Source organism: Pseudoalteromonas sp. BMB, assembly GCF_001709235.1.
GTDB lineage: Bacteria > Pseudomonadota > Gammaproteobacteria > Enterobacterales > Alteromonadaceae > Pseudoalteromonas > Pseudoalteromonas maricaloris.
In genome coordinates, this window is record NZ_MBQA01000193.1 from 1 (window position 1) to 57671 (window position 57671).

Here is a 57671-nt window from a genome sequence, read left to right on the forward strand (position 1 = left end):
AGGCGGCAAGTCGAGCGTCGCTACCAACACCCACTCAGAAGAACAAAAATCAAACAGCAAAGGTCTACAGGCCCTGATGTAAAGCTCGAAAAAGCGAACGCAAACTTTGTGCGGGAAAAAACCGGGTTTGCCATTGGCGGTGTTCCTCCTGTGGCGCACACTGACTCTGTATTGACGATAATTGATAAAGATTTAAAGCAACACGATCGTATTTGGGCTGCTGCAGGCACGCCCAATTCGGTCTTTGAGTTAAAAGCGCATGATCTAGATATGCTTACGGGTGGCACTTGGTTAGATATTGCGAAGTAACCGTCAGTTCGTAATCGACCTTATGCCTATGTGATCCATCTATGAGTCAACTTGGGGTGGTCATTAAGGTTCTCAACCAATAAAGTGCTTTCTAGATGAGAACAGCCTGATAGTCATTCAAAATAGTCTTATTAATATCGCCCTCAAGGTAGTTGAATTTAAAAAAGTAAAGACACAGAGATACATGATAAACTTACCGCCAATAATTCAGTAGTATGACTATTAAGATAATCGAGCTACTAGTCAAAAGTGTGACCAAACGTGTGACCTTTTGATATTTGTGATTTGTATTTTAATCATAACTTTATGATATTTAGGGTTTAAGTGATTTATGTGTGAGCTTTTGGGGATGTCGGCGAACGTACCGACGGATATTTGTTTTAGCTTTTCTGGTTTGTTGGAGCGCGGTGGTAATACAGGTCCTCACAAAGATGGCTGGGGTATCACCTTTTACGAGGGAAAAGGATGTAGAACCTTTAAAGATCCTGAGCCGAGCTGTCAGTCTGAAATTGCTAAACTGGTCAAAGCATATCCGATTAAAAGCGTGTCTGTAATAAGTCATATTCGACAGGGAAATAGGGGGCGAACTTGTCTTGAAAATACCCACCCGTTCACTCGTGAATTATGGGGTCGGGAGATCACTTACGCTCACAATGGTCAGCTTTCGGACTATAAAGATTTAAAAACTGATTTCTATCGACCTGTTGGGAATACAGACAGTGAACTTGCCTTTTGTTGGATTTTGGACAAAGTAAGAGAAAAATACCCAAGCCGCCCGTCAAACATGGTCTCAGTTTTCAGGTATATCGCAAAGCTAGCGCACACATTGAGAGACAAAGGGGTATTCAACATGTTGATAACCGATGGCATTTATGTGTTGGCGTATTGCACCAATAACCTACATTGGATAACCCGTAGAGCCCCATTTGGTAAGGCTACCTTAATTGATGCGGATATGGTGGTGGATTTTCAAAAAGAAACCACACCAGATGATGTTGTTACTGTTATTGCAACTCGACCGCTGACCAACGATGAACAGTGGCAGAAACTTGAGCCCGGTGAGTTTGCTTTATTCAAATTAGGTGAGAAGGTGTAGTTCTGAGTTTTTGTAAGCAAAGGCGGCTTAGTTGAGCCGCCTTGATGAATTAACGATGTTGCTATCAACTCTCTGATTTGGGTTGGTAGGTTTTAAGCTCTATCTGAAATTGCTCCATACCATCTTTACCTTTGTACATTTTCACCAGCATATGATCATAACTTGGTGCAAACCAAGCAATGGCTTGACGATCGCTATCATCATAAACGCGTTTAACTTTAATGGTTTTGACGTTGCCAAAAGGCAGAGTTATCATTTCCTCGCCGGCCACCTCAAAATCATAGCTTCGCTGGTCGCCTTTTTTGTCTATGATTGGGTAGCTAAACTTGGTCTTTCCCGCCTTTAAATCTTCTCGCAGCTGTACTTGATAACTAATTAAATCTTGTTGATTCTCAAGCCATTTCACTTTCAGAGGATACTTTTCTTCACTGGAGGTGATTGCTTGGTTTTGGTGATCAAACTTAATTTTGTAGCTTTTATCTGGGCCAGTCCCTTCACGAGTCATACTGTAATGTAGTGGGCTGACGGTATGTTCAGCGACTTTAAACAATGATTCTTCAGTTCTTACGTCTGAAAAAATCATCCATTCGATATCGCTTTTGTAACGTACAGCGTATGTTGCATCCGCTATTTTTGTGAGGTCTCGCGTGGCACTACCATGAACCTTACCCTTGCGTGAAACTTGGTATTCGGCGTGATATTCAGTGAGTGAGTTTGCGAATGTTGAAGTGGAAAGTAGAGCGCTAATACCAATTAGCACAGCGCTCCATTTTTTATTTTTCTGGGTACGGCGCACCTTGAACTGGTAAGGTTTTGTTATCAAAAACAGCATAGTCTGCTTCCATTGTTAGTCTTTGTTCACTGAACCATTTGACCACCAAAGGATAAAGAATGTGTTCTTGCTTATGCACACGTTGCGCCAGTGACTCTGCCGTATCATCTGGAAGAACAGCGACCTTGGCCTGACAGACCACAGGACCACCATCTAACTCCTCTGTGACAAAGTGAACGCTAGCACCATGTTCTGCATCGTTTGCATCGATTGCTCTTTGGTGGGTGTTCAGCCCTTGATACTTAGGCAACAAAGAAGGATGAATGTTCAACATTTTTCCTCTAAATTTTTGCACCAAGTTTGGAGTTAGAATACGCATAAATCCAGCTAATACAACCAAATCTGGTGTAAAGCTATCAATTAGTTGACCAAGCGCAACGTCATATTCTTCACGAGAAGCATATTGCTTATGGTCTAAAACAGATGTTGCTATACCAGCCTCTTGCGCTCTGGTTAGGCCGTATGCGTCCGCTTTATTACTAATAACGGCAGCAATTTCACCTTGAATATAGCCAGCTTTGCAAGCATCAATGATTGCTTGCAAATTTGAACCACTACCAGAAATCAGAACAACAAGGCGAGTGGGTGCCATTACTCGGCACCACCTAAGATCTCAACTTGCTCTTCACCAGCCTGAGCGTCTTGAATTTCACCAATGTGCCAAGCGTTTTCGCCTTGTGCTTTCAGGATGTCAAGGCTTTGCTCAAGCTTGTCAGCAGGAACAACTAAGATCATGCCAACACCACAGTTGAATGTGCGGTACATCTCGTGAGTTGCAATGTTACCGTTCTCTTGTAACCAGTTGAAGATTGCAGGCCATTGCCAGCTATCACCTTTGATCACTGCTTTTGCAGATTCAGGTAGCACGCGAGGGATGTTTTCCCAGAAGCCACCGCCAGTGATGTGAGAAAGTGCGTGAACATCAATTTCTTTTAATAACGCTAAGATTTGCTTCACGTAGATACGCGTTGGCTCTAGCAGGTGCTCGCCTAGAGTTTTGCCTTCGAACTCTGCGTTAGTATCTGCGCCAGATACTTCTAGTACTTTACGGATTAGAGAGTAGCCGTTTGAGTGCGGACCGCTTGAACCCAATGCAATCAGCTGATCGCCAGCCGCAACTTTAGTTCCATCAATGATTTTAGACTTCTCTACCACGCCAGTACAAAAGCCTGCCATATCGTAGTCATCGCCTTCGTACATGCCTGGCATTTCAGCCGTTTCACCACCGATAAGCGCACAACCAGATAGTTCACAGCCTTTACCAATACCAGATACTACGTCCGCCGCAACATCAACGTCTAACTTGCCTGTAGCATAGTAGTCCAAGAAAAATAGGGGTTCAGCGCCTTGGACAATAAGATCGTTAACACACATAGCAACTAGGTCAATACCTACTGTGTCGTGCTTTTTCAAATCGATAGCTAAGCGTAGCTTAGTACCAACACCGTCAGTGCCAGCAACCAAAACAGGCTCTTTATATCCAGTTGGAAGTTCGCATAGTGCACCAAAACCACCAATGCCACCCATTACTTCTGGGCGACGAGTTTTTTTCACTACGCCTTTAATTCTTTCGACCAATGCGTTGCCCGCATCGATGTCAACGCCAGCGTCTTTATAACTAAGAGACTGTTTTTGTTCGCTCACAGGTTTTCCTCAAAAGTTGCTAGATAGATTTGCTTAGAAACGCCGACATTTTACAACAATTGCATCTAGGCGGCTAGCGACTTTGCGAGAAACCCTAAGAATGTGGCCAAAGGTCCTCGATTTTGTATCTCGAACAGTATAAAGAAACGACAAAAACTTTGATTGTTTATAACTGAATGTGATTTGCGTTAGATCAATATTCAAGGAAGGTAGCAGCGTACTATGAATACAGACCCAATCAGACAGTAACTTCAAAAAATGTATTCGAAATCACTGTCACTAACGGCGCATTGATTGGGTCTACCCAAAACTCAAATGCATTTTCAGCCTTAACCTGAGGTTTGTACTCAAACTCAGATTACCTAGCTAATTATGGGAATAAAACGATGAATATTGAACGCCACAGCCTAGCTAAAGAACTCCCAGAATTTAAAGATAAAATTCACGACTTGAAACTGTCTGATGGACATTTCTCAAAGTTATTTAAAGATTACCATGAAGTGGACAATGAAGTTATTCGAATTGAAGATGGTGTAGAGCACTCAAGTGATGAGTATCTTGAATCACTGAAGAAAAAGAGGCTGTGGTTAAAAGATCAACTTTATCGAATTTTAAAAAGTGCAGACTAACTGTTAATCAAGGCCAACCAGCCTATGTGAGCGGGCTGTCAAGTCCGCTGCTATGTTCCCCGCCAATTGTTGAATAATTTAGCCTGTCCCGAGCAAGAGCAGATTTATAATCTATACTCTAACCATTGTATTCCATCCACGAAGACTCCTTTGATTGCACTTATATTAGTATTAGCTGGCAGCTTTATCATGGGATTAGCTTTTTCTCCGGCCTTTAAGATATGTCGATTAACCTCTTCGGTCGGATGGCGAGTGTTGTTAATTCTTATGGCTCTGTTTGAACTCGGATACTTGAGTTTTGCCTACTTCCTGTACGATCACAATAGCGCTAGTTTTATTGAGCAAGGCTTAAGTTTAATCCTGTTTCTTGGCTCCATTTTTGTTTTTGTAGTGAATTGTCTAAGTCTAACTAGCTTGCAAGAATTAAATGAAATTGCAACGCAGGCCAAATATAACGCTGAACATGATTTTTTAACGGATTTGGAGAATCGTCAGCGCTGCATTGATGCCATTAATGAACGTAAACATCAGCAGCTCGACTTTAGTGTTATCTTGGTTGATTTGAATAATTTCAAACAGATCAATGATGCAAAAGGGCACTTCTTTGGTGATAAATTACTGGTGGAACTTGCCCACAAAATGCGCGCAGCACTGCTTCCTCGTAGCAAGTTATATCGCATGGGTGGCGATGAATTTATCATCTTGATGGACGTGACAGACGTAAATTGTATTTACTCTCAAAATAATGCACTGCTGAGCGAATTAAAGTCAGGTATAGAAATTGAAGAGTTGCAGCTGGACGTGACGTATAGTGCAGGAGCAAGCTTATGGACTAAATCGCGCCAACTTGATGTGTTTGACCTTTTGAAGCAAGCCGATATTGCCATGTATTCGGCCAAACATAGCCGTCAGAGCATCGTCATCTTCGATGAAGAGCTCCATGAGGGAATTGAGGCTGAATTCCAACTGTTGGCTAACCTCAAAGTTGCGCTCGCTCGAGGTGAACTGACGCTCTATTATCAACCGATAGTGTGTTCTCAAAGCGGCGATATTCATGGAGTAGAAGCACTATTAAGGTGGCCTCAGTCCGACGGCACAATGATAATGCCAGATCAGTTTATTGAGTTAGCGGAACGTAATAATTTGATCAGGCAACTGAGTGCATTTGTGATTAACCGTGTATTCCAAGACCTCGCAATATTGATTGAAATAGATGACAAGTTGGTTGTGCATATCAATCTTTCCTGCCAAGATTTTGCTGAACAGAATCTAATTAATACCCTTGCCATGCTACTGGATACTCATCGAGTAGACCCAACTCATATAGTATTTGAGCTTACAGAAAGCACCGTAATGGAAGAAGTGGAAAAAGCGAGAAGCTTAATTGAAACACTAATAGACATGGGGTTTGCAGTAAGTATTGATGATTTTGGGACTGGTTTTTCTTCATTTTCTATTCTAAAAGAGTTACCAATTTCGCAGATCAAAATAGACGGCTCGTTTGTAAGGCTAAGTCATGAAAGTGAAAAAGATCAAGCCATAGTAGAAACCAGTATGTTTTTAGCGCGTAAATTGAATTGCAGTATTGTTGCCGAGGGTGTTGAAAGCGATGCCTGCTTGCAGTATTTATATAGCTTAGACTGTCCTTATATTCAGGGCTTTCAGATATGTGAACCACTCTCGCTAAGCGAATGCGTAAAGTGGATTAATTCCCAGAACATGGTGAGAGGGGCGATGAAAAGGTTAGACGGTTGAGGTCAATACCCTCCCTCTGCAAAAAGCTTGATACCCAGATATACGAATAAATTGCAGTCGACTAGAAAGTTAACATGGGTTTAGGTGGGATAAAGCCGTACATTTGTTCAAACCCTGGGATTTCAGTTTCCCATATTGGGGTCTCTTCACCAATATATGCCCGCAATGCATCTAAAAAGAGTCTTGTTCTAACAGGCAAGTCGCGGTGGGGGTAGAGCGCATACATCGCTGCAAAATCGACCAGTTTTGTATTAGTTAAAATCGGTTGTAATTTGCCTTCAGTAATTTCTTTGCCGACTAAAAAGGCTGGTGCAACAATATAACAAGTACCGGATAGGACACTTTCCATCAATGTATCTCCGTCGTTGGTTCTGAAGATACTCTTCACAGGCATTTGTTGCTCGATACCTTGCTCGTCTTGATAGGTGATACTGGTAAACCTTAATGCATCACTGGCGTAGGTTGCTGCAGGTAATTCGCTGAGCTCCTCAAGCGAGTTTGGCGTGCCATGAGTTTTTAAGAATGTTGGGCTTGCTAATATGAGCAATCGGTTGCGTGCAATTCTGCGGGCGATAAGCGATGAATCTTTAGGCTCGCCGACACGAAAAGCTAAATCAAAACCTTCACCCACTAAGTCCACGAGCCTGTCTTCTAGCCTAAGCTCAACTTCAACATGAGGAAAACGTTTTTGAAAGTCATTGATAACAGGCTGTACATAGCGTCGACCTACCACAGTAGAGCTGGCAATTTTAAGCAAACCTTTAGGCTCGGTGTGATAATTCTGTGCGATGCGCTGAGTATCGTTTAGTAGCAGCCTTAGCTCTTCTGCTTTTTTTACCATCTCGGAACCTGCAGAGGTGAGCGAGAAGGAACGAGTTGTACGATTCATTAATCTTACACCGAGTTCTTCTTCCAGCTTGGTCATCTGCTTAGAAATGACAGAGCGATCGATATTTCTCAGTTGTGCGGCACTGGCAAAGGAACCACGTTCCACAACGTCTAAAAAGATTAATAATCTGCTGCTAATATCCATAATGCGAGAAAGTTCACTAAGACTGATGCCATTGTGACACTAAACAATTGGAATTGCGAGGGGCATATTTACACTAATAAAGTTGTGGCAAAATGCTAACAATGGTTTAATGAATTTAGTCTCACTACTTTATTTATAACATAACGCAAAGGCATATGATGAAAGCAGTCCGATTCAATCACACAAATGGACTTACCTTCGAGCAGGGAGAAATTAACTTACCTGAGGCAACCGATGATCAAGTCTTGGTCAAAGTTGAATACGTTGGTTTAAGCTTTATCGATACCAAAGTGGCCAATTGTCCCTGTGAAGAAACACCGAATAGAGTGTTTGGTGTGGACGCTGTGGGTGTTGTGGAAAAAGCATGTAAAACGGGATTTCCAGAGCCTGGTACACGGGTTTTTTGGCATGGTGACATTCGAGAGCAAGGCACGATGAGTGAATTTGCCTTGGTGCCAAGTCACGCACTTACTGTACTGCCAGCAAATGTTGATGGTAAGCTCGCCTCAGCGGCAATCGCACCCGCTATGTGTGCATTGATTGCGCTATTTAAGCTTCAACTGAATGCAGGTGATACGATTTTAATCGAATCTGCTCATCACCCAGTTGGTCAAATGGCAATACAATTTGCCAAACAGGTGGGGCTTGGGGTGGCTACATGTTCCGAGTCCAAATATAAAAAGCTGCTTGAAAAGCTAGGTGCAGATCTCGTGTATACCCAGTCTGACTTTGCCGGCCTAGCCGATGCCCTGCAGCTTCATTTTGGTGCAGCAGAGGTGCAAGGCGCACTAGATTTAACAGGTACACATACCCAACAATTGATTTCGCATTTGATATTTTGTGGTCGAGTAAGTTGCTTAGCGGGATTACCTGCTATTGAGCAACACGTCTTAATGAAGAAAGCGCCAAACATAGGCATCGTTTCTTTGTGTGGTAGTTGGCTTTCTAATAGTGTTTGTGCGCAGCAGAGAATGGCATTTATTGGCAATACTCTGGCTGAAAAGCTTGAAAAAAATGAAATTACTTTGCAGCAACTTGAATCAATTTCACCGCAGCATGATGCGATAATTGAAACGCTGAAAAAGCTAGAAAGCAACGATAACATCACGTTTTTTGCGGCAGATATGAATCTGTAGTCCCCACTCGCAACAATAATTTATCCCCTTTACGCAACAATACTGAGCTTGGCTACATTCGCTAGGCTCAGCGTCCAAATAAATTGATACAATTTCTGACATTTTTCATCGTTTGAACACCGTATACTTCCCTGTAGGCCTCGCCATGAAGGGAATACGCCTTTCCTTTACGACTTCATAAAGAGTCATTGTCATCGTAAGGCGAAATTTTACAATGCGTTAATTGATGTCGGAGGGGCATCAATTTGGTGCGAATTGATATGTTTATTTGCACTCGTCAAATTGGATAGACTAGTGTCATCAGTTTAATAAGGATTAAACAATGAAAAAGTTACTTGTTATTTTCAGTTTTCTCATCTTCTCAGGTGTCGCGTTTGCGAATGACACACCTTATGAATTAATTAACCAAGTTGGCGATAAGCTATTTGCTGATATAAAAACGGTTAATCAAGATGGTAAGGCAACTGAAACTCAGATGAAGGGCATAGTACGTAGTCGCTTGATGCCACACATCGATGTGAAGTTTGTATCTTTTAAATTGCTTGGTAAACATATTAAAGGGTTAAAAAGAGACGAAGCCATCGAGTTTATTAGTGCGGTTGATAACTATCTTGTATCTACCTACGCTAATGCACTTTTACAGTACAAAGGCCAAGACGTATTGTTTGAAGAGTTACCGGTTTCTGATGGTGCTGATTTTGCGACGGTTAAGGTGGTAATAAGAGAGCAATCAAAACCAGATATAGATATGCATTTTAAGTTTCGTCAAAGCAAAGATGGAGACTGGAAAGTGTATGACATGGTTGCTGAAGGTATTTCTTTATTGAGTGCTAAGCAAAAAGAGATCACGATGAGAATTTCAGAAGTAGGCTTAGCTCAGGTTACGGCTGAATTGAAGAGTAAAGCATAAATCAAATTACTTCCCCCGACTTTGAAGTAACCAAAAGAGCACATCATGATTGATATGCTCTTTTTTTTGGTTCTGAAATCAGACGACTTGGTTCATTAGTGGTTTTTCCAGTCTTGCTGCGTCGAGGTTTTCACAGGTTATTGTTGCAATTTGTTTTAGTGCTTCTTTGGTAAAAAAACCTTGATGTCCTGTAACTAGTACGTTGGGGAAGCTAACTAAACGCGAGAAAACATCGTCTTGAATTATTTCTTCACTGTGGTTTTTAAAAAATAGCTCTGACTCTTGCTCATACACGTCTAAGCCAAGGTAACCGAGGCGTTTAGACTTGAGCGCGGCGATACAGGCTTTGCTATCTAACAGCGCGCCTCTACTGGTGTTAATAAGCATCACACCCGCTTTCATTTTGGCAAACGCAGCATCATCAATAATATGATGAGTATATTCATTAAGCGGACAGTGCAAGCTAATAATATCCGATTGTGCTAGTAAGATATCTAGAGAGACCAAAGTATAGGGGCCTTCTCCAATGTTTGGGTCATAAACCAGCACATTTGCACCAAAGCCGTTTAAGATACTGACTAAGGCTTGGCCAATTTTGCCACAGCCGATGATACCGACCGTTTTATTATAAATATTAAAACCAAGTAAGCCGTTGAGATCAAAATTATCTTCACGAACTCGATTGTAGGCCTTATGTGTCTTACGGCTGAGCGTTAGCATCAACGCGATACAATGCTCTGCAACTGCTTCTGGGCTGTAGGCTGGAACACGGACAACCTTTATGTCACGCTGTTTTGCCCGTTGAATATCAACGTTATTGAAACCTGCGCAGCGTAGGGCGATGGTTTTAACGCCATAGTCAGCCAGTTTATCAATCACTTGCGCATTTACAGTATCGTTTACAAATACACAAGCCGCGTCATAGTGCTGGCACAGCGAAACCGTTTTTTCATTGAGTGACTCACTAATAAAACTTATTTCAAGTTCAGAGTAGGAATTTACGGCTTGCTCAAAAAACGGCACTTCATAGTTTTGCGAACTGAATAGGGCGATTCTCATGATTAATGTGGCTCTCTATCACTGACTTAAGCGTTTCTGGTTTTGTTCTTGGGGCATACCGAGATACTAGCATGCCTTCAGAGTTTATTAGAAACTTGGTAAAATTCCATTTAATTGCGCGGTTTTGCGCGATACCACGGGTATGAGATTTTAAATAGCTAAATAATGGGTGTGCATCAGGTCCGTTGACTTGTGTTTTAGTACAGATCTTAAAGCTTAAATTGAAATGTGTATTGTAAAACTCTTTAAGCATTTCATCTTCAAGTGGCTCATTGCGACCGAACTGGTTACAAGGAAAGGCCAATACCTCAAATCCAAAAGGTTTGTATTTGCTGTATAGCTTTTCAAGTGCAGACAGTTGCGGAGCAAAGCTACACTTGCTCGCAATGTTAACGATCAATAGCGGTCTTCCCGCTAAAGACTGTAATGGCAAAACTTGGCCATCAATAAGTTGTGCACTAAAACGATAAATATTCTCCATCCTTTCAGGCTCCGTGTGATTTATTCATGTTATTCGGTATCAAAGCGGTTTTTTCATTTGCTATGACAGAGGTGCTCGGGTATAAAAACTCCATTCTTATTAAGATAACAACGAAATAGGACAGAAATATGTCAGTGAAAGTCGCATTTATAGGATTAGGCGTCATGGGGTATCCAATGGCTGGGCATTTGCAAAAAGCGGGTTACCAAGTCACGGTATACAACCGTACCACCAGCAAAGCCGAAAAATGGGCCGCTGAGTATGCTGGCAACTTTGCAGTTACACCTAAAGACGCAGCGACTGACTGTGATTTTGTATTTATGTGTGTTGGCAATGATGACGATTTACGCTCAGTCGTATATGGCGAAAGTGGTGTATTAGCGGGAGTAAAGCCGGGAGCTGTGATAGTTGACCATACTACAACATCTGCAAAAGTTGCCCGTGAAATAGCGCAAGAAGCCAAGAAATTACAAGTTGAATTCTTAGATGCCCCAGTATCAGGAGGTCAGGCTGGTGCAGAAAATGGCGTGTTGACGGTGATGGTTGGAGGAGACGAAAGTACGTTTGCAAAAGCGCAGCCAATCATGGCCGCGTTTGCTCGTTTTAGCCAAATAATTGGAGAAGTGGGTGCAGGGCAGCTGTGTAAAATGGTCAATCAGATTTGTATCGCGGGTGTGGTGCAGGGACTCGCAGAAGGCTTACACTTTGCTAAAAAGGCGGGTCTTGATGGTGAAAAGGTAATTGAAACGATTGCTAAGGGTGCAGCTGGTTCTTGGCAAATGGAGAATCGTTATAAAACCATGTTAGCGGGCGAATATGACTTTGGTTTTGCAGTCGATTGGATGAGAAAAGATTTAGGCATTGCTCTAGACGAGTCAAGAAGTAACGGCGCAAATTTGGCGCTTACAGCTTTAGTGGACCAATATTATGCAGATGTTCAAGCGCTTGGCGGCAACCGTTTTGATACCTCAAGTCTACTGGCAAGACTTGATGCTATCCACGACAAAAACAAATAACCTTTCGTTTCTAGTCTAAGTAACTTAAGCTCGGATCAGTCGTTATGGCTGCGCTACATTGGTGATAAATTGCTGATGTAGTGCGCTGAGATTCGTCAGTATTGCGTCTTTACCTTTGATATCGCTGCGTTTCAGCACGGTATCAATTGCATCAACGGACTGCAGCGTGGCAAGCTTTGATGCCGTTAGCTGGTGGCTAATATGCCAAGGCTCCGCAGCAACTCCCCCTCGATAGCAATCATAAGGCCGGTAGAAACCAAAAGTTGCTAAATGCGCATCAAGCCACAGCGAAAATTCGTGCTGATGCCCATTTTGCTGGTATTCCCATGGTTCTAGTTGAAGTGATTGTCCTGTCGGTACGAGGTTTTTGGCGAACACATCCAGATCAGTGCCCAAATGGTGGCGACTAGCACCAGGTAGGGCGGAGAACAGCATAATTGCTTTTACTTTGTCGATGTCTGAGAGATTGCTCAGTTCTACCTCTTGGTTAGAGATATCAAAAACAGGACGGCGCATTGCAAACTTGCTATTCCAAATCGCTTTTTGCCTTTCAAATCCTCGATATGCGGATGCCATGTAAAACTCAAAACCGGCCTTTTTTGCAGCTTGTGAGAGGGCGTTGAGATCAGAAACGATTGCGCTATGCACATGACGACCATGGTAAAAAACCAGATGTGATTCATTAACGCCACAAGCGCTGCATTCAGCGCTTGTAAGCATATAGCGGCTAGGCAAGTAGCTTCTCCAAGATCTTTTCATAGACTAAGGCTAATTGATCTAAGTCTTTGCAACTCACGCATTCATCGACTTGATGGATTGTGGCATTAATTGGGCCAAGCTCAATTACTTTACATCCCGTTTGGGCAATAAATCGTCCATCTGATGTGCCACCTGAAGTTTCCGGTGTGGTTTGCCTTCCCGTCACTTCTTTGATGGCTGCAATCGTCACATCGAGCAATGGACCTGGCTCTGTTAAAAACGGTAAGCCATTCAGTATCCAATTCAGCTCATAATCAAGTTGATGCTTGTCTAAAATTGCAATAACACGTTGTTTGAGCTCATCGGCTGTAACTTCGGTGCTAAAGCGAAAGTTAAACTGTACTTGCAAAGAGCCCGGTATCACATTGCCAGCCCCAGTTCCGCCATTAATATTGGAAACTTGGAAGCTTGTTGCGGGGAAAAATGCATTCCCTTGATCCCACTCGGCCTGACTGAGTTCAGCAATCGCCGCTGCAGACAAGTGAATGGGGTTTTTAGCGAGGTGAGGGTAGGCTACGTGACCTTGTTTTCCAATCACTTTTAGGTGTCCGGTGAGTGAACCGCGACGACCATTTTTTACGACGTCGCCAAGCTCATGGCGTGATGAAGGTTCACCGACTAAGCACATATCAATTTTTTCGTTTCGGGCTTCTAATAAATCTACAACTCGAGTTGTGCCGTTCACGAAAGGACCTTCCTCATCAGAGGTTATCAAAAAAGACAATGATCCTTTGTGGTTGGGGTGTTTTTCGATAAACCTTTCCGTTGCCACGACCATAGCTGCAAGTGAGCCTTTCATGTCAGCAGCTCCGCGGCCATGTAACATGTCATTTTCGATCACTGCAGCAAATGGCGGGTGCTGCCATTGACTCTCGTCACCAACCGGTACTACATCTGTGTGTCCAGCAAAGCAAAAATGTGGTCCGCTGTCGCCTTTTCGTGCCCACGTGTTGAGCGTATCAACAAAGAAGTGTTCTTCGATGGTAAAGCCAAGCTTTGCCAAACGTTCATTCATTAATTGTTGGCAACCAGCATCATCAGGTGTAACAGAAGCCCTTTGGATCAGAGCTTGAGCGAGCTTAACTACTTCGCTCATTAGGCAAAAATCTCATCATACTGTGCAGCTTTAAAACCCAAGTGATATTGACCTTGGTACTGCAAAATAGGGCGTTTTATCATGGCTGGTGCCGCCAAAAGGTGTTGTTTCGCTGACTGCGCATCGAGATTTTGTTTTTGTTCTTCGCTAAGCGCTCGGTATGTGGTTCCGCGTTTGTTTAACACGTTTTCCCAGCCAAGTTGGTCAATAAAAGCAGTGAGTAGAGCTTCGTCTAATCCATCTTTGCGATAGTCGTGAAAAGTGAATTCGATATTGTTGTCTTGAAGATATTTTTTGGCTTTTTTAATGGTATCGCAGTTGCTGATCCCATACATGGTGATTGTCATAAAGCACACGCCCTTGCAATTGTGATTATCGGCTCTTTGGCCGCAGATACTTGTTTTAAAGGATAATAACACGCACCAAGCTTTTGTGCATTGAGTAGCACAATGGCGGCCATAGTTTTTGCTTCACTGAGTGGAATATCAAAAAAGCATAACGGCTCTCCAAGCTTTACCGTGGTTTTGCCAAAGCTGTTTGCTTTGAGATATTCGGGTTTGGCAAACTCATTGCCGATTTCTAAGCTCAGTAACATTTTTAAGCCGTTATTGGCGTGTAGAATGTATTCGCCGTTATTTTTTCTGATCTGGATTAGTTTTCCGTTACAAGGAGATAGCAACAAAGGCACACGCATTTGTACGCAAACGCCTATTCCTAACATACCAGACGCAATCGCCGCGTTTGGATGCGTACTTAGCGGTAAGACTTTGCCGGAAAAAGGACTTGGAATGTGCGCAATCGGGTTTGCGATTTGGGATATTGGCCGATATTGGATTGGTGGTGAGAGTTCAATCAAAGTAATAAATATCCATCTTTTTTGAGCGCTTGCATCGCTTGCTGGATTTGGCTTTCTTTTACCAGAATGTAATCGGTATCGTATGTTGATAAGGTAAAAATAGAGACGTTGGACTTTGCTAGCACACCAGAAATATTAGCCATAATCCCCGTCAGCGAAAACCCCAGCGGGCCAACGACTTCCAATGCTCTCCAATGACTTTCAGCCGCGAGGCTACTGACTGCGATATCTGACGCGCAAACGATAGAGAGTTCATCCTCAGTTTTGGCAATAAAAAAGATTTCACTGTTTAACACTGCTTGCGGAACAGCGTCATCGCAATCCAAGCTATGTATCGTAAATTCTTGTTTGAGCAATTGCAGCGTTTGCTTTGACATTACCAACCCTTGTTTTTGGAAAAATACCAATTGGTATAATTCATAGTATAGCGAAGTCAATTTAAAGACCAGAGCGTTCGCTCGAATTCTAGGCAAAAGAAAGGATTAGTGAGGTGAAAAAGAAAAGGGCTCATGCATTGAGCCCTTGGTATAAAGATTATTCTTCGATTTGTGTTGCCTGAATAGCAGTCAAGGCAATGGTGTACACGATATCATCAACCAAAGCCCCACGGCTTAGGTCGTTAACCGGCTTACGCATACCTTGTAACATAGGTCCGATGCTGACAAGTTCAGCACTTCGTTGTACCGCTTTGTATGTGGTGTTACCTGTATTTAGATCTGGGAAGACAAATACCGTTGCTTTACCAGCGACTTTGCTGTTTGGCGCTTTTTTACGTGCGACATTTTCCATAATGGCGGCATCGTATTGTAGCGGCCCATCAATATCGAGATCAGGACGTTTCTTTTGTGCGATCTCGGTGGCTTCACGCACTTTTTCTACGTCTGCACCTTGTCCAGATGTTCCTGTGCTGTAGCTGATCATGGCAACGCGAGGCTCAATGCCGAATGCCGCAGCGGAATCTGCAGATTGAATTGCGATATCGGCTAACTGCTCTGCCGTTGGATCTGGGTTAATTGCACAGTCACCGTATACTAGCACTTGGTCCGGTAGCAACATGAAAAATACTGAGCTTACCAACGACGCGCCTGGTGCCGTTTTGATTAACTGTAGTGGTGGGCGAATAGTATTGGCGGTGGTATTTACCGCACCAGATACTAAGCCATCAACTTGGCCTTCGGCTAACATCATGGTGCCGAGCACGACGTTATCTTGCAGTTGCTCTGCCGCAACAACCTCGGTTAGGCCTTTATTTTTACGTAGCTCAACCATAGGCGCAATGTACTTTTGCAGCTCTTCTTCTGGAGATAAGATAGTCACGTTTTCGTTAAGCTCAACACCTTGTTGCTGAGCGATACGTTCAATCTCTTCTCTGTCTCCAAGCAGTACAGTTTTAGCGATATTTCGCGCACCACAGATAGCAGCCGCCTTAATCGTTCTCGGCTCATTACCTTCAGGCAGCACAATGGTTTTGCTTGCACGTCTAGCTAAATCAGTTAGCAGATAACGAAACGCAGGAGGGGAGAGTTTGCGGGTTTTTGCGACCCCTTTGGCCAAACTTTCCAGCCATTCGCTATCGATGTGACGGGCGTTGTGCTGCTTTACGCGCTCGATGCGCTGCTCGTCATCGCTGGGTACTTCCATATTGAAATTGTGTAATAGCAAAGAAGTGCGCCAAGTATCAGCCTCAGTAGCGAGAATAGGCAGACCTGTATCCATCGCTTGCTCACATAAGGTCATGATCTTCTCTTCTGGTTTGAATCCACCAGTTAACAAGATAGCGCCAATCTTAGTGCCATTCATGGCCGACAAACACGCTGCGACTAGGATATCCGACCGATCGCCAGGAGTAACTAACAAAGCACCTGGTGTAAAGTGGTTAAGAATGTTCGATACCGTTCTTGCACAGAAGGTAACACGGCGCAGGCGACGGTGCTCCATATCACCCGCATTGATGATTTCGGCTTTTAAATAATTGCTTAAGTCGATAACTCGTGGCGCTACTAAGTCAAAGTCCCATGGTATGGCACCTAAAAGTTGAAATGGGTGTTTTCTGAAAATAGGTAGCGATGCTAAACGATTCATTTCATTTTCAAGCTCTTCTGGTTTGTATTGATCAACCAGATCGGCGCGCGCTCTGCCATCTTCATCCAGCGGTGCATTCACTTTATTGAAAATACAACCCAATACGCGAGGGTGGTTTACACCGCCATAATTACCAGCGGCAATCTCTAAGCGGTCTTCAAGCTCGTCGATAGAGTCATTACCCGGCGTTAAGACAAACACGATATCTGCACCTAATGTTTGCGCAATCTCGCGGTTTACACGGCCAGCGTAAGGTTGACGACGGGTGGGTACCATTCCTTCAATGATGGCAACTTCATCGTCTTGTACTGTGCCTTCAAAGCGCTCCACAATTTCTTCCAACAAATCATCGCCTTTACCATCACCTATCATTTGCTCAGCGTAGCTCAGCTCAAACGGCGTGGGTGGGGCAATGGTTGAACCTTGCTGAACGATGAGTGTTGACTTCTCAGGGCCGACTTCATCTTTACGAGGTTGTGCGATTGGCTTGAAGAAGTTTACTTTTACCGCTTTTTGTTCCAGTGCTCGGACTATTCCTACAGAAACTGACGTCAAACCAACGCCCGTTGAAATAGGAATAAGCATAATACGACGGCCCATCTTTACACTCCTTTGGCAAGCGTGGCTGCATCGTTGGCAATCACCCATTCTTCATTGGTTGGGATGACCATAGCGACAGGAGAGTGAGACTCATCAGTGATCACACCTTGATTACCAAAGCGTGCGTTGAGGTTACACTCTTTATTGATATGCATGCCAAGGAAGTTAAGCTGGTTCACTACTTTTTCACGGATAACATCAGAGTTTTCGCCAATTCCACCGGTAAATACAAGTGCATCTAAACCGTTTAGTGGTACCAAGAAGCTAGCAATTTGTTTGGCTAAACGATAACAGAAAATATCAAGCGCCAGTGTTGCTTGAGGGTGATTTTCCTGTGCAGCTTCTTCAATCGTTCGGCAATCGTTAGAAAGCTCACTAATACCTAAAAGGCCACTTTGTTTATTCAACAAGGTGTCAATTTGCTGTGTTGAATAGTTCAGGTGGTTAACTAAAAACGAGAACAAGCCCGGATCAATATCACCACTTCGGGTGCCCATCACTAGACCCTCTAATGGAGTTAAGCCCATGCTGGTATCTACCGATTTACCGTCTTTAATTGCGGTAACGGAACAGCCATTGCCTAAGTGTGCGGTAATAATGCGAGATGGCCTATCTTTTAAACCTAAAATCTCGATGGCCTGCGCCGATACATAAGCATGGCTGGTGCCGTGGAAACCGTAACGTCTAACACCATGTTCACGATATAGTGAATAAGGTAGGGCATAAAGGTACGCTGTTTGATCCATACTTTGATGGAAAGCCGTATCAAAGACAGCAATTTGCGGTAGATGCGCAAATGCGGCTTGAGCTGCGCGGATCCCAAGTAGGTTAGCTGGATTATGTAAAGGCGCCAGACTAGCCGTTTCTTGGATAGCATTTATAACGGAGTCATCGATAATGACAGATTGTGTAAAGCGCTCACCGCCGTGTACAACGCGGTGGCCGACAGCGACAAGATTTGCGTCTAACGCGAGATCTTTTATGAGTTTTACAAGCGTTGTGATCGCAACTTGATGCGCATCACCACTATTTAGGGGCACGATTTCCTTGTTGCCTTGGAACTTATATTTAATTTGTGGTGATTGTTCAGCTAGGCGTTCAGCCAGACCTGATAATATCTCCTCTCCCGTTGCGTTATCGATGATTGCAAACTTAAGACTGGAGCTTCCACAATTAAGAACCAAAACATGCTGAGATGACATAATGACTTTCCGTTTTGACAATAACAGTTATTGCGTATTAAGCTTAAAGCTATAGCGCATATAAGCTACGCATTTAGACTAAGGTATAGTTGACAGTAAAGACGTCGATTTTACCTCATTTTTTATATAAAAGTTAGCACCTAGGAGTTATGATGCAAAAAAGTCTTATTTCGCAAGTGCAACTTGGACGTCAATACTCGAAAGAGTGGCCTATGCGCAAGGAATTAGCACCGTTGTTCCCCGAATTTAGGGTGATCAAGGCGACAGAACTTGCTTTAAATACAATGCCTATGCTGGCGGTGTTTACCCTGTTTTTGCAGACCAGCCAATTGGGTTTTCAATATTTGCCGCAAGCCATTGCGATTGCTTTGTTCTTTTTATCGCTTCCTGTCCAAGGGTTATTATGGCTTGGTAAAAGAGCTGAAACGCCGTTAAATCCGGCTTTGTATTCTTGGTATACAGAACTGCATCAAAAGATGGTTGCCAATGGCTACGATGCACCCCTGTCCTCAAGAAAACCTAGATATAGAGATTTAGCGCGATTGCTAAAAGATATGTTCGATAAAATGGACAAAGCGTTTACGCAAGAAAATCTGTAGTTTCTGTTTTCCTGCCTACCAAGCAAGTAGGCAGCGATTTACTCATAATTAGTGATCTGATGTTGGGTTACTTGCGCTGATATTCGTTTATCAAAAACGAGAGCGTGATTTCGATATGGTCCATCTTTTGTAATCTGTCCATGTGTTGTTGCTTAAATTTCCATGCAAATGGCGTCATCATGATTAAGTGTTCAACACACTCAAATTCCATTCTGTGTGTTTGTTGTAATTTAGTCCGTTCAACCAATTCAAACCCTTGTGGTGTTTCTGGTGCCTTGTGTAGCTTTACATTGTCATAAATCAGAGACTTGAGTTCGAATAGATGGTGTTCACCGGGTGAGACGACATACAAACTGCCTGATGGTTTGCATAGACGGGCGAGCTCCTCGGCGAACACTGGCGCAAAAATACTCACAATCACATCTGCAAATTCATTTTCAAAAGGAGCCTCTTTGATGGAGGCTACGCTAAATTCTACTTGAGGATAGCGTTTAGCGGCATAGCGGACAGCAGGCTTTGCGATATCGACCCCGTAGACTTTGGCATTCTCGCAGCGATTTGCGATTTCATGGGTGTAAAAGCCTTCACCACATCCTAAGTCCAGCAGGGTAGTCGGTGCTTTTTCAGAGACAATTTGTGCAAGCCTATCACGTAGAAAGTGATAATGATCGGTTTCGAAGAATGCCCGACGCGCCGCAACCATTTCTTGGTTGTCGCCCGGCTGTTTTGACTTTTTATTTTGCACGGGTAGTAAGTTGACATAGCCTTCTTTGGCAATATCAAATTGATGATTATTATTGCAGCTGTAGCTTGCACCGCCTTGATATAAAGGCAGTTTACACAGTGGACAGCGGTAGTGGGAGATCATTTGTCTAAGTATTCCCTATCAAAAAAAGTTTTTACCCAATGTGGGCGATATGTAATGAGTAAGGTGATGGCCATGCCATTTAACATGGCTTCAGGGAACCACATTATTACGGCAAAATGGAGATAATTGTCTGCCAACTGATACCAAGTATAGGCATCGATTGCATAATAATAGAATGCGCTTAGTAGTATCTTTAAACAGCCTACCGTACCTGCGAAAATAAACGCACAAACAAAAATATAAACGAAAAAGTGCCGCGGTAAATGATGATAACAAAGGGCAAAGAGTCCATAGCTTAAGTAGACAGGTATCAGTGCAGTAAACAGCCAAAAATTACCAAACTCCACCAAGGTAAAAGCACTAAAGTAACTATGGACGAGGCAGGCCAAAGTTGCACTTAACGCACCCAGTCGCCAACCTAAAATTAACGTTACTGCTGTTATTCCAAGAATATGAATGTTCAGCTCAGGTAAAATGCCTGCTTTTATTTGCCACAGCAACGTGAGGACAACCGCACAACTTAATACGCCGGTTTGTCTGGCTGGTACTTGTAGTAATTGCTGGTATTCTTTGCGATGAAAACTGAGTAAAAATAACCCAAGGGCAGCGATAAACGTCACGTTTCTATCCAGTTTTTAAAATTGGTGATTTTGCTCTATGCCGAGCACTGTATTCACAGTCTCGGCGGAAAAAGCAGATGATTAAATGTCGAAAGTTGCCCAAATTGGTGCGTGATCAGAGGGCTTATCAATTCCTCTCAATTCGTAATCTATGTCACTTTCAATACATTTCGCAGTTAATGGAGCGGTTGCTAAAACCACATCTATGCGCAGACCTCGGTTATCATCAAACCCTTTTGAGCGGTAGTCAAACCACGAATATTTTTCGGTTGCATCAGGTGTCAGCACTCTAAATGTATCTTTAAAGCCCCAATCTAGCAGTGTTTTTAACCACTCGCGCTCTTCTGGTTGGAACGAGCATTTACCCGTCTTTAACCAACGCTTGCGGTTTTGCTCACCAATACCAATATCCGCATCAAGTGGAGAAATATTAATATCGCCCATGACAACAAGGTTAGATTGAGGATCGGCAAAATCATTCAAGTGGGTCATGAGATCTGCATAAAATTGTCTTTTATACGGAAATTTAGTTTCATGGCTGATGTTATCACCTTGAGGGAAGTAACCATTCATAACGGTAACTTCATTACCTGAATCGCTTTCAAATGTACCGCTGATCATGCGACGTTGTGATTCTTCAGTATCCGTAGCGAAGCCTTTTTGGATAGCTTTTGCAGGTTTCTTGGAGAGTAGTGCCACACCGTAATGCGCCTTTTGACCATGGAAGTAAACATGGTAGCCAAGTGCTTCTACATCGTCGATAGGAAAAGCTTCGTCATGGACTTTAATTTCTTGCAGTCCAATGACATCAGGTTGGTGTTTTTCAATCAATGCCTGTAATTGATGCAGTCTAGCTCTGAGGCCGTTTATATTAAACGAAACAATTTTCATAGCGCTCTCTTTAGATTCTTGCTGTTATTTGGCAAAGTTTATCACTTAAAAACGAGAGGGTCAGCGCTTGGGTGAAATTACTTCTTTAGTCAGCTGATAAGCATGTTGGCAGTTGTTAAATTTTGCACAAGTTTAGCGAGAGGATAACGAGGATTTTAGCTTAGTGTAAATAGATCATTAAATAACCAAAATTGCATGATTTAGCTGTTTACTTATTCGTCGTTGTAATTATAATCCGCGCCGAATCGTTCAATTGGGGTATATTATGCTTAAATCTCTCTCTTTCTTTGGTCTTGTTTCTTTGGTTTCTACAACGGCTTTCGCTTCACAGGTTGAGTTCACTCAAGCTGACGCATCACCAGCGACGAAAGTATGTGCTGTTGCAGCAGAGCAAGGTTTCAGTGCAGCACGTAAAGAAGCTGCATCACTAGGCCTATTTATTTCTCGCTTCTCACCAAGCATCCACTGTAATGGTGAAGATATTCGTGAGTTTGCAAAAGCGGCAAAGCGCTCGCAAAAGCAAGAAAAGAAAGTTGAGCTAATCGCTGAAAAAACAGATACCGCAACTGAGCTATGTTTAGATGCAGTACGTCACGGCGTTAATCACTTACGTTTGAACAACCAACAGGTTCGCAACTTACGTTGTAACGATATGCCTGTTAAGCAATTTGTTAAAGAATTCAGAAACGCAGCAATTTAATCAAATTGATGTGAAGAGAAGAGGGGCAGTTAGCCCCTTTTTTATTGGTTTCTATTTAGGTTTGCATCACGGTATTTAGTGTAACAGAGCAAAGCCGCCGAGCCTGCCACAGGGATAGAAATCATACTTACCCAACCACCTGTGTATAAAATGGCAAGTAGCATTCCAATATCAATACCGCCGATAACACAATCAGAATGACCACTTTCTGCAACCCGACAATCTAGTACTGCAACACTAAGCTCAGCAATGAGTAAACCAAATAAAGGCGCAATGGCAAGAAACCCTAGGCTCACCGCTAAAAGTTTCAATCGCTTTTGTGACATGTGCATCTCCTTATTTATCACTTTTGAGCATTGTGCGTTAGCGTGATTAATCTTATCTGAGAAGTTGCTCTGGCCAAATAAAAATCAGTGGTAAGTAACTAACCTGAGCTGCGGATGCTATTGGTGCGTAAATTCGTCTTGCCTACAGGATGTAGGTACCTTAGCGAGAGCAGGACGCGGAAGCGGTGTTTTTCCTAAAACTCTTAGGCTAGACAAGGAAAAAACTAAGTTGTACTTTAGAAACAATGAGTTGAAATATTCCTTATCCAAACCTCAGGTTAACTAGATTGAACATTACAGTGCTTAGATAATTGTTTGCTATAATCCGCTCAATTTTGGTAATAGACACTGATCTCCAATGACATTTAGCGAGTTACAACTTCACCCTGAACTACTAAGCGCAATTACTGAGCTTGGGTTTGAGTCACCCACACCAATTCAAGAAAAGAGTATTCCACTTCTGCTCAGTGGTTGTGATTTAATTGCAAGTGCCCAAACTGGAACCGGTAAGACTGCCGCCTTCATGCTGCCGATTTTGCACTCCATGCTGATAGGCGCCACGCAAGGTGAGAAATCGGTTAGGGCATTGATATTAACGCCGACTCGTGAGCTGGCACAGCAGGTTGCAGAGCATACTGAAAAGTTAGTGATGAACACTAACTTAAATGTCGTGTGCTTATATGGCGGTGCAAATATTGGCCCGCAAGAAAAGCGCTTAAGAGCGGGTGTAGACGTAGTGGTTGCGACACCTGGGCGTTTACTTGACCACCTGATCAAAGGCACATTAACACTCAAAAATATTCAACACTTGGTCTTCGATGAAGCAGATCGCATGTTAGATATGGGGTTTATGGGGGAAATTAAGCGGATCATGCGCACTATGCCGCTTAAGCGTCAAACGTTGCTATTTTCAGCTACGGTTGACGATGCTGTGTTATCCCAAGTAAAACCTTGGTTGAACGACCCTAAGCGAGTAGGTGTTGAATCCCAGAACAGCACCGCAAGCACAGTTGAACAAACGTTCTATTCGGTAGACGAAGATCGCAAACGTGAATTGATCTCCCACTTGATTGGCAAAAATAATTGGCATCAGGTACTGGTGTTTACTCGCACAAAAAATAGCGCTGATAGCTACGCAAAAGAATTGAATAAGGATGGCCTTAAAACCGCAGCGATCCACGGTGATAAGTCTCAAGGCGCGCGTGACAAAGCGCTATCTCAATTCAAATCAGGTGAAATTCGCGTCTTGGTCGCAACGGATGTAGCAGCTCGTGGCATTGACATTAACTCGCTAAACTATGTCTTCAATGCTGAGTTACCCTATGTTGCTGAAGACTATGTGCACCGTATCGGCCGTAGTGGTCGTGCTGGACAAAACGGCCAAGCCATTTCGCTTGTGAGTATTGATGAACAGTGGCTACTAGAAGAAATAGAAATTTTCTTAGATGAGCGATTTGCGCCGCAATGGCTGCCAGGCTATGAACCTGATTTAACCAAAGAGCCTAAAGACACTCGCCGTAATTCTGGTAAATCTAAGAAGCAAAGAGACAAAAAGCGTATTTTAGGAACAAGAACCAAACGTAAAAGGAAGTAATGGGTTAGCGCCAAAGCTTATGTTTGGCTTCTCTCATCCAAACATAAGCTTTATTATTGGCCATTATTTGCTAGTAGAGGTTTTGATATAAACAGCTGCCCCAGATACAGATAAAAACGATAATCGCGATCAACACGCCTGCAGAGCCCAAGTCCTTGGCAAGCCCCGACAGTGGGTGGATTTCTAAACCGACTCTATCAATTGTTGCTTCAATAGCGGTATTTACTATCTCTGCAAACATCACAAACAGCGTTGCACAAAACAGCATAACGCGCTCATAGAGTGAAAGTTCAAGTGTAAACAGCAAAATGATAGTAACCAGCAGTAGAATAAGCTCTTGCCGAAAGGCGGATTCATTTTTTGTGAGCCAATTAAACGCTCTAAATGAGTGTCCAAGCGCCAGCAATAGTCGTTTTGCTCCAGTTGGCTTATTGGTGTTATCAAAATGCATTAGTTTCTCCATTAGTTGCGAGTAATTGAGTTCGACAGGTTGCGAATATGTCATTTTTGGACTGATAGGTTTTCGAATTAACTTGGGTTAAGCCAAGTAACGTATCGTAGATATTGTCATGAGAAAGGGGTTGCTGTTTTACAGCGTCAATGCAACCACTATAGCTTTTATTTGTTAGGCGATTACTCCAGTAAATCATCGGGATCTGAGTTTGCTCTTTAGGTGCTAGACGATATGGAAAGCCATGTAAATATAATCCGGTTTCACCAAGTGATTCGCCATGATCGGAAACATAGAGCATGTTGACAGTTTCTGCGTCTAACGAAGACAGTTGTGTAATGATTTTGTGCAACACTAAATCTGTGTAAGCAATGGTATTGTCATAGGTGTTCACTAATTCTTGAGGCGTACAATTTTGGATATCGCTACGTTGGCAATCTGGGAGGAATTTTTGCTGCGTTTTAGGGTAGCGGCGGTAATAAGTTGGGCCATGCGAGCCAATCATATGTAAGACAACAACAATATTGCTTGTTTGCGCGTTGTTTATGGTAGTCATAAGTGATGGGATTAGTACCTCATCAAAGCAATACTTACCGTCGCACAGCGGGTTATCCTTGTTAGTATCAATCCGGTAATTCTCAACCCGATTACATACACCTTTACAACTACTATTATTGTCTATCCAAAACACTTCGGCGCCAGCCCTGTGGATCACATCAAGCACGTTATCTTGGCTCTGAGCAAGACGGCTATTGTAATGTGCTCTATCTAGCCGTGAAAACATACAGGGTACTGAAATTGCTGTCGCTGTGCCACAAGATGACATTTTACTGAAATATTTGATGCCGTCCTGTTTAGTGTATTCGTTAGTATCTATTTTATAGCCTCCGTGTGAAAAGTTGCTTGCACGTGCAGTTTCACCAACGACGACAACGGTAATATTAGCACCTGACTTGGAAGCTAAAGCAGGTGTTTTATCTAGTAATCGAAATGGTAATGGAGGATAAAAATAGTTATCTCTCAGGTATTTATATCCTGCAATATAAAATGAAAATGGCGTGATATAGCTTGCGACTTCTTTATTGTTTCTACCAACGGAAGCATAGTTTTGATAAAAGCTAAAGGCTATCAAAGAGATGAAGGTAATTGAAACAAAATTAATGAGTATAAAGGATTTTAGCCTTTGCTTTAGTGGCTGTTTTATTTTGTTTTTTGTCATTAAATAAGCAGGGGTTAAACCCAGGATTAGTACGAAAATAACTAGGTTTATATTTAAATATGAAAATGCTTCCCCCGTGTCTGTTTCAATAATATTTTGCATCATGTTTTTATCAAATATGACGCCGTAGTTTATTGATGCGTATAGCAATACACTAGATAACACAATGGTAATGAATAGAAAAGGCCGTACGAAGGTGATTAAAGAAAGCCAACTAAATAGTAACAGTGTCAGGAAAAATAAAAGAATAGGGACAGACGCTAAAAATAGCCAATCGGACCAGTCCTGTATTGTAGAAACATTAAATACTTTGATAAAAAAGAGGCTATTAAAAGCAAAGGTACAATAAAGGGTGGCGAGAACCATCAGGCTAGTATAGCCTGATGGGGAGATATGTTTTAAAAATTTAAACATATCCAACTCCTGATGAGAAAATAAAAACTAAGTTATCTTTATTTTCTATAGAAATACTTAAGACAACCTTATGCTTTACTCTTTTAATCGATAAATTTGCTCCTGATAGGCCAAATTACTAAATAATACATGAGATAGTGCTTTTTCTTTCAAATCAATGGTGTGCGTTGTATTCAGCAATGGTTTTTGCATCTTAGTCGCCGTGTCATATTGCCAATAACTCACTTTGTTGCCTGGCATCAAAATGGCGGCTTTGTCATCTTCAATGTAGGCAAAATTATCGTAATATTGCATCATCGCTCTTTGCACTGGATATTGTTTGGTTAAGTCAAAACCAAGCATAGGCGTTGGGCGTTCAACCCCTATTAAAGAAAGCAAAGTGACAGGTAAATCAATTTGACTGACCAATCTTTTATCTTGTTTCTGATTAAAGTCTGAATTCAAAATAACGGCTGGAATATGAAAAGACTTAATAGGGACGGGCTCGGATCCATACACCCTGACATCATGATCTGCAACGACTAAAAAGATAGTATCTTGCCAATAACGGCTTTGCTTGGCCTTATCAATAAACTTTCCGAGCGCATAGTCGGCGTACTTGATAGCGAGATCTCGCGCAGGTTTATCACTTTTATGATTTGTTGGTAACATTACTTTTCCGTCAGGAATTTCAAACGGGTCGTGATTGCTAGATGTAAAGATCAAACTAAAAAATGGCTTTTCTTCTTCACTCAGCTGAGTTAGTTCTTTATCCGCTTGATTAAACAGATCTTCGTCGCTGGCGCCCCAAGACGCAACAAATTCTGGGTTTTCAATATCATCAAAGTCAACGATACGTTGAAAGCCATTTCCTAAGAAGAAGCTTTTCATGTTATCGAAGTGGCTTTCGCCACCATAAATAAACTGTGTGGTATAGTTTTCTTTGGCTAAAATATCCGCCAACGTACAAAACTGTTGCTGAGACTTTGAAAGCTTAACGACGGAGCGTGATGGTGAGGGTATAAAGCCGGTGATCACGGCTTCAATTCCGCGAACCGAACGGGTGCCCGTTGCATAGAGGTTTTCCAGCCCCCAGCCTTCTTGATACAGTTTATCTAACTCTGGGGTTAGGTTTGCTCCCCCTAGCGAGCTTACAAAACGTGCGCCTAAGCTTTCCTCTAAGATAATCACTAAGTTTTTCTTTTTGCCCTGATGATATGCCGGATTAGTGGCTAGGGTAGGAAGTGTATTTGAGATAAAACCTTGTTTGTAACTTGCTTTTCTTACTGTATCAAAAACCTTTTCTTTGGATAGCGAACCATAAAGCGCACTGGCACTTTTTTCGCTGCCCATATTTTTTGCTGCGAACGCAACACTATAAGCTGAGTTGATGGTCAGCGAATTAACCAATGCATCTTGTGAGAAATAGACGGTAGCAGGGTTAAGTGGTCTATGACCCAGAGTGCCTCTTGCTAATAGCGCTAAACAGATAAGACTACAAAAAGTAGAGATAGCCATATTCCGCTTTGATGGCACATCGTTGCCAATGCGAGGAAAATATCTCAAGGTGGTTATTAAAGCCAAAGTACATAAAAGTAGGGTCAATATCACTGTGCCCAAGTGACCACTCAACAACATTGAAATAACTTCTTTGGGGTAAATCAGATACTCAATAAATAAACGGTTTGGTCTGATGTCGTATTGCAAAATAAATGCAGGAGTTGCAGCTTCAAGTAGTAGGACAAATGCAATACCCAACGCAATATACCCCGTTACTAGCGCCGTAAGTAAAGGCTTCAATGGTTTAGGCATAAAATAGTGTGTGACCATTAACAATAAGAGCGGTATTGCGAGATAAGCGGTAGTACTCAAATCAACTCGCAGGCCTGATATCACAAAGGTCAAAGGATCAGAGCCTGCCATTCTCTCTAACATCCAAGCTGATAGTCCTAAACGGCTAAGCGTCAAAATCACCAACAAGGACAAGAAAAACACCATGAAAGGTTGTGCATAAGGAGTTGAAAAGTGTACTTTGTTCATAGAATGTTAAGAATAGTTGCATTTATCACAAGACTATCCGACGAAACTTAAGAAAAGCTTAGGAAATCCTTCGGAATTGATGAAAGTTGAAGTTCTCTTTAGCGAATCTTAAGTTTGAGCAACTAAGCTATGTAATATTAAGCACTAGCCGAAGGTTTATTTATGAATGTGTTACTGATTGAAGATTCTGAGTCCTTGCGTCGCAGCTTAACCTTAGGGCTCTCTAAACTGGGTTTTACGGTAGATGATACGGCGGATGGTTCTAGCGGTTTGAGTATGGCGCTGATGGATCACTATGATGTAATTATTTTAGATATTATGTTGCCCAGTTTGGATGGCATAAGTGTGCTTAAAGCGCTAAGACAGCAGAAGAATGACACTCGAGTGTTGGTGTTGTCAGCAAAGTCACAACCTGAAGACCGAGTGCTGGGTTTATTAAGTGGTGCAGACGACTATCTCGCCAAGCCCTTTTCGTTTGATGAGCTGCATGCTCGGCTATTAACGCTAATGAGAAGAGGGGCATTTAAACAAGATGGTGATGAAATCGTGCATGGCTTTTTGACCATTGACTTGCAGCTAAAGTCGGCGTTAATTGCAGGGCAGCAAATAGACTTAACACCCAATGAGTATAAAATTTTGGAATGTTTGTTTACTAATCAAAATAAGATTATAACACCAGAAAAATTGAGCACTTATATTACCGGCAATTTCGATAGTGTGTCGAAAAATGCCATCGAAGCTCACCTTTCTTCGCTACGCAAAAAGGTCAAAGCGTTGGGTCAATGCTTGCCAGTTAAAACTAAACGCGGGTTTGGATATTATGTTGAGCAACTACCATGAAGTCGATCCGAGGGAACTTAGTTAGCACATTATCAATTACCATCACAGGTGTTGTAGTCGCCATTTTACTCGCCACAGATTTGGCTGTTGACTCTTGGATTGACTCACAATTCGACAAAGCGATGCATACAAAAGTTGGCATGCTGATGACGTTAGTCTCTGAAGATGAAGATCATCTTGAACTGCACTTTTCCGGTGAGTTTTTACCTGAATTTACTGGCAATATCGAGCCCGAATATTATCAAATCTGGTTGAACGACCGAGTTTTTGCACGCTCTGACAGTTTAGATCTTTTTTCGCAACACGAGTTACCTTATTTGTCGTTATCACTTGGCGAGAGCAAAGTGGTAAATGAAACCCTGCCAGATGGTCGTGCGGGACGGATCATATATACCCGTTTTATTCCGCAGATCCATACCCTAAAAGGGGAAAAAAAATCTTTTGACGACGAACTTGTTATTGCCTATGCGGCCTCGTCGGAGGGGCTGGACTTTATTCTTTGGCTCATTGATATCGTTTTTATCGTGACTATCGTATGTGTTGTGGTGTTTATTCGTGTCTTTGTGCGTAAAACGGTCGATGTTGGTCTCGCGCCGTTGAATAGCATGAACGCTCAGATAGCCAAACTAAATTTCTCTAAAGATTCAGACACCATAATATTAGAAAAGCCAGTCTCTGAGCTATTACCCGTCGAGCAAAGCTTAAACCGTTTTATCGTTGAAAACAGACAACTGTACTTGCGAGAAAAGCGCTTAACCTCAGATATTTCGCACGAACTAAAAACGCCCATTACGGAACTCATTAATTTGGCGGAAGTCATTTCACGTTTCCCGGAAGACAATGAATTGACGGATGACTTTGTGCCAGAAGTATTAAGAATAAGTCAGCGGATGAAAAACATCGTCACCAACGTAATGTTGTTACATAAATACGAGCAGATAAAGCTACCTAAAGAAGATGTTGTTGATGTATTGCAAGTCGTCAACCGTTCGATTGGTGAGATAGCATTTGATAATGTTGAGATTCAGACAACTTGCTCCGAATGTCCAATTCAGACTAACTTAATGGCAGTTGAGAGCATCATTGGTAACTTACTAAAAAATGCCAAGCGTCACCGTGTACTGGGTTCCGAAGCACTTATCGTTGTTGAAAAGGGGGCGACAAATGGGATAAATGTTCGAGTGAGCAATCAGGTTTCCGGCGAGCTCGAAAACGTGAATTTAGCACAATTATTTGAACCACTATGGCAAAGCGACCAATCGAGAAGCGCGAATGATTGCTTTGGCTTGGGCTTGCCTATTGCTAGGGCCTTTGCTGAAGCCATTGACGCGGAACTCACTGTTGCGTTGGAAGCGAGCACCATCACCTTTACATTGACCCTTTGAAGCGCTATTTAAAAGTGAGTTTCCACTGATAAACCAAGTTCCCAGCTGTCAACTTCAGGGTAGTTACTTAATGGTTTAGTAAAGTCTATATGCACTACGTTTTCGTTACTTGAACGGGCGGAATATAAACGAACTCCGAGCCCTACACTGCCTAGCATTTTATTGCTTATATTAGGACGTTGTATATTCCCGGATGCTTTTCCCATATCAACAAAGCCAACGAACCCTAAATCAACAAGCTGATAAATATTAATGTTAGGGTACATACGGAGTTCGAATGAAGATTTGACAGTTTGTGTACCTTGTTGATAGCTTTGTGGGAAGCCACGGAGCCCTTCTTCACCACCGAGTGCAAGAGGACGCTCGGCAAATTCCTTGTTTTGCCACGCAGCAATGACATCAGCATAAAAAGCAAAACTATCGCTCCAGCGATAATTTACCTTAGCAGCGAGAGTAGACCATACTCTATCACCTTGCTGCGTGCCGATTTGGGCATTGGTTGATGCTTTAAATCGGTATAAGACATCATCATTAAATAGCCATGCTTTATTGGCTGAAAACTCCCAAATTGAGCCAACTCCATCCGCTTCGGTATCAATACCTGCTTTGGCCGCAAGTGACCATCCGAGGTTGAAATCTTCACTGTGATTGATTAAGTCTACGTCCTGCAGCACGATATAATTATCTTCGATATATTGAAGGCTTATCCAAGGCGCTAACAATTTGAAGTCATAAAGGTTATCCCTTATGGCTAAATTTGGCTCGTCATAGCTGACATCTTGGTAATCGACACCAGCTATCCACCTAAGTGTGGTGGTGTTGGTTTGCTGCCATAAACGGCCATAAGCAAACTGCGCAGATGTACCGTTATATCGAAACTGACTTTCTGTTTGACCGTTATGATAGATAGAAGTCGTTTGGTCTTGTGCATTAATATAAGCTCTATATAACAAATAGCTGGAGCGCTGATAGAAAGGTTGATAAATGTCAGCCATAAATATTTGACCGTCATCATAATCATCTGCTTGCACTGTTATCATGGCATGTGGTTGCCATGGCGCAGGCATTTGCAATACGGTATGGTAACCGGAACGTTCATGGTCAGATTTGTATTTTACGGATGCCCTAACGCCATACCCTAACAAGTTTTCCTCTTTAAACCCCAAACTTAACTTATTGTTTCCACTACTTCGGCCAAAGTTTACACTGGGCAGCAAACTCCAGGTGTCCCACGTTTGCACTGATATTTTCTGTGGCTCGGCACTGCTGCATGGCTTGACATAGTTAATTTTCGCCTCTCTGATGTATTTTTTAGCACGCAAGATCCGCTCAGCCTCTAAAATATCGGCCTCGCTGACTAGGTCACCAGCCTGAAAAGGGAGTTGAGAAGCGATAGTCGCATCTCGGGTTTCTATATGCAGCCAGTTTACGAAATCATGGAAAGAGGTCGTTTCTGGGTCGTCTGGGTTAAAAATAGGGTTTGAGTTTATTTCGATAGACTCAATCTTGATGTTTTTCTCTTGACTTGCTTTATCCGTCTGTCGAGCCATTTTATTACTATGTTCAGCTTTATTATTGCAAAGGGAGTCGATGCTAAATGGGTCACCAGCAAACGCAGGAGTGATTGAAGTGACTAACACGAATACCGCAACGGTTTTGGCTGGCATATATGCTCCAACTGAAAAATATCAAGCTACGTTGAAAACATATATGCCGATACTTAAGAAAGGCTTAAGAAAAATTAAAGAATGAATTAATCGCCAATGTATGCGAATTTTTCATGATTGAGTTTTGCCTCTACGAACAGAGTTTACAGTTCCCCGGTAAATAAGCGTCGATGCGTTTTTCGTGCATACTCATCAGACATGCCACCAAGATAGTCCGCTAACACGCGCATTTGCTGCGTTTCATCGGTTGCTTGCTGGTACAATGTTTGGGTTGTATACGGCAACAATCGCATCGGGTCACTGGCAAAAACTTCAAATAAATCAATAAGCAGGTTTTGACCACTAAACTCAATTTGCTGCATTTTAGGTTCACGAATTAATCTTCGATATACGAACACTTTTAATACTTGCAGGATTTCCTGAAATTCGGGTGCCATCTCAACGGTAAAATGAAGTAGGGCGGAGTCAAAATCTGAGTCTTGAACGGTGAGTTTACAATGCACAATAAACAGGTTGACGAGTTCACCTATGGTATCTTTTCGATTAGATTCATCTTCTGAAAATAAACTCTCGCTTACGCGCGGTAAGTTTTGCTTTAACCAAGGTGAGTCTAACTTTTGCAATTCAGGCAGAGCAAAATCATGCCATGCTGCCTCGTTAAGGGTCTCGGTTGCTATCGCATCTTCTAAATCATGAACTGCATAGGCGATATCATCGGCATATTCCATAATGGCGCAATCTAACGATTTAAACTTAGTCTTGCGACGGAAGGTGTCTTTTACCTCGGTTTCTTGCAGCTTTATTTGGTCGTTTTGAGAAAATGGCGAGAGGATCCAATCAAATACCGATTGGTCGCATTGATAAATGCCTTTTGCAGGCAGCCAATCACTGGACAATATGTATTTTCGACTTTGTGTTTGCGTTGGTTGGTGATACCAAAGTGTGTCAATTAATGCAGGATATTTAATAAAACCTAGTAAGGTACGGCGTGTTAAATTCATGCCATAACCTTTAGTGTATGGTTCCAATTTGGTGACAATGCGCAAGGTTTGAGCGTTTCCTTCAAACCCTCCGTGATCACGCATAAGGTAATTAAGCGCTATTTCTCCACCATGGCCAAAAGGCGGGTGGCCGATATCATGCGCTAGGCACAAAGTTTCAATAAGACTTGTTGAAGGAAAGTGTTCAAATTCAGGGTGTTGTTTTCTTAAATGGCGCAGTAGACCGCTGCCTATTTGCGATACTTCCAAAGAGTGTGTTAGGCGAGTCCGGTAAAAGTCGTTGACGCCGATTGCCATAATTTGGGTTTTGGCTTGCAAGCGCCTAAAAGCCGCGGCATGTATGATCCTAGAACGATCTATTTGCCATGCTGAACGATTGTCGTTAGGGCGGTTTTTTTGCTGCGATAGCAGACGCTGCTGCCAAGCGTTAGACGTCATACTTCTGTTCCTTTTTCTTTATATCTCAAACTCGTCTAAACTATGTACGATAACTGAACGAAAATTCGCGTTTAATTGCGGCTTTTGATATTATCAGCCGCTATTTTTGAATACTGTTATTTTGGCGCGATTTATCAACGCTCTATCAAACTATAGTAACAGAATAAAACTGTTATTGAGCGGGCTTGAGAAAAGTTCTTAGAGACTTAGGGAAAGAGACTCCGTTTCCAGAACAACGCCACTGCGAGGAGAAGTATGCAAGCTAAACTGATTAAACTCATTGTTGCCCTAGTGACCATTTGGGCGTTAATTTATCCTTTTATCCAAGATGAAAATTCTCAAGATTCTACTTTAGATCAAGAGGATACGGGTGCAGAGGTTGTACCTAAGGTGCCGGAAAAGCCTCTCCATAGTGTAAAGCTACCCAATTTCTCAGCCATTCGTGACATTAAGGAAAAGAAAACGGCGTTTTTCGACTTTATTAAACCGCATGTAGAAGCCGAAAATAAACAGATCTTAGAGCAACGGGCAACGCTTGAAATCGCTCTGATGATGGTGCAATTTGATGAAACGCTAACACGCAAACAAATAGAAAAGATTGCGATGATTTTCACAAAGTATGATTTAAAAGGCGAAGCCATTAATGAATCTTCGCTCAAAAGAGCATTGCGCCGAGTGGATATTATTCCTAAAGAACTGGCGCTGATGCAAGCTGCTAATGAATCAGCCTGGGGTACGTCACGGTTTGCACGAATTGGGTTAAATTTTTTTGGTCAATGGTGTTACACCAAAGGCTGCGGTATGGTGCCCAAGCGGCGAGAAGATGCGGCTGATCATGAAGTTAGAGCATTTCAGTCGGTAAGAGCCGCGGTCAAGTCATACTTTAGAAATATTAACACCAATGATGCATACAGGGAGTTGCGTTCGGTACGAGCAGAGCTGCGAGCTCAAAAAGCGCCGATTGACGCGACAGTATTAACAAGTGGTCTTTTGAGTTATTCAGAGCGTGGTGAGGACTACGTGAACGAACTTAACGATATGATAAGGCATAACCGAGCGTATTTTGATGAAGAGTAAGATTGTACTTGTCCTGATAATGGCACTTTGGAGTGCGATAGCCTCAGCTAAAACGGTCACCTTTGCATATGACAGCTTTTACGACAGATTAAAAGTGGTAAGTAAAGGCGAGTTTGAGTTTGCACGTGTGGGTTTTTACCTTGTTGATACAGTGAGTATGCAAGCCTGTAAAATCACGACGGGTAATATTGTGACCGAGGAAGCGAGCTTTCCATTGTCGTACACTGATGAAGCGCAGCTATTGCTGCCATTTGACAAAGAATTGGACAAAGACAAAGCAAAAGTAGTGATTGAAACGAAGGGCACAAACTCGGATTGCCAGCTAAAAATGCAGATTGAAGCTGAGTTATTTAACACGACATCTTTGCGCAAAGCTGACCTTTATAAAATGCAACAGGAATTTGAAGAGCTACTGGCTGATCTCTCTGGCTTTTTTATTAAAAACTTGCTGTCATTTTTGCTGCCTGAGCAACAAGGAGTTATTGTGACCTTTGGCAGAAGTCAAACCGTCACCGACGCTACAATGAAGTGTGAGTCGCAAGTCTGTCAAATCAGCGTCCCGAAGACGTGGTCAAACGACAATACACATTTTGCAGACACTGTGAATATAAAATCAGTGCAACCTTGGCTGGCACTATAATTAGCCCATCATTATATAAAGTAACGTCTATAGACTTTAGTCGGAGCTATTCAGGCTAACGAAATTCGTTAGACGTTACTTCACCCTTGCATTTCTTACAGATAAAACCCTCTCTCATCACCTTTAATCCATCTTTTGACAATAATTCATACCGGCAAACAGCGATATCTATTCGTCGTGAATTTCTGCCATTAGACCCCCAAAATGGAAACTTAATGTTAAATAAATGCATTGTTAAAGTTGCTTCGGTATGCTAATAATGGCTGGATTATTAAAAAAACTACAGTGTAATTATCAACTTAAGGGGAAACAGGATGACCTATAAATTACCACTCAGTGCGCTCTCTATTGCCGTTTTAATCAGCATGAATCAACAAGTTAAGGCTGAAGAAACGAAGCAAGTTGAACGTATTGAAGTGACCGGTTCTCACATTAAAAGAACAGATTTAGAAGGCCCGTCACCAATCCAAAGTTTATCAGCTGCTGATCTAGCTTCAACGGGATCAACGGACCTTATTGGCGCGTTGCAAAAGCTGCCGGTATCGGGTACTGGTACTTTTAGTACGCAAGGTAACTCCAGCGATGACACAGCAAATGGTGGCTCTAGTGTTGCTCTAAGAGGATTAGGGGCATCATCGACGCTTGTATTAATCAATGGCCGCCGCGTTGCGGTTAGCCCATTTGCAAAAGATATCGAAACATCATTTGTGGACTTAAATACCATTCCGGTGTCATCGGTTAAACGTATAGATATTCTAAAAGATGGCGCCTCTGCAACTTATGGTTCTGATGCGGTAGCTGGTGTTATTAACATCATTCTTCGTGATGATATCGACGGTTTTGAAGTTGCAGGTAAAATCTCAGACACCGCAGATGGTGGTGCCGAAGAACAAAACTTTACTCTTCTTTGGGGGTCGTCAACACAAAATGGCCACCATAATTTCTCACTCGATTATTTCAAACGTGGTCACTTAACGTATGCAGATCGTGACTATACGGCATCTGCTGATCAGCGTTTTCGTGGTGGTAATAACTCATTAAGTTCTGCTGGTGTTCCTGGTAGTGTTGAAGTGATGAGAAGCATGTTAACAGACGAGCAGTGGGCGAGATTACCTGTAGTTCGTGTTGAAGACGATGGCACTCAGGTAAGACAGACTATCTTTACGGACGTATGGGGTAATGATAAATGCGATCCTGCTTTAGATATTGGTGATATTTGTCGCTACGACTACGCGCCACACATGACCGCAATTCCATCGACAGAGCGTATTAGCTTTAACTATAACGGTGTACAAGAAATCACCGACGGTATTGAAGGTTTTGCAGAAATTTCGGCACAGCACTCTACAACTTTCATTCAAGGTGCAGGTAGTCCAAGCTTTACAGAGCTATTTATGGATGGTGATAACCCAAACCATCCATTATTTAACGATCCAGACCATTTCTTACATGGTGTAGATATTTCAATGCGTCGTCGTACGGTCGATATCGGTAACCGTAAAAAAGATGTTGATTCTGAATACTACCGCGCCGTCCTCGGTGCTCGTGGTGAGTGGAATGCGTGGTCTTGGGAAGTTGCCTACTCAGCTATTCGTTCAAGTGCAGTTGAAAAGGGTTTTGATGGTTTCCCTAACAAGCTAAGAGCGCAGCAAGCGATTGATGAAGGCCTTTGGAACCCATTTGAACCTAGTACCAATACAGAAGCAGGTCTGGCGTTTTTTGAGACCACGACTACACGTTATGGCGCATCAACCATGCAATCATTAGACGGTACCATTTCAGGTGAGCTGTTTGAATTGGGTGCAGGCTACGTTGCTGCAGCGTTTGGTTTCGAACATCGCTACGAGAAAATCGAAGATAACCCAGATAGTCAATACATCCGAGGCGAAATCTTTGGTACAGAAGCGACGCAAGCGAACGGTGATCGCGACAATACTGCGATATTCGCAGAATTTAGCGTACCAGTGCTAGATACGCTAGAGCTACAATTAGCATTGCGTTATGAAGACTATAGTGACTTTGGGACAACAACCGATCCAAAAGTAGCATTCCGTTGGTCACCACTTGATAGCCTTGTGGTTCGTGGTTCTTGGGGAACAGCATTTAGAGCACCTTCTCTTGTGCAGCTACATCTAGGTAGAACAGACGAATCTCCAAGCGTGATAGACCGCGAGCGTTGTCGCCAAACTGGCGCTGATGATGATTGTAGCCCGTATGAATACACTGCGATTGTGTCTGGTAACAAAAATCTACAACCAGAAGAGTCAGAAAACTACAACTTAGGTGTTGTGTGGCAAGCGACCGATGACTTTAGTATCGGTGTGGATTACTGGAACTATGATCAAGAAGATCTTATCAAGAAGATAGGTGCACAGAAGTTAGTTGATTGTTGTGGCACTGATCCTAATTTAGTTGTTCGTGCGCCTAATCAAGGTAGCACGCTTGGCCGTATTCTAACTATTAACGACACCTTTGTTAATATTGGTGGTCGCGAAACAGACGGTTTCGATGTTAACTTAGCCTACGCGTTAACTACTCGTGAAATGGGTGAATTTAAGTTCAATTACAATCTAACTTATGCACTTAACTTTGAAGAGCAATCATTTGAAAGTGACGATCAAGGTAACACATTCAATGTTGCAGAAGATCTCAATGGAGAATACCAGCATCCACAGTTCCGTTGGACCGCAGGCATGGACTGGGCCAAGAATGATTGGCTTGCAAATATCAGCGTAAACTATGTCGATTCGTATAAAGACCTTGCCGATAGTGATGGCAATAAATATGAGATTGATTCATGGACTACCGTTGATACAAGCGTCAGTTATATTGGCGTAGAAAAGCTGACAGTAACGCTTGGTGCGTCTAACTTGTTTAATGAGGAAGCGCCGCTTGCTCCTTCAGAGTCTATGGGAATTGACAATAAAACGCACAGTATCCTTGGTCGTCAAGCATACGTGAAGTTTGCATACCAATTCTAATACGTTAACGTTTATTAAGATGAAAGCCGCGCTTTATAGCGCGGTTTTTTCTTATACCAATTCGCTTAATTAAGTGGCCTAGCTTTGAAATGGAGAGACTTACCGGTAACTCCATGTCCAAATCCTGCAATAACTAAAGTACTCATATGCATAGGCACGGAGAATCTTCTGCTTAATCTTATTCTGTACCTAGGAAAAAATGGCAATGAAGAAAAGGGTATGGATAGCAGATATGTCGCTAGGAGAGTATTGAGTTAGCTTATTGAGGAGAATAACGCAGCTATTATAACTAGCTGCGTTATTGATATTTACGCTTTTGCTTTAGAAGTGGTTTCTTCCAGTTCTTTTGCAGCATCAGGGTCGTTGAAAACATCAATATCAAATTCGTTTTCAGACTTAGCGACAACGCAAGTAACCATACAGTCACCTGTTATATTAACGGCTGTTCTTGTCATATCTAGCAGTCTGTCTACACCAATGATAAGCGCGATACCTTCAACTGGCAATCCAACTTGGTTAAGCACCATTGCAAGCATGATCAAGCCAACACCAGGCACACCTGCCGTACCAACAGAGGCAAGAGTAGCAGTCAAGATAACCATGAGATAGTCATTGATGGTGAGGTCTACACCAAATACCTGAGCGATGAAGACTGTTGCAACACCTTGCATAATAGCTGTGCCATCCATATTAATGGTTGCACCCAGAGGGATTGTAAAAGAAGCGACTGAGTTATGTGCACCTAGCTTCTTAGTCGCAGTCTCTAATGTTACAGGCATAGTCGCACTTGAACTTGAAGTACTAAAGGCAAACATACACGCGTCTTTCATCTTCTTTAGGAAGATGATTGGACTCAAGCCCGTCAATAGCTTAAATAAGATTGAATAGTTAATGAATGCATGAATTAGCAGCGCTGCCAGCACCACCATAAAGTATTTGCCGAGCTCGGCGATTAACCCCATGTCGATGGTTGTAAACAACTTAGCCATCAAACAAAATACGCCATATGGAGCGACATTCATTAATAAAGTCACTAGCTTAAGCACCACTGTATTGAGATCTTCAAATACGGTTGCTAGGCGAGCACCAGCGTCTCCGCTTAACGCCATAGCAATACCAAATAGCAGCGCAAAGACGATGATTTGAAGCATGTTACCATTGGCCATCGCATCAATTGGGTTGGTCGGGAACATGTTGATTATGACTTGCACAAGTGTTGGCGCTTGCTTTGCGTCAAATGACGCGCTGCTTGGAATTTCAACGCCACCGCCCGGTGCAATGAGTAGTGCGAGCGTGATTGCAACCGTGATTGCGATTGCTGTTGTAATGAGATACAAACCAATGGATTTACCACCCAAGCGGCCTAATTTCTTTGGGTCACTAAGGCTACATGTGCCACACACAAGGGAAATAAACACTAAAGGAACAACAAGCATTTTTAAGCTTGCAATGAAGATTTGCCCACCTATGTGGAATAAACCGTCAACGAAAAAACCTTTAATGGGGAGGTCAAAGAGACCTAAAGGAATGAGTATTTCTTTATTCTTACCTAGGATGGCTTGAAGAGTGAGGCCTAATACAACACCCAACACCATGCCTATCATAATGCGCGCCGTTAGGCCCATTTTTTGATTTTCTGACATTGTCCTAACACTATGTATCTTAAAACTGCTAAAGCTTAACAGGCTTGGCGCAGATGAACAGCATTTCACGACAGAAAATCTACCTAATCTAATAAAAAATTGTGATTTTATCGCTAAAATTGAGTTACTATTGAACAATAATAAAATTAACTTAGCTAGGGAGATAGGTGAATGCCCTTGATGCGCTATTTTAGCATACTGATGCTAGCATTCTTACTGACCGCGTGCGGTGGTGGCGGCAGTATCCAAAAAGATACAGATAATGGTAATGGTGATGATGGTAGCGATGGTACTTATGCCATTACGCTGTCAGGAGCGGATACTAGTGGTAATTCAACGAATACACTTTCATCTTCATCTCCTCTAGTAATCACTGCCACGTTAACAAAAGATGGTAGCCCTCTGGCAAATAGTCGAGTCGTTTTTGAGAGCGACGAATTTGCTACCATGGAACCCAGCTCAGGGTCTGTGCTTACAAATACTGAGGGTAAAGCGTCAATTACTTTAAAAGTAACGGCTACTGTAGGTGCCGGACGTATTACGGCGACTTACACTCAAGGTGATAATAGTGCAACGAGATCTTTTGATTTTACCTCTCAAGGTGGTGGTGATGACGGCAATGTAACCGCGTCAGCAAAACTTGAGGTCATGTTATTAAGTAAATGTCCTGCAGGTTGGGATGATAGCCGAAATCAGGCAATGATAGATCCAATTGCTGCTGGGTGTACTCGCGTCAATCAAGTATCGTCAAACGAGACGGCTGATGTATTCATCAAAATGACATCTAGCCAAACTGGTGAGGCTATAGCCAACGCGTTAATTAGCGCTGAAACTACTTTAGGGGCTATCTTACCATCGACAGGCACCGCGTTAACGGATTCTTTTGGTATTGCAATCCTAAAGTTTCAGCCTGGTAACCAAGGTGGCGCAGGTACTATTACCGTAAACTCTCCTGATTATGTTGATGTCACTCAGGCTATCAACTTTAATGTTGGTGTTGCTCAGTTGAATGTTACGATTGACAATGGTTTGGTTGATAGTAATGGAGTTCAACAAAAGCTTTCCGCAGGTGGAAGTACGGTTATTACCGTGACGTTAAAGGATCAGAATGGGGCATTAATCAATAGCGCTGTTGAAGTTGCATTTAGCTCAGCTTGTTCCGCAGCGACCCCTGCGCTTGCAGAATTAGATGAAACGGTAAATACCTCAAATGGTATCGCCCGTTCTACATACCGTGCTAAAGGTTGCCAAGGCGAAGATAGAATTTCTGTTACTATCCAAAACGGCAGCTCTCCAATAAATCAAGAAACGATTATTGAAGTGGATAGCGCGCTTGCACAAGCTGTACAGTTTTTACCTGAGGAAGATGGGTTTAATCAGTTTATTGCTTTACCCCCTGGTGAAGGCGGCTTACCAACCCAATCTGTTGTGAGCTTTAAACTGGTAGATGAAGATAACCTTGCAATTCCACGAGCGCGAGTCGACTTTAGATTGTCAGATGAGCAAGGCCTAGCCTCGCTTACGCAAATTACCGGAAACACCAATGCAAATGGTATTGTAAGAACAACGGTTAAGTCTGGTATTGTGCCAGGTCCGCTCGTTGTCAGTGCGTGTTATATCCCAGAAGAATCTTACGTGAATTTACCTGAAGGTGATGCGATTACCTGTTGGACGGATATCGCCAAAGCATGTAATGATGCAGATGCATCAAACGACGATGTCCGCTGTCCCGCAGGTGTTATGCATACTATCCCATTAAGTGAGCAGATATTTGGTGTATCGTCAGGATTAATTTTAAGCTCAGGTGTCACCGATCAGGATACCTTTGACGCTTCCCCTGTTACCTTCAATACCAATTCGCTTAATTATAATGGGGTAACAACAAATATTACCTTGTTCTTTGGTGATCAATTCAATCAGTTTAATGCTGATGGTGTTGCTGCAACTGTGATTGCTGAAGCCGGTGCTATTGGTAGTACTGAGTCTGAGGACACTTACGATTGTAGAACGAATAATGCTGCTTGTACTGTGGTGTGGCGTAGCCAAGGAGATAGACCTTTCTACGAATATCGTTGGGGTAACCGCATTGGTGATATAGACGGTAATGTAAATACCTTTGAAGCGGTAGCACCTAGACTAGCAGCTACATTATCAAATACTCAAAAGCAAAGCTCAGCTAATTGGAACTGTGACCCATATTTTGGTAATGCTGCACCATGTATTAATGGCATGCTAAGACAAAAAGACGCTTCGTCGAACGATGGCGCTACAACTGCACTTAGACGAATTGTTATGGGTGGGCGTGTAAGTGTGTTGGCTTTTGTTAAAGGCCAAGAAAATTTCAGAGATGAGCAATCAAGCGGTGGAGTAGAGCGCCGTAATGGTCGGTTCGACATTGGCGAATATCGTCAAGAGTTTGACCTTACAGAAGCATTCCTAGATACCAATGAAAATGGTCGTTTTGATAAAGAGAATTGTGATTCTGCCGCAAACACAGGACCTTGTTCTCCAACGGGAACTGTAAATGGCGGTCATGACGACTGGTGGGTGGATAGCAATAATAATGGTCGCTTTGATTTTGATAACGATGGCAACAATATTTATGAAGGGGACGGCAAATATAATGGTTTGCTTTGTTCAGAAGCAGCTGAAGCCGCAGGAGAATGTACTAAAGAGCTAGTTAATGTTTACAGACAATTTGAATTGATAATGTCTGGCGATAATGCTTTTGTGCGGTTTACAGTGCCGGCTTCGCTTGCTGGTTCTAATGCGTGTCCAAGTGGCAATGGCCTAGTGCTTGAACCGTCTGGAGTAGACGGTGTGTGCGACCTCGCTAGTGTAGATTTCACGGCGGCAGGCAGCCCGTCAGCTGTTCCTATTACAATTTATTTCACTGATGAGTTTGGTAACCCGCTTCCAGCAGGTACTGAAGTCGAGATTTCAACAAATAACGGTGAGCTAACCAGTGGAAGTGTGTCTGGCACCTTAGGGAACTACACAAGTGATAAGCCAAATTTCTTCAACGTTACTTTGGCGAGGGAAGCTGAGCCAAACAACAAACTTTCTGGCGTATTAGGGATCAAATTTACTTTCCCAGCTTTGGGAGATGATGATGACGAACGAAAGACACAATCAATCGGAATAAGCGTTACAGACGCTGGATAAAATGACAAATGCCAACTTTCGGGTTGGCATTTTTGTTTCTATTCCTTTATATTCCCGTGCCTTAACCTTATATATATGAATGCGTCCCTAAATTGGCTGAATATTGTACATAAATTGGATAATAATTCGGTGATCAGGGAAAAGTTAGTATTTTTAGCTTGTAACAATAGGTGTTTGTAGATATACCTATAAGTAATTTAACGCCCAAGCAAGGGCAAACATCAGACAGAATCGGTCAAAAATAGGCAGCTATGGGCAAATCGCTAGTAATTGTAGAGTCTCCCGCGAAGGCAAAAACAATCAATAAATACCTCGGCAAGGATTACATTGTTAAATCCAGTGTAGGCCATGTTCGAGATCTTCCTACCTCAGGGGCAGGTAAGACGAAAGGCTTGGCAACTAAGTCGCCAGCTGAAGTACGTAAAATGTCACCTGAAGAAAAAGCGCAATATAAAAAGCAAAAAGATTATGCAAATTTAGTTGCGAGGATGGGGATTGATCCTGAGAAGGGTTGGGAACCGCATTACGAAATTTTGCCGGGTAAAGAAAAAGTAGTTCAAGAACTACAGAAACTTGCTGAGGATGCTGACCATATCTATCTCGCAACCGATTTGGATAGAGAAGGGGAAGCTATTGCTTGGCACCTTGAACAGATTATCGGTGGCGATGAGAGCAAATATAAGCGTGTGGTCTTTAACGAGATCACCAAAAACGCGATAACCCAAGCGTTTGAAGCGCCTGGCGACCTTAACACCGACATGGTATATGCGCAGCAGGCAAGACGATTCCTTGACCGAGTTGTTGGCTTTATGGTATCCCCGCTGCTTTGGCAAAAAGTAGCAAGAGGGTTATCGGCAGGTCGCGTACAATCAGTTGCTGTGAGATTACTTGTTGAGCGAGAGCGTGAGATTAAAGCGTTTATTCCAGAAGAGTTTTGGGATATTCACGCCGATGTTAAAGCAACAAAAGATGATATTCGCCTAGCGGTTACTAAGTTTAAAGGCGAAGCATTTAAGCCAGTAAATAAAGCGCAGGCTGATACTGCCGTACAAGTGCTTGAAAACAGTGCTTACGAAGTTGTCAAGGTTGAAGAAAAGCCAAGTAAGAGTAAGCCAAGTGCGCCATTTATTACCTCGACAATGCAGCAAGCGGCAAGTACTCGTTTAGGCTATGGCGTAAAGAAAACCATGATGTTAGCGCAGCGTCTATACGAAGCGGGTTACATCACCTATATGCGTACGGACTCGACGAATTTATCAAATGACGCGTTAGAAATGTGTCGTGGCTATATCGATAGTGAATTTGGTAGTAAGTATCTTCCAGAAGCACCGCTGCGTTATTCCGCAAAAGGCAACGCACAAGAAGCGCACGAGGCAATTCGTCCTTCTGATGTGACGATCTTATCAGGTCATTTAGACGGCGTAGAGGCAGATGCTAAGAAGCTCTATGAGCTTATTTGGCGTCAGTTTGTGGCGTGTCAGATGATGCCTGCAGAGTATGACCTAACGACGTTGACCGTCGCCGCGGAGGATTACACGTTAAAAGCGAAAGGGCGCGTGCTACGTTTTGATGGTTGGACACGTGTACAACCAGCCGTTCGTAAGAAGAATGAAGAAGAGCAGGCGCTTCCAAGTGTTTCAGTTGGCGAAAAGCTTAATCTTATTGCGATTGATCCTAAGCAGCACTTTACTAAACCACCAGCACGTTTTAGCGAAGCAAGCTTAGTTAAGGAATTAGAAAAGCGTGGTATTGGTCGTCCATCTACCTATGCGGCTATCATTTCAACGATTCAGGACCGTGGTTATGTTCGAGTTGAAAACCGCCGTTTTTACGCTGAAAAAATGGGCGAGATCGTAACTGACAGACTCGTTGAGAATTTCAACGATTTAATGGACTTTGACTTTACCGCCAAAATGGAAGGTCGCCTTGATGATATCGCAGAAGGCGAACGTTTGTGGACGCAGGTACTTGATAAGTTTTACGCCGACTTTTCTAACCAGCTAGAAATAGCAGCTGGCGATGAAAGTGAAGGCGGCATGCGACAAAATGTGATGGTTGAAACAGACATCGATTGTCCCACATGTTCACGCAAAATGGGTATTCGTACTGCTTCTACAGGGGTATTCCTTGGCTGTACAGGCTATAATTTGCCGCCAAAAGAGCGTTGTACCACCACAATTAATCTAGTGTCTGGTGATGAAGCGGTTGCCGCGGATGCGGATGAAGAGGCGGAAGCTGAATCGCTGCGTCATATGAAACGTTGTCCAATTTGCGAAACGGCAATGGACTCATACCTTATCGATGAAACGAAAAAGCTCCATGTATGTGGTAATAACCCCGCGTGTAAGGGCTATGTCATTGAGACGGGGGCATTTAAGATCAAAGGCTACGATGGACCACTAATTGAGTGTGACAAGTGTGGCTCGGATATGCAGCTTAAATCTGGCCGTTTTGGTAAGTATTTTGGTTGTACAAATGAAGACTGTAAAAATACACGTAAGCTATTGAAAAACGGTGAAGCTGCACCACCGAAAGAAGATCCAGTTCCGCTTCCGGAGCTAGAATGCGAAAAGTCGGATGCGCATTTTGTACTTCGAGATGGCGCTTCAGGTATTTTCTTAGCGGCGCACACATTCCCGAAATCACGTGAGACAAGAGCCCCGAAAGTATCAGAGCTAAAACGCTTCAGAGATAGAATTTCACCTAAATTCTATTATCTGGCTGATGCGCCTGAGCAAGACTCAGATGGTAATCCTGCGATTGTTCGCTACTCTAGAAAAACCAAGACACAATATGTGATGACAGAAGTGGATGGTAAAGCGACGGGTTGGAAAGCGACGTATAGCAATGGTAAATGGGTAGAAGAAGAGAAAACTACCAAGAAAAAGAAAGCTTAACGACTAGCCAAACATCGATAAGTGTCTTCAGATGCGATGGATATTTTGTCTAAAATGTTATTGAAAATAAAAGGCCGCTCAACATATTGAGCGGCCTTTTTCATCATGAATGCCATCACTTAATTAAGCGAACTGGTATTACTTAATGTTTACGTCATTGACTTTTTTATAGCCAGTTGCCTCTAGTTCGTCGTTAACGCAATTCAAAACATATTTTTTCATCTCAGATGCTTGTACATCATCATCTTTTGCCCAATCAAGGCACATTTGAGTTAACTCTTGAACCAAATCTGCAGGCGCGACTGGTAACTCTTCATCGGCTTGTACTTGTACACAAGCAAAAAGAGATAGAGCGATTAATGATGAAACTAAGGTTTTCATTCGTGTTACCTGTTAGTTGAAAGAACAAGCATGTTTTAAAGCAAAATTTAAAATAAGGAAAACGAATTTATTTTCTCTTAAAGAGCAGAAAATTGATTCAAATTTACGTCAATAAATAGTGAGAAATATAAGCGTTGATGCTACATTTATAGGTTCAGTTAAACTAACTAAAGATGGTGAAAATCAAAAACATGGAGCAAGAAACTAAGTCCGAGAATGAGCAATTTAATCGTTATGAACATCTCTTAGAAAGAACCTTATTTAAAGGAAGATGGTTGTTAGCGCCGTTCTTTGTTGGCCTACTACTCGCGATTGTGTTGCTGTTACTTAAGTTCTTTAAACAGCTTTATGTGATGACCATCAGTGCGCTTACCGCGACAAATCAAGAGTTACTCATTGGTATCTTAACATTGGTTGATACTGCTTTACTGGCTGGGTTGTTGATCATCATTATTTTTAGTGGCTACGAGAACTTTGTTTCCAAGCTTAATGTTGAACCACAAGAAGACAAACCGACATGGATGGGGAAAGTTGGCTTCTCTGGGCTTAAAATCAAGCTGATCAGCGCCATCGTAGCGATATCTGCGGTAGAGTTGCTCAAGGTCTTTATTCATTCTCAAGATTTAACCAGTGAGCAGCTTGCTTGGAAAGTAGGCATACACATTACTTTCGTGATCTCTGGGGTGTTGTTTTCGGTCACCGATTTTATTAATAGTCGAACCCATTCCCATTAAATATTGCAGCTGTAAAAGGAGTGATAATCGACTTATGCTCACTATCACTCCTCTATTCTAACCAGCACAGTCTCCGGTGGCTCAAGCGCTAGCGCCACGCCTCTACGAGCGACCCCTTTCTTATACCAATTGAATTAATTCTCTAATCAATTTGAAGGGTGAAATAGCATATTAGCTTCGTTAAAAATTTCTCATTTAGAACAACTAAATAGTAAAATTTTTGCCTTGCTACTAAAGCTATTTCCCCGCTTCAAGATAGATCATTTACTTAATACAACTGGTATTAATCAAACTTCTTATTACTGTAAACAAGCAGTGAGGTGGCTATCGCAACGTAACCTAATAATAGATATAGGGTGGTTGCTGATTGTTCGTGATTTAACAGGTAAGATTTAAATGCACTATGCAAAATGACTACGAACATGCAGGAAAGCGACAATGTAAGGGCGCTTTTAATCATGCTTCCTAGCGCTACGCAAAGAACAAATCCCGCGATAGAGCCTGTAAATATCACTAAGTAGAAAGCCACAGTCTCGAATGTGGAAAAGAAGCTACAAGCTAGCAATACTAGAAGCTGAAACAAGGCTAAGCAAAACCCAAGTTTAACCGCAGAGGCATGGTAAGCCTGCTTTATCGCTTTGAGGCTTGAATAGATAGGGAGTAGGTATAGTTGATCCCATGTCATTTTTGTTTGTAATTTGGACCAACAGACAAAAATAGCGACCATCAGAACAAGCATATCGGTAAAGCCGATAACAAAATGGAGTGTGACACCAAAAAAGCCACTTGCCACAATGGCTAATAGCCCAGAGACAAGCAATATCTGACAGGTTTGTATCAACAGATTACCCGCAAAATAGCTCATTGGCATAAAAAATTGTCTAAACCCCTGAGTGAGGAAATCTGGTGCGAAGGTATTGCTCGGGAGCCACCCTGTTTGAATATTATTTATGTAGGTTTGATATGCCAAATGATGCCATTGGCAGTGATGAGTCCGTGTCACTAACAGGTATGTTCCCATTACTATAAGGGGGATGGCAAGCAGTGCAAAAATTTGTGGGGTATCGCCAAAAAACATAGCGAGCACGAGTACGAGCATAAAAACGTAACTATTATGTCTGAAATACACACTATTTCGAAGACATAGCAAAAAGAAGCTACCGCCAAAACTCGTTGCAAATAGCATGGCATAGGCAACTTCAGATGCGGGGCGGTTGAGAAGTGCAAGGGCATTGAGTAGGTAGCCAATGATCAGAATTACCGTACCTTGCAAGTATATGTGCTGTTTAATTGCAGGGAACAGTAAGGCGCTTTCCTGTGCTTGCAACTTCACTAACTGCCAACAAAAAGCCATCCAAAAAGCGCTGATTGAAAAGACCAAACTAAATGCTTGTATATTTTGATCTTCTATCAAGGTTAACAAAGGTGAAGCGATAGACGCTAAGGCCCCTGGAATGAAAAAATTTGCTGAGCCGCACTCTCGCAGCCAAAACCCGGAAAATCCTGTCCACCAATTGCGCTGAGTTAATGTACTCATGCGTGTAGCTCCACAAAGAGCTGCTCAAGGTTGCTATGGCTTTGCTGTAGGTCTGCTGACCAGTTTGCACTGTCGTGAGCTTGATAAATGCTAAAACGTTCAGATTGATGAAGTACGTTTCCTGATGGCAATTTGCTTGTAAGATGATGTGGTACAAGCCTAATTTGTTCTTTTAGTGTATCTAATTCGCCAGTAACCAAAACCTTACCATCTTTAATAATGGCAATGTGGCTCGCAACGCGCTCAACGTCAGATGTAATATGCGAGGAGAAAAGTACACCAGAGCCGGACTCAAGCGCTAACTCGAATAAGTCCGACATAAATTCTCGGCGTGCAATGGGGTCGAGACTTGACACTGGCTCGTCAAGGATCAGTAACTTAGGTCGGTACGACATCGCCATTATTAGCGCTAAACTTTGTTGTTGGCCAACAGAAAGGTTACTTACCAGCTTGTTTTCGTCTAACTCGAAGCGAGAAAGCCATTCTTGCTCAAGTGTAATATCCCAATTTGGATAAAAGCTGCGGTGCAGTGCGAGGGCGTCTTTGACTTTAAAGCCTTGATAGCCACAGGGCTGTTGTGGCACATAGCCAATTTGGCTTTTGCACGTAGGGCTCAGCTCGAGGTTGCTACTATTGAGGCAGCTAACCTCACCACTATTTTGTTCGATTAACCCGAGTGCAATTCGCAGTAGTGTCGTTTTACCGGCCCCGTTTCGTCCTAGTAAACCCATAACCATGCCAGGTTCAATAATAAGATTTATGTCTTCAAGAACCGGCTTGTCGGTATATTGTTTATGGATTTTAGTGAATTGTAGTAGTGGGCTTGTCATTATTCTTGTCCCCAATTTTTATCAATTAATGATATCAATTCAGTCTTACTGATCCCAAGCTGTTTCGCATCACTAATTAAAATATCTAGGTTTTTATGGAGTAGATTATCGGTCTGTTGTGTCGTTTGCTGCTGTGCAACGCGTGTCGGCTGGCCGCGTCTTCGTTCAAGCCAACCTTGATCGACAAGTTGCCCGATAGCCCGAGAGACGGTCATCGGATTTACCGAGAAGTGCTCAGCTAGCTTTCTTACAGAAGGTAGCTCTTCTCCGGCTTGCGCTTTACCAGACACAATTAAACGCACTACTTGATCAAATAGCTGCTTATAAATCGGCTCTGCGCTGTTGGGGTTGACATGAATAAGATCTAGCATTACTCTAATTCTACTGTATTAATACAATAATACACTGATACACTCACTTAAAGTTAGCATACTGACCGTGAGTCAACAAGGAAATAACTATGAAAAAGCCATTTAAGTTTAAGAAAAGCTTAGTAAAGCTAGCGCTGCTTCCTCTCGTTTTAGGAACTGTGCTGCCATTACAAGCGGCAACATCAACCGCAGAATTATCCGCTTGTTATGCAAAAGGCCTCAGTGACAGAGCGCAATGCGGAAAAATCTCGCAACCATTAAGTGAAACCAAAACAGAACAAAAAATTGATATTCATTTTATGGTTATTCCTGCAATAAAGCCGCTTTACCCACAAGAAGCGATTATTGCGTTTGCAGGGGGACCTGGACAATCGGCCACCGAAATTGCAGCAAACTTTGAAAGAATTCTTAAATACGCGAGAGAAAATAGAGACATTATACTTGTTGATCAACGGGGAACTGGAAAGTCCAATCTATTGCAATGCGATATGGATGATCTTGAGCAACAGTTTGCGCTAAATGATACCTTATTGGGCCTCGATTTTTACAAAGAAGATGCCCTTAAGTGTAAAGAAAAACTAGACGCAGATCTTTCCGATTATACGACGGTTGCAGCTGCAAAAGATTTTGACGCGGTAAGAGTCGCGCTTGGTTATAGCAAATTACACCTATATGGTGGCTCATATGGAACACGCATTGCACTTGAGTATATGAGACAGTTCCCTGATAGTGTTGCATCGGCCGTGTTAGATGGTCTTGCACCCAATAACCAAAGTTTAATGGCGATTGGTGGCGCGATAGAAGGCTCATTGAATGCCCTTTTTGCACAATGTGAGGCCGATAAAAAATGTGCAAATAGTTATCCGAATCTAAAGCAGCAATGGCAAAGCTTGCTTAATCAAGTTGAGCAAACGCCGATAGAAGTGTCTGTACTTCATCCAAGAACCAGCAAACCGCTTGCGATGACGATGACCAAAATGAAGCTATTTAGCGCGATTAGGATGGCCCTTTACTCTCATTCCTTCCGTGCATTGGTGCCGCTTGCGATTAGTGAAGCGACTAACGGTAACCTTGCTCCACTTGTTGGCATGATGGCACCAAGTGAAGACGGTCTGGGATTGGCCATGGGGATGCATCAGGCGATTGTATGTGGGGAAGATTGGCCACGATTAACGGCTGCGGACAAAGCCAAATATAGTGAAAACTATATGGGTGAGATGATGATCACAGGACTAGATGCGACGTGCCCAATTTGGAATGTGAGCCCGGTGCCAAGTAGTTACTATGAACCCGTTGCGTCAGATATTCCAACCTTACTGCTTTCTGGCGGATTAGATCCAGCAACGCCTGCTAAGTGGGCAGAAGTTGCGATGGAAAAACTAAGCAATGCCACGCACTTAGTTGCGCCAACGGCCACGCATATTGTCGCAGGGCAAAGCTGTGCTAATAAGCTTATTGCTAAGTTTTACGATGAAAAGACAGTGGGAGACTTTGATACTAGCTGTCTTGAAGAAGATACACGCAAACAATTCTTTATGAACATCAATGGCCCAGCAACCGCTGATAAGGAGTAACTCATGATCCAAGTAGATAACTTATATAAAAAGATTGGTGAAGTGAACGCGCTAGACGGGCTGTCATTTACCGCTCGTGATGGTCAAATTACGGGACTATTGGGCCCCAATGGAGCAGGTAAAACGACTTGTTTACGGACCGTATTTGGCCTGCTCCAAGCTGATCAAGGTACGGCTTCTATCGATAGTATTGATGTTGCCAAAGAGCCAACCAGAGCAAAACAACAATTAGGATTGTTCCCAGATCCATGTGGACTCTACGAGCGCATGACACCGCGTGAATATACCCAGTTTTACGCTGAACTAAGTGGCATGGACGCAAAATCGGCCGCTGCCGCGACACAAGAAGTGTTAGAAAAGCTACAAATGTTGGATATCGCGGATAGACGCTGCAAAGGCTTTTCACAAGGTCAAAGAATGAAAACGGCGTTGGCGCAGGCAATCGTGCATAAACCAACGAACATTGTACTTGATGAGCCAACACGTGGTTTAGATGTAATGAGTACCAGAGTATTACGGGATTTGTTGTTGATGCTTAAGGCGCAAGGTCACTGTGTCTTGTTTTCTAGCCACGTGATGCAAGAAGTTGCAGCACTTTGCGACCATGTTGTGGTCATGGCGAAAGGCAAAGTGGTCGCGGAAGGTTCTCCACAAGCGCTATGCGAACAAACAGGTAAAGCGTCGCTTGAGGAAGCTTTCATTACCCTAATCGGTACGGATGAAGGAATTGCAGCATGATGAAATTAATCTCGGTTTTATTTAAAAAAGAAGTGTTAGACGCAAGCCGCGACAAACGTTCGGTGATGGCTGGCCTTTACTATTGCATCGGTGCACCTATTCTAATGTGTGTATTATTTACCGTCATGTTTAAGCAAATGGCTTCGCCTGATGCACTCAAAATCACCATTAATAATGCGGAGAATGCGCCCAACTTAGTACAATTTTTAGCGAGTAAAGAAATTGAACATGGTGAAGGCGAAGAGGTTAAGGCCATTACCTTGGAGGTAAGCGAAGATTATCAAGAAAATATGATGCAAGGTAAGAGCGCGACGGTATTTATCATCGCTGATAAATCGGAGCAAAAGTTACGTTCATCAATTAACCGACTAGAGCGTAACCTCATGTTATACAACAGCGAAGTTGCTTCATTGCGGTTAGTCGCGCGTGGTATCGATCCGACAATTGCACGTGCGATAGATGTCCAAACTCATGACCAAGCGACACCAACCTCTAAAGGGGGCTTCGTATTAGGTATTGCAACGTTATCTATTATTATTTCACTATTTTATGCGGCGATGGGTATGGCAATTGACAGTAGTGCAGGGGAGCGTGAACGCAACTCTTTACAGCTATTACTTAGTCACCCGATCAGTACTATGCATATTGTGTTAGCTAAGGTGGGGGCAATTGCAGGTTTCTCTATCATTGCTTTAGTGTTAACCACCATAGTATCTAAGTTCGCTTATAATATGGTGCCTTGGGAAATGATGGGCTTTACGGTGATTATTGGTCCTAAATTCATTATTTCGGCAATTATAATTGGCCTGCCTATTGCGCTAATGTCTGCCAGCTTGTTGATATTTATCTCTTTCTTGGCTAAATCCTTTAAAGAAGCGCAATCTTATGTAGCGATGGCGCTGTTCATTCCAGTAATGATGAGTATGGCAACGACCTATGATATTGCTACCGACATTATGCAGTGGATGCCGATCGCAGCGCAGCAAAACGCAATGATTGAAATCATTAAAGGCAATGCGATACCAGTACCACAACTATTATTATCGAGCGCGGTAACGTTGGGGTTGTTTGCTATTTTCACCTACCTAAGCAGTCGTATGCTAAAAAGTGAAAAGGTAGTGTTCGGCCTTTAATTTACTAATTCCCAATAATGGCGCCCAAAGCGGCGCCATTTTTGTATTTTACCTCATCTCAATTTCACGTATAATCGGCGCCCCATAATTGATGTAGTAATGTACTAGCGTGATAACGTCCACAGTACACAGTTGAGTAAGTATGAATACGGCACCTAACACCATGACAGAGCAAGATAATCGCAAAGAAGTTTTAGAGTTTAATAAGCTGCAAAAGCGTCTGCGCCGTAATGTCGGCAACGCCATCAAAGATTACAATATGATCGAAGAAGGCGATGTGGTGATGGCTTGTATCAGCGGTGGTAAGGATTCATTCGCCATGCTGGATATTTTACTTAGCCTAAAAAAGGCAGCACCAATTCACTTTGATGTGGTGGCGGTCAATCTAGATCAAAAGCAGCCTGGGTTCCCAGAGCATATTTTGCCTGAGTACTTCGAAACGTTAGACATTCCTTATTACATCATTGATAAAGATACTTACTCAGTCGTAAAAGAGAAAGTACCAGAGGGCAAAACGACTTGTGGTCTTTGTTCACGCTTGCGTCGTGGCACTTTGTACTCATTTGCGGAAAAGATTGGCGCAACTAAAATTGCACTGGGCCATCACTTAGATGATATCGTTGAAACGCTGTTTTTAAACATGTTCTACGGCGCAAGAATGAAAGCGATGCCACCAAAGCTACGCTCTGATGATGGCCGTAATGTGGTGATCCGCCCGCTCACTTATGCACGTGAAAAAGATCTTATTCAATACGCAGAGCATAAAGATTTTCCTATTATTCCGTGCAACCTATGTGGTTCGCAAGAAAACCTGCAACGTCAAAACATTAAATCTATGTTGGTAGAGTGGGATAAGAAAACACCTGGTCGAGTAGAGAATATTTTCAAATCAATTCAAAATGTTAGTCCAAGCCAACTGGCTGACACTGAACTCTTTGACTTCGAAAGTCTGCCTCTAGATAGAGACGGTGAACGTGAGGCTTATGACTTTAATGAAGCAGTGGTTTCCTCGACGAACATTGATGAATCATTGTTTATTGATGTAACCAATATTTAATTCTCAACAATGATTTTTCCAGACTAGGTCTGATAGGCCTAGTCTAAAACTCAATAATTGGTACTCTATAACTTAACTACTTTTGCTCCCCAACATCTTTCACTTTAAATTACCTGTTAACTCTACGCACCTAATTTATACATGCTGTCGGGAAAATGATCTCTGCATGAGATATTTTTGTTCTTAGTTTTGCAAAAAACGCAATTAAATGTAGGTTGGTTATTTTAAATGTAATTAATAATTGTTATCATTTGCCTGCGCTTTAATAATAACCAAGTTGTGGCTCTAAATGAAAACAATATCAAAACTATCCCTTATCTCTTTAGCGATTATGTATCCCTCTTTGCATGCATCAGCTCAGCAGCAAGTGTCAGAAGATAAGCTTAAAGACCAAGACATAGAAAAAATAACCGTCGTTAGCCGAACATTAAATTTATATCGTAATGGTGAATCTTCAACGGGAAAGCTTGCGGTTGACCCACTTAACTCGACCCAGATGGTGACTTCTCTCAATGCAAATCTGATCCGTGATTTAGCCGCAAGAGATGCCAAAGATCTCTATCGTAATATCGCGGGGGTCAGCCAATTTAGCTACGCGGGGGTGACTGCACGTGGCTTTCGTCAAGAAGAAATCTATTTTGATGGTCTAAGAGGCGACCCATATGTTGGGTTTAATGTCCCACAGCTATTTAATGTCGAGCGTGTCGACTTTTTGAAAGGTCCCGCTGGTATGCTGTATGGACCCGGGGCACCTGGTGGATTATTCAACTATATAACTAAAAAGCCGCAATCTGAGTTTAGTGCCAACACTCGTTTTATTGCGGGTACAGATAGCCGCTATGGTGCTTCTGGTGAGGTGACTGGTGAAGTAGCACAAGCACAAAGCATTCGCTTGGGAGCCTTTTACGAACAGCAAGATACCTACCGTGATAATAGTGCCAGCGAAGTAGCAATTGTGGATGCTGGTTACGCTTATGATTTTGATGATGCCCGCTTGATTTTGCAATACACGCACTACAAGCAGGACTTGGACGCGAATCGCTTACGCGGTGTCCCCGCTGGCGATGACGGTGAGTTTCTAACGACACCATCGTGGAATCATAATGAGCCTACAGACTTTTTAAATCTAACCTCAGATGTATTGCAAGCAAGTGTTGTAGGGGATTTAAGTCCATCGCTAAGTTACAACGTTGCGCTTCGCTATATAGATAATGAGCAAGAACAAAATTATCATGAACCAAGAGCACTCATCGATAGCAATAAAGATGGTCAAATCGATTTGGTCGCACGTGAGTTCCGAGATCAACTAAGAGCCCAGTCTCAACTCTCTTTTGCGGCTAACTTTGTTTATGAAACACAGATGTTTGGTGCTGAGCAGCGTACCGCGTTTGGATTAGATATATATTCTGGTGAAGAAGATGCGTTATTAGGTCGAGCGTCAGCCTCTAATGACTTTGTCACTCGTTATCTAAATGGTACGTCGTTAGACTCGGATATTTTGCCTTTGTCTCTCCACAACCCTAATTATGGAGAAACGCAGCCAAATCAATACAATGTGAAGTTTGCGCCAGAAAGTACAACGAAACAACAGCGTAATGGCACCTATGTACTAAACGAACTCGCTTGGGAGAAAGTAACGTTTGTAGCAGGCATACGTTATGACCAGTTTGAAGACGATGCCAATGGCAGTAAGTTTGATGATACCAATGTTAGCTTCAGAATTGGTGGTATCTACAAGCTATCTGATGATATCTCATTGTATTCACAGTGGGCTGACTCTTACGAACCCCAAGGCGTATCCAGTCAGGACGAAAAAGCGGGTGGTCCATTTGAGCCAACGACGGGTGATATCATTGAAGTTGGGCTTAACGCAGAGTTATTTAACGGAAGTACATTGCTAAAAGTGGCTGGTTATCAGATAACAAGGCAAAACTTGCTACAAAATACAGGTACAGATCCCGAGCAAGATGGTGTTGATAATTTAGCGCCAATCGGAGAAATCACGAGTAAAGGCCTAGAAATCGAGTTGATCACCGACGTGACTCCTGACTGGGTAGTAAGCTTAGCCTATGCCTATAATGATGCGACTATCACCGCTGACAATGGCGCTGGTGGGATCCGCAATAGTGTTGGAGATAAATTTGCCAACGCCCCTGAAAATCAGTTTGGGGTGTGGACTCGATATCAGATCCCTGAGTGGAATCTGGCTTTCGCAGTTGGCGGTAACTATGTGGATGAGCAGCTTAGTTTATCTGGCCAAACACTAAATTCCTATTTCGTCGCTGACACCTCAATTATTTGGGAATTAGATAACTATAGTGTGCTATTCAGAGTTGAAAACGTATTCGATAAAGAATATGCAGAGTCGGGCTTTTTAGACCGTACGGGACACTTTCCGGGCGATCCAAGAAATGCTTTCCTTGAGTTTACCTACAACTGGTAATGCTTAAGTTAATCTGAGGCTCGGTGAGTTATCCGAGCTTGTGGAAATGAAAGTCTATCTTTATAAGGATCAAGATGGCTGACAAAGCTAGACAAAGAAAGCGGCTACGCAAGTTATATGATTTACATGCCTGGGTAGGCTTTCAATTAGCGGCCGTTATGTTTGTGATCCTCGCAACGGGCACAATCGCAACTGTTTCAAATGAATTAGATTGGCTTGTTTTTGAGCAAATGCGTGCTAGCCAAAAGCCCAAAGAGGTAAAAGAGCAAACGGCTGCATCTTGGAGAAACATGTATGCGTCGATAGCTGAACGCTATCCAGAAGGTCGTATTACTACTTTAGGTACAATGGGGAGCGACTACTTTACCTATCGAGCACGGGTGGCTTTCGAGGCTAAAAGTGATAGGTATGTGCACGTCGATCAATGGACTTATGAAGTAACGGGCGATATACCATTACTCACAATTCAACGATTTTTTAGAGATTTGCATCGCTACCTATTTATGCCTGCAATGCCCGGGCTGCCAATTGTCACTGCTTTTGCATTCATTTTACTGATCTCTGTCTATACCGGACTGAAAACCACACGAAATTGGAAAGTTGCGCTGTGGCGTTTGAGATTGGCGCAAGGTACAAGAGTATTTTTGAGTGACCTGCATAAGGTTTTTGGCTTATGGGGACTGTGGTTTAGTACACTTATTATTATCACAGGTATTTGGTATCTGTTTGAGTTTTCTGCACGGGTAGCCGGTTTTAGTTTGGAGCCTCCAGCTCCAAAAGTTGAGTATGTTACAGCGGTAAAAGACGTCAACATGCTGTCCGTAAAGAGGTTTGAAAGCGCTTTTGAGAAAGCGCAGCTTGCCATTCCCAATTGGACGATAACAACCGTACAACTGCCAAGAGCAGATACTGCGGTGCTGCGTTTTCAAGGAATGAGTACAAA

51 protein-coding genes and 1 pseudogene (1 of these 52 running past the window's edge) are annotated in these 57671 nt (G+C 42.7%); 25 read left to right on the top strand and 27 right to left on the bottom strand.

Annotation, left to right across the window (positions count from 1 at the left end; all coding sequences use genetic code 11):
• The 3 genes and pseudogenes from BB427_RS24755 to BB427_RS17905 all read left to right on the top strand — a co-directional run.
• A pseudogene (locus tag BB427_RS24755) lies at nucleotides 1-82 on the top strand (GNAT family N-acetyltransferase); the annotation flags it as partial.
• A gap of 26 nt (nucleotides 83-108) precedes the next feature.
• Nucleotides 109-309 (top strand): YbaK/EbsC family protein, encoded by a 201-nt coding sequence (locus BB427_RS17900; RefSeq protein WP_254663668.1) that lies wholly within the window; start codon nucleotides 109-111, stop codon nucleotides 307-309.
• 331 nt (nucleotides 310-640) lie between these two features.
• Nucleotides 641-1405: a class II glutamine amidotransferase gene (locus BB427_RS17905; protein WP_010605063.1), complete on the top strand. Its 765-nt coding sequence runs from the start codon at nucleotides 641-643 to the stop codon at nucleotides 1403-1405.
• 64 nt (nucleotides 1406-1469) lie between these two features.
• On the opposite strand, the gene BB427_RS17910 is transcribed toward BB427_RS17905, so the two are convergent.
• Genes BB427_RS17910 through purM form a run of 3 tightly spaced genes read right to left on the bottom strand, consistent with a single transcriptional unit; the run spans nucleotide 1470 to nucleotide 3881 of the window.
• Nucleotides 1470-2165, bottom strand: a complete 696-nt coding sequence (locus BB427_RS17910; RefSeq protein WP_019647394.1) for a DUF3108 domain-containing protein — start codon at nucleotides 2163-2165, stop codon at nucleotides 1470-1472.
• Between the two features lie 13 nt (nucleotides 2166-2178).
• Nucleotides 2179-2829, bottom strand: coding sequence for a phosphoribosylglycinamide formyltransferase (purN, locus tag BB427_RS17915; protein ID WP_010605061.1), 651 nt, complete (start codon nucleotides 2827-2829; stop codon nucleotides 2179-2181).
• Nucleotides 2829-3881, bottom strand: a complete 1053-nt coding sequence (purM, locus tag BB427_RS17920; RefSeq protein WP_045989349.1) for a phosphoribosylformylglycinamidine cyclo-ligase — start codon at nucleotides 3879-3881, stop codon at nucleotides 2829-2831. Before purM ends, purN begins: the two co-directional genes overlap by 1 nt.
• A gap of 386 nt (nucleotides 3882-4267) precedes the next feature.
• Between purM and BB427_RS17925 the strand changes: the two genes are divergently transcribed.
• Nucleotides 4268-4510, top strand: coding sequence for a YdcH family protein (locus BB427_RS17925; protein ID WP_039497408.1), 243 nt, complete (start codon nucleotides 4268-4270; stop codon nucleotides 4508-4510).
• A 252-nt stretch (nucleotides 4511-4762) separates the two neighbouring features.
• Entirely contained in the window at nucleotides 4763-6265 is a 1503-nt protein-coding gene (locus tag BB427_RS17930) for a putative bifunctional diguanylate cyclase/phosphodiesterase (RefSeq protein WP_239359244.1), read from the top strand.
• Between the two features lie 61 nt (nucleotides 6266-6326).
• On the opposite strand, the gene BB427_RS17935 is transcribed toward BB427_RS17930, so the two are convergent.
• Nucleotides 6327-7298 (bottom strand): LysR substrate-binding domain-containing protein, encoded by a 972-nt coding sequence (locus tag BB427_RS17935; protein ID WP_069022321.1) that lies wholly within the window; start codon nucleotides 7296-7298, stop codon nucleotides 6327-6329.
• 155 nt (nucleotides 7299-7453) lie between these two features.
• On the opposite strand from BB427_RS17935, the gene BB427_RS17940 reads away from it, so the two are divergent.
• Nucleotides 7454-8434, top strand: a complete 981-nt coding sequence (locus BB427_RS17940; RefSeq protein ID WP_245008161.1) for a zinc-binding dehydrogenase — start codon at nucleotides 7454-7456, stop codon at nucleotides 8432-8434.
• 322 nt (nucleotides 8435-8756) lie between these two features.
• The gene (locus BB427_RS17945) at nucleotides 8757-9344 is read left to right on the top strand and encodes an MlaC/ttg2D family ABC transporter substrate-binding protein (protein ID WP_039497416.1); all 588 of its coding nucleotides are present in this window, start codon (nucleotides 8757-8759) and stop codon (nucleotides 9342-9344) included.
• Nucleotides 9345-9422: 78 nt separating this feature from the next.
• Here the strand turns inward: BB427_RS17945 and BB427_RS17950 are convergent, their stop codons facing one another.
• Both BB427_RS17950 and BB427_RS17955 read right to left on the bottom strand, forming a co-directional pair.
• The gene (locus BB427_RS17950; protein ID WP_045989346.1) at nucleotides 9423-10403 is read right to left on the bottom strand and encodes a 2-hydroxyacid dehydrogenase; all 981 of its coding nucleotides are present in this window, start codon (nucleotides 10401-10403) and stop codon (nucleotides 9423-9425) included.
• Nucleotides 10369-10884 (bottom strand): glutathione peroxidase, encoded by a 516-nt coding sequence (locus tag BB427_RS17955; RefSeq protein WP_010373899.1) that lies wholly within the window; start codon nucleotides 10882-10884, stop codon nucleotides 10369-10371. The genes BB427_RS17950 and BB427_RS17955 overlap by 35 nt, the downstream gene beginning before the upstream one ends.
• 128 nt (nucleotides 10885-11012) lie before the next feature.
• On the opposite strand from BB427_RS17955, the gene BB427_RS17960 reads away from it, so the two are divergent.
• Nucleotides 11013-11900: an NAD(P)-dependent oxidoreductase gene (locus tag BB427_RS17960; protein WP_069022325.1), complete on the top strand. Its 888-nt coding sequence runs from the start codon at nucleotides 11013-11015 to the stop codon at nucleotides 11898-11900.
• Between the two features lie 42 nt (nucleotides 11901-11942).
• On the opposite strand, the gene BB427_RS17965 is transcribed toward BB427_RS17960, so the two are convergent.
• From BB427_RS17965 to BB427_RS17995, 7 genes are all read right to left on the bottom strand, one after another.
• The gene (locus BB427_RS17965; RefSeq protein ID WP_069022327.1) at nucleotides 11943-12635 is read right to left on the bottom strand and encodes a M15 family metallopeptidase; all 693 of its coding nucleotides are present in this window, start codon (nucleotides 12633-12635) and stop codon (nucleotides 11943-11945) included.
• Nucleotides 12628-13755 (bottom strand): succinyl-diaminopimelate desuccinylase, encoded by a 1128-nt coding sequence (gene dapE / locus BB427_RS17970; protein WP_069022329.1) that lies wholly within the window; start codon nucleotides 13753-13755, stop codon nucleotides 12628-12630. The genes BB427_RS17965 and dapE overlap by 8 nt, the downstream gene beginning before the upstream one ends.
• Complete coding sequence (locus BB427_RS17975; RefSeq protein WP_039497426.1) at nucleotides 13755-14102, bottom strand: ArsC family reductase; 348 nt, start codon at nucleotides 14100-14102, stop codon at nucleotides 13755-13757. Before BB427_RS17975 ends, dapE begins: the two co-directional genes overlap by 1 nt.
• Nucleotides 14099-14611 carry a PTS glucose transporter subunit IIA gene (locus BB427_RS17980; protein ID WP_069022331.1) on the bottom strand — a complete coding sequence of 171 codons (513 nt, stop codon included), beginning with the start codon at nucleotides 14609-14611 and terminating at the stop codon, nucleotides 14099-14101. The genes BB427_RS17975 and BB427_RS17980 overlap by 4 nt, the downstream gene beginning before the upstream one ends.
• The gene (locus BB427_RS17985) at nucleotides 14608-14988 is read right to left on the bottom strand and encodes an ACT domain-containing protein (RefSeq protein ID WP_010605048.1); all 381 of its coding nucleotides are present in this window, start codon (nucleotides 14986-14988) and stop codon (nucleotides 14608-14610) included. The genes BB427_RS17980 and BB427_RS17985 overlap by 4 nt, the downstream gene beginning before the upstream one ends.
• Before the next feature lie 157 nt (nucleotides 14989-15145).
• Nucleotides 15146-17293, bottom strand: coding sequence for a phosphate acetyltransferase (gene pta, locus BB427_RS17990; RefSeq protein WP_026001076.1), 2148 nt, complete (start codon nucleotides 17291-17293; stop codon nucleotides 15146-15148).
• A 2-nt stretch (nucleotides 17294-17295) separates the two neighbouring features.
• Nucleotides 17296-18495 (bottom strand): acetate kinase, encoded by a 1200-nt coding sequence (locus tag BB427_RS17995; protein ID WP_069022333.1) that lies wholly within the window; start codon nucleotides 18493-18495, stop codon nucleotides 17296-17298.
• A 152-nt stretch (nucleotides 18496-18647) separates the two neighbouring features.
• On the opposite strand from BB427_RS17995, the gene yfbV reads away from it, so the two are divergent.
• Nucleotides 18648-19094, top strand: coding sequence for a terminus macrodomain insulation protein YfbV (yfbV, locus tag BB427_RS18000; RefSeq protein WP_010605045.1), 447 nt, complete (start codon nucleotides 18648-18650; stop codon nucleotides 19092-19094).
• A gap of 67 nt (nucleotides 19095-19161) precedes the next feature.
• On the opposite strand, the gene rlmA is transcribed toward yfbV, so the two are convergent.
• From rlmA to xthA, 3 genes are all read right to left on the bottom strand, one after another.
• On the bottom strand, nucleotides 19162-19962 hold the full coding sequence (rlmA, locus tag BB427_RS18005; protein WP_045989340.1) for a 23S rRNA (guanine(745)-N(1))-methyltransferase: 801 nt from the start codon (nucleotides 19960-19962) through the stop codon (nucleotides 19162-19164).
• Nucleotides 19959-20582, bottom strand: coding sequence for an energy-coupling factor ABC transporter permease (locus BB427_RS18010; RefSeq protein WP_045989339.1), 624 nt, complete (start codon nucleotides 20580-20582; stop codon nucleotides 19959-19961). The genes rlmA and BB427_RS18010 overlap by 4 nt, the downstream gene beginning before the upstream one ends.
• An 81-nt stretch (nucleotides 20583-20663) precedes the next feature.
• Complete coding sequence (gene xthA / locus BB427_RS18015; RefSeq protein WP_010373922.1) at nucleotides 20664-21473, bottom strand: exodeoxyribonuclease III; 810 nt, start codon at nucleotides 21471-21473, stop codon at nucleotides 20664-20666.
• 265 nt (nucleotides 21474-21738) lie between these two features.
• On the opposite strand from xthA, the gene BB427_RS18020 reads away from it, so the two are divergent.
• The gene (locus BB427_RS18020; protein ID WP_010373924.1) at nucleotides 21739-22173 is read left to right on the top strand and encodes a hypothetical protein; all 435 of its coding nucleotides are present in this window, start codon (nucleotides 21739-21741) and stop codon (nucleotides 22171-22173) included.
• A 41-nt stretch (nucleotides 22174-22214) separates the two neighbouring features.
• On the opposite strand, the gene BB427_RS18025 is transcribed toward BB427_RS18020, so the two are convergent.
• Nucleotides 22215-22499, bottom strand: a complete 285-nt coding sequence (locus BB427_RS18025; protein WP_069022334.1) for a hypothetical protein — start codon at nucleotides 22497-22499, stop codon at nucleotides 22215-22217.
• A 358-nt stretch (nucleotides 22500-22857) separates the two neighbouring features.
• On the opposite strand from BB427_RS18025, the gene BB427_RS18030 reads away from it, so the two are divergent.
• Complete coding sequence (locus tag BB427_RS18030; protein ID WP_069022336.1) at nucleotides 22858-24093, top strand: DEAD/DEAH box helicase; 1236 nt, start codon at nucleotides 22858-22860, stop codon at nucleotides 24091-24093.
• Between the two features lie 70 nt (nucleotides 24094-24163).
• On the opposite strand, the gene BB427_RS18035 is transcribed toward BB427_RS18030, so the two are convergent.
• The 3 genes from BB427_RS18035 to BB427_RS18045 all read right to left on the bottom strand — a co-directional run bounded on the left by BB427_RS18035 (nucleotide 24164) and on the right by BB427_RS18045 (nucleotide 28196).
• Nucleotides 24164-24544, bottom strand: coding sequence for a diacylglycerol kinase (locus BB427_RS18035; protein ID WP_069022338.1), 381 nt, complete (start codon nucleotides 24542-24544; stop codon nucleotides 24164-24166).
• Nucleotides 24534-26177, bottom strand: a complete 1644-nt coding sequence (locus BB427_RS18040; RefSeq protein ID WP_069022340.1) for a phosphoethanolamine transferase — start codon at nucleotides 26175-26177, stop codon at nucleotides 24534-24536. The genes BB427_RS18035 and BB427_RS18040 overlap by 11 nt, the downstream gene beginning before the upstream one ends.
• Before the next feature lie 75 nt (nucleotides 26178-26252).
• On the bottom strand, nucleotides 26253-28196 hold the full coding sequence (locus tag BB427_RS18045) for an LTA synthase family protein (RefSeq protein ID WP_254663663.1): 1944 nt from the start codon (nucleotides 28194-28196) through the stop codon (nucleotides 26253-26255).
• Nucleotides 28197-28358: 162 nt separating this feature from the next.
• Between BB427_RS18045 and BB427_RS18050 the strand changes: the two genes are divergently transcribed.
• Together BB427_RS18050 and BB427_RS18055 are read left to right on the top strand one after the other, a co-directional pair.
• On the top strand, nucleotides 28359-29036 hold the full coding sequence (locus BB427_RS18050; RefSeq protein ID WP_069022342.1) for a response regulator transcription factor: 678 nt from the start codon (nucleotides 28359-28361) through the stop codon (nucleotides 29034-29036).
• Nucleotides 29033-30421, top strand: a complete 1389-nt coding sequence (locus BB427_RS18055) for a histidine kinase dimerization/phospho-acceptor domain-containing protein (RefSeq protein WP_069022344.1) — start codon at nucleotides 29033-29035, stop codon at nucleotides 30419-30421. The genes BB427_RS18050 and BB427_RS18055 overlap by 4 nt, the downstream gene beginning before the upstream one ends.
• Before the next feature lie 8 nt (nucleotides 30422-30429).
• Here the strand turns inward: BB427_RS18055 and BB427_RS18060 are convergent, their stop codons facing one another.
• The gene (locus tag BB427_RS18060) at nucleotides 30430-32088 is read right to left on the bottom strand and encodes a hypothetical protein (RefSeq protein ID WP_069022346.1); all 1659 of its coding nucleotides are present in this window, start codon (nucleotides 32086-32088) and stop codon (nucleotides 30430-30432) included.
• A 143-nt stretch (nucleotides 32089-32231) separates the two neighbouring features.
• Entirely contained in the window at nucleotides 32232-33527 is a 1296-nt protein-coding gene (locus BB427_RS18065) for an anti-phage deoxyguanosine triphosphatase (protein ID WP_069022348.1), read from the bottom strand.
• Between the two features lie 255 nt (nucleotides 33528-33782).
• Between BB427_RS18065 and BB427_RS18070 the strand changes: the two genes are divergently transcribed.
• The 3 genes from BB427_RS18070 to BB427_RS18080 all read left to right on the top strand — a co-directional run bounded on the left by BB427_RS18070 (nucleotide 33783) and on the right by BB427_RS18080 (nucleotide 38225).
• Nucleotides 33783-34604: a glucosaminidase domain-containing protein gene (locus BB427_RS18070; protein WP_069022349.1), complete on the top strand. Its 822-nt coding sequence runs from the start codon at nucleotides 33783-33785 to the stop codon at nucleotides 34602-34604.
• The gene (locus BB427_RS18075; RefSeq protein WP_069022351.1) at nucleotides 34594-35244 is read left to right on the top strand and encodes a DUF2987 domain-containing protein; all 651 of its coding nucleotides are present in this window, start codon (nucleotides 34594-34596) and stop codon (nucleotides 35242-35244) included. Before BB427_RS18070 ends, BB427_RS18075 begins: the two co-directional genes overlap by 11 nt.
• A 314-nt stretch (nucleotides 35245-35558) precedes the next feature.
• Nucleotides 35559-38225, top strand: a complete 2667-nt coding sequence (locus BB427_RS18080) for a TonB-dependent receptor plug domain-containing protein (RefSeq protein ID WP_069022353.1) — start codon at nucleotides 35559-35561, stop codon at nucleotides 38223-38225.
• Between the two features lie 308 nt (nucleotides 38226-38533).
• Here BB427_RS18080 and BB427_RS18085 read toward each other — a convergent pair whose 3' ends face one another.
• Nucleotides 38534-39868 carry a dicarboxylate/amino acid:cation symporter gene (locus BB427_RS18085; protein ID WP_039497462.1) on the bottom strand — a complete coding sequence of 445 codons (1335 nt, stop codon included), beginning with the start codon at nucleotides 39866-39868 and terminating at the stop codon, nucleotides 38534-38536.
• A gap of 171 nt (nucleotides 39869-40039) precedes the next feature.
• Here BB427_RS18085 and BB427_RS18090 point away from each other — a divergent pair, with 171 nt between their 5' ends.
• Nucleotides 40040-43033, top strand: coding sequence for a hypothetical protein (locus BB427_RS18090; protein ID WP_069022355.1), 2994 nt, complete (start codon nucleotides 40040-40042; stop codon nucleotides 43031-43033).
• Between the two features lie 251 nt (nucleotides 43034-43284).
• Nucleotides 43285-45930: a type I DNA topoisomerase gene (gene topA / locus BB427_RS18095; RefSeq protein ID WP_069022357.1), complete on the top strand. Its 2646-nt coding sequence runs from the start codon at nucleotides 43285-43287 to the stop codon at nucleotides 45928-45930.
• A gap of 138 nt (nucleotides 45931-46068) precedes the next feature.
• Here topA and BB427_RS18100 read toward each other — a convergent pair whose 3' ends face one another.
• Nucleotides 46069-46311 (bottom strand): hypothetical protein, encoded by a 243-nt coding sequence (locus tag BB427_RS18100; RefSeq protein ID WP_069022359.1) that lies wholly within the window; start codon nucleotides 46309-46311, stop codon nucleotides 46069-46071.
• Nucleotides 46312-46484: 173 nt separating this feature from the next.
• Between BB427_RS18100 and BB427_RS18105 the strand changes: the two genes are divergently transcribed.
• On the top strand, nucleotides 46485-47045 hold the full coding sequence (locus BB427_RS18105) for a TIGR00645 family protein (protein WP_017219099.1): 561 nt from the start codon (nucleotides 46485-46487) through the stop codon (nucleotides 47043-47045).
• 283 nt (nucleotides 47046-47328) lie between these two features.
• Here the strand turns inward: BB427_RS18105 and BB427_RS18110 are convergent, their stop codons facing one another.
• Genes BB427_RS18110 through BB427_RS18120 form a run of 3 tightly spaced genes read right to left on the bottom strand, consistent with a single transcriptional unit; the run spans nucleotide 47329 to nucleotide 49783 of the window.
• Entirely contained in the window at nucleotides 47329-48582 is a 1254-nt protein-coding gene (locus tag BB427_RS18110) for a hypothetical protein (RefSeq protein ID WP_069022361.1), read from the bottom strand.
• Nucleotides 48579-49412, bottom strand: a complete 834-nt coding sequence (locus BB427_RS18115; protein WP_069022363.1) for an ABC transporter ATP-binding protein — start codon at nucleotides 49410-49412, stop codon at nucleotides 48579-48581. The genes BB427_RS18110 and BB427_RS18115 overlap by 4 nt, the downstream gene beginning before the upstream one ends.
• Nucleotides 49412-49783, bottom strand: coding sequence for a GntR family transcriptional regulator (locus tag BB427_RS18120; RefSeq protein WP_039497477.1), 372 nt, complete (start codon nucleotides 49781-49783; stop codon nucleotides 49412-49414). The genes BB427_RS18115 and BB427_RS18120 overlap by 1 nt, the downstream gene beginning before the upstream one ends.
• Before the next feature lie 89 nt (nucleotides 49784-49872).
• Here BB427_RS18120 and BB427_RS18125 point away from each other — a divergent pair, with 89 nt between their 5' ends.
• The 6 genes from BB427_RS18125 to BB427_RS18150 all read left to right on the top strand — a co-directional run.
• Complete coding sequence (locus BB427_RS18125) at nucleotides 49873-51357, top strand: alpha/beta hydrolase (protein WP_045990627.1); 1485 nt, start codon at nucleotides 49873-49875, stop codon at nucleotides 51355-51357.
• Nucleotides 51358-51360: 3 nt separating this feature from the next.
• A complete protein-coding gene (locus tag BB427_RS18130; RefSeq protein WP_045990628.1) occupies nucleotides 51361-52095 on the top strand; it encodes an ABC transporter ATP-binding protein in 735 nt (244 codons plus the stop codon).
• A complete protein-coding gene (locus BB427_RS18135) occupies nucleotides 52092-53228 on the top strand; it encodes an ABC transporter permease (RefSeq protein WP_010373969.1) in 1137 nt (378 codons plus the stop codon). Before BB427_RS18130 ends, BB427_RS18135 begins: the two co-directional genes overlap by 4 nt.
• A 163-nt stretch (nucleotides 53229-53391) precedes the next feature.
• Nucleotides 53392-54285 carry a tRNA 2-thiocytidine(32) synthetase TtcA gene (gene ttcA / locus BB427_RS18140; RefSeq protein ID WP_010373971.1) on the top strand — a complete coding sequence of 298 codons (894 nt, stop codon included), beginning with the start codon at nucleotides 53392-53394 and terminating at the stop codon, nucleotides 54283-54285.
• 289 nt (nucleotides 54286-54574) lie between these two features.
• Nucleotides 54575-56728: a TonB-dependent siderophore receptor gene (locus BB427_RS18145; RefSeq protein ID WP_069022365.1), complete on the top strand. Its 2154-nt coding sequence runs from the start codon at nucleotides 54575-54577 to the stop codon at nucleotides 56726-56728.
• Between the two features lie 74 nt (nucleotides 56729-56802).
• Nucleotides 56803-57671, top strand: partial view of a PepSY-associated TM helix domain-containing protein gene (locus BB427_RS18150; RefSeq protein ID WP_069022368.1) — the 5' portion only. The gene runs 328 nt beyond the window's last position; only the first 869 of its 1197 coding nucleotides appear in the window; it begins with the start codon at nucleotides 56803-56805; its stop codon lies beyond the right edge, outside the window.

Bases quoted from the DNA above. Each gene is read 5' to 3' on its own strand.
- BB427_RS17945 (WP_039497416.1), top strand. From the start codon at position 8,757: ATGAAAAAGTTACTTGTTATTTTCAGTTTTCTCATCTTCTCAGGTGTC.
- BB427_RS18135 (WP_010373969.1), top strand. From the start codon at position 52,092: ATGATGAAATTAATCTCGGTTTTATTTAAAAAAGAAGTGTTAGACGCA.
- BB427_RS18105 (WP_017219099.1), top strand. From the start codon at position 46,485: ATGGTGAAAATCAAAAACATGGAGCAAGAAACTAAGTCCGAGAATGAG.
- BB427_RS18045 (WP_254663663.1), bottom strand. From the start codon at position 28,196: ATGAACAAAGTACACTTTTCAACTCCTTATGCACAACCTTTCATGGTG.
- BB427_RS17925 (WP_039497408.1), top strand. From the start codon at position 4,268: ATGAATATTGAACGCCACAGCCTAGCTAAAGAACTCCCAGAATTTAAA.
- purN (WP_010605061.1), bottom strand. From the start codon at position 2,829: ATGGCACCCACTCGCCTTGTTGTTCTGATTTCTGGTAGTGGTTCAAAT.
- BB427_RS18070 (WP_069022349.1), top strand. From the start codon at position 33,783: ATGCAAGCTAAACTGATTAAACTCATTGTTGCCCTAGTGACCATTTGG.
- yfbV (WP_010605045.1), top strand. From the start codon at position 18,648: ATGCAAAAAAGTCTTATTTCGCAAGTGCAACTTGGACGTCAATACTCG.
- BB427_RS17935 (WP_069022321.1), bottom strand. From the start codon at position 7,298: ATGGATATTAGCAGCAGATTATTAATCTTTTTAGACGTTGTGGAACGT.
- BB427_RS18085 (WP_039497462.1), bottom strand. From the start codon at position 39,868: ATGTCAGAAAATCAAAAAATGGGCCTAACGGCGCGCATTATGATAGGC.
- pta (WP_026001076.1), bottom strand. From the start codon at position 17,293: ATGGGCCGTCGTATTATGCTTATTCCTATTTCAACGGGCGTTGGTTTG.
- BB427_RS17960 (WP_069022325.1), top strand. From the start codon at position 11,013: ATGTCAGTGAAAGTCGCATTTATAGGATTAGGCGTCATGGGGTATCCA.
- BB427_RS18035 (WP_069022338.1), bottom strand. From the start codon at position 24,544: ATGCATTTTGATAACACCAATAAGCCAACTGGAGCAAAACGACTATTG.
- dapE (WP_069022329.1), bottom strand. From the start codon at position 13,755: ATGAGCGAAGTAGTTAAGCTCGCTCAAGCTCTGATCCAAAGGGCTTCT.
- BB427_RS17940 (WP_245008161.1), top strand. From the start codon at position 7,454: ATGATGAAAGCAGTCCGATTCAATCACACAAATGGACTTACCTTCGAG.
- BB427_RS17905 (WP_010605063.1), top strand. From the start codon at position 641: ATGTGTGAGCTTTTGGGGATGTCGGCGAACGTACCGACGGATATTTGT.
- BB427_RS17955 (WP_010373899.1), bottom strand. From the start codon at position 10,884: ATGGAGAATATTTATCGTTTTAGTGCACAACTTATTGATGGCCAAGTT.
- topA (WP_069022357.1), top strand. From the start codon at position 43,285: ATGGGCAAATCGCTAGTAATTGTAGAGTCTCCCGCGAAGGCAAAAACA.
- BB427_RS18065 (WP_069022348.1), bottom strand. From the start codon at position 33,527: ATGACGTCTAACGCTTGGCAGCAGCGTCTGCTATCGCAGCAAAAAAAC.
- BB427_RS18090 (WP_069022355.1), top strand. From the start codon at position 40,040: ATGCCCTTGATGCGCTATTTTAGCATACTGATGCTAGCATTCTTACTG.
- BB427_RS18145 (WP_069022365.1), top strand. From the start codon at position 54,575: ATGAAAACAATATCAAAACTATCCCTTATCTCTTTAGCGATTATGTAT.
- BB427_RS17975 (WP_039497426.1), bottom strand. From the start codon at position 14,102: ATGACAATCACCATGTATGGGATCAGCAACTGCGATACCATTAAAAAA.
- BB427_RS17950 (WP_045989346.1), bottom strand. From the start codon at position 10,403: ATGAGAATCGCCCTATTCAGTTCGCAAAACTATGAAGTGCCGTTTTTT.
- ttcA (WP_010373971.1), top strand. From the start codon at position 53,392: ATGACAGAGCAAGATAATCGCAAAGAAGTTTTAGAGTTTAATAAGCTG.
- BB427_RS18030 (WP_069022336.1), top strand. From the start codon at position 22,858: ATGACATTTAGCGAGTTACAACTTCACCCTGAACTACTAAGCGCAATT.
- BB427_RS18040 (WP_069022340.1), bottom strand. From the start codon at position 26,177: ATGTTTAAATTTTTAAAACATATCTCCCCATCAGGCTATACTAGCCTG.
- BB427_RS18060 (WP_069022346.1), bottom strand. From the start codon at position 32,088: ATGCCAGCCAAAACCGTTGCGGTATTCGTGTTAGTCACTTCAATCACT.
- BB427_RS18125 (WP_045990627.1), top strand. From the start codon at position 49,873: ATGAAAAAGCCATTTAAGTTTAAGAAAAGCTTAGTAAAGCTAGCGCTG.
- BB427_RS17995 (WP_069022333.1), bottom strand. From the start codon at position 18,495: ATGTCATCTCAGCATGTTTTGGTTCTTAATTGTGGAAGCTCCAGTCTT.
- BB427_RS18130 (WP_045990628.1), top strand. From the start codon at position 51,361: ATGATCCAAGTAGATAACTTATATAAAAAGATTGGTGAAGTGAACGCG.
- BB427_RS18080 (WP_069022353.1), top strand. From the start codon at position 35,559: ATGACCTATAAATTACCACTCAGTGCGCTCTCTATTGCCGTTTTAATC.
- rlmA (WP_045989340.1), bottom strand. From the start codon at position 19,962: ATGATCTCCCACTACCGCTGTCCACTGTGTAAACTGCCTTTATATCAA.
- BB427_RS17985 (WP_010605048.1), bottom strand. From the start codon at position 14,988: ATGTCAAAGCAAACGCTGCAATTGCTCAAACAAGAATTTACGATACAT.
- BB427_RS18110 (WP_069022361.1), bottom strand. From the start codon at position 48,582: ATGAGTACATTAACTCAGCGCAATTGGTGGACAGGATTTTCCGGGTTT.
- BB427_RS18075 (WP_069022351.1), top strand. From the start codon at position 34,594: ATGAAGAGTAAGATTGTACTTGTCCTGATAATGGCACTTTGGAGTGCG.
- BB427_RS18100 (WP_069022359.1), bottom strand. From the start codon at position 46,311: ATGAAAACCTTAGTTTCATCATTAATCGCTCTATCTCTTTTTGCTTGT.
- BB427_RS18020 (WP_010373924.1), top strand. From the start codon at position 21,739: ATGCTTAAATCTCTCTCTTTCTTTGGTCTTGTTTCTTTGGTTTCTACA.
- BB427_RS18120 (WP_039497477.1), bottom strand. From the start codon at position 49,783: ATGCTAGATCTTATTCATGTCAACCCCAACAGCGCAGAGCCGATTTAT.
- xthA (WP_010373922.1), bottom strand. From the start codon at position 21,473: ATGAAAATTGTTTCGTTTAATATAAACGGCCTCAGAGCTAGACTGCAT.
- BB427_RS18055 (WP_069022344.1), top strand. From the start codon at position 29,033: ATGAAGTCGATCCGAGGGAACTTAGTTAGCACATTATCAATTACCATC.
- BB427_RS18050 (WP_069022342.1), top strand. From the start codon at position 28,359: ATGAATGTGTTACTGATTGAAGATTCTGAGTCCTTGCGTCGCAGCTTA.
- BB427_RS18025 (WP_069022334.1), bottom strand. From the start codon at position 22,499: ATGTCACAAAAGCGATTGAAACTTTTAGCGGTGAGCCTAGGGTTTCTT.
- BB427_RS18115 (WP_069022363.1), bottom strand. From the start codon at position 49,412: ATGACAAGCCCACTACTACAATTCACTAAAATCCATAAACAATATACC.